Annotated in this window: 51 protein-coding genes and 1 pseudogene (2 of these 52 cut by a window edge); 29 read left to right on the forward strand and 23 right to left on the reverse strand. The window is 67.2% G+C overall.

Features of this window, described 5'->3' with window-relative positions; genetic code table 11:
• The 4 genes from N8888_RS05510 to N8888_RS05525 form a co-directional block, all read right to left on the reverse strand.
• Positions 1-19, reverse strand: partial view of an HD-GYP domain-containing protein gene (locus tag N8888_RS05510; RefSeq protein WP_263177839.1) — the start only. The gene continues 593 nt to the left of window position 1, outside the view; 19 of the gene's 612 nt are visible here — the first part of the coding sequence; its start codon is at positions 17-19; its stop codon lies beyond the left edge, outside the window.
• Positions 20-71: 52 nt separating this feature from the next.
• Positions 72-3,536, reverse strand: coding sequence for a transcription-repair coupling factor (gene mfd / locus N8888_RS05515; protein WP_065181149.1), 3,465 nt, complete (start codon positions 3,534-3,536; stop codon positions 72-74).
• A gap of 125 nt (positions 3,537-3,661) precedes the next feature.
• Positions 3,662-4,207 (reverse strand): GNAT family N-acetyltransferase, encoded by a 546-nt coding sequence (locus N8888_RS05520; protein ID WP_053517384.1) that lies wholly within the window; start codon positions 4,205-4,207, stop codon positions 3,662-3,664.
• Between the two features lie 95 nt (positions 4,208-4,302).
• Positions 4,303-5,160: a 23S rRNA (adenine(2030)-N(6))-methyltransferase RlmJ gene (locus N8888_RS05525; RefSeq protein ID WP_053517399.1), complete on the reverse strand. Its 858-nt coding sequence runs from the start codon at positions 5,158-5,160 to the stop codon at positions 4,303-4,305.
• 34 nt (positions 5,161-5,194) lie between these two features.
• Here N8888_RS05525 and creB point away from each other — a divergent pair, with 34 nt between their 5' ends.
• The 7 genes from creB to N8888_RS05560 all read left to right on the forward strand — a co-directional run bounded on the left by creB (position 5,195) and on the right by N8888_RS05560 (position 12,916).
• Positions 5,195-5,914, forward strand: a complete 720-nt coding sequence (gene creB / locus N8888_RS05530) for a two-component system response regulator CreB (protein WP_111185841.1) — start codon at positions 5,195-5,197, stop codon at positions 5,912-5,914.
• A 3-nt stretch (positions 5,915-5,917) separates the two neighbouring features.
• The gene (gene creC, locus N8888_RS05535) at positions 5,918-7,378 is read left to right on the forward strand and encodes a two-component system sensor histidine kinase CreC (RefSeq protein WP_263177840.1); all 1,461 of its coding nucleotides are present in this window, start codon (positions 5,918-5,920) and stop codon (positions 7,376-7,378) included.
• Positions 7,379-7,459: 81 nt separating this feature from the next.
• Complete coding sequence (gene creD / locus N8888_RS05540) at positions 7,460-8,779, forward strand: cell envelope integrity protein CreD (protein WP_111185837.1); 1,320 nt, start codon at positions 7,460-7,462, stop codon at positions 8,777-8,779.
• A 10-nt stretch (positions 8,780-8,789) separates the two neighbouring features.
• On the forward strand, positions 8,790-9,200 hold the full coding sequence (locus N8888_RS05545) for a hypothetical protein (protein WP_065181152.1): 411 nt from the start codon (positions 8,790-8,792) through the stop codon (positions 9,198-9,200).
• 98 nt (positions 9,201-9,298) lie between these two features.
• Positions 9,299-10,897 carry a M20/M25/M40 family metallo-hydrolase gene (locus N8888_RS05550; RefSeq protein ID WP_263177841.1) on the forward strand — a complete coding sequence of 533 codons (1,599 nt, stop codon included), beginning with the start codon at positions 9,299-9,301 and terminating at the stop codon, positions 10,895-10,897.
• Between the two features lie 90 nt (positions 10,898-10,987).
• Complete coding sequence (gene gltX, locus N8888_RS05555; RefSeq protein WP_263177842.1) at positions 10,988-12,391, forward strand: glutamate--tRNA ligase; 1,404 nt, start codon at positions 10,988-10,990, stop codon at positions 12,389-12,391.
• A gap of 33 nt (positions 12,392-12,424) precedes the next feature.
• Positions 12,425-12,916 (forward strand): Fur family transcriptional regulator, encoded by a 492-nt coding sequence (locus N8888_RS05560; protein ID WP_053517393.1) that lies wholly within the window; start codon positions 12,425-12,427, stop codon positions 12,914-12,916.
• A 127-nt stretch (positions 12,917-13,043) separates the two neighbouring features.
• Here N8888_RS05560 and N8888_RS05565 read toward each other — a convergent pair whose 3' ends face one another.
• Both N8888_RS05565 and N8888_RS05570 read right to left on the reverse strand, forming a co-directional pair.
• Positions 13,044-13,643: a DUF4276 family protein gene (locus N8888_RS05565; RefSeq protein WP_263177843.1), complete on the reverse strand. Its 600-nt coding sequence runs from the start codon at positions 13,641-13,643 to the stop codon at positions 13,044-13,046.
• Complete coding sequence (locus N8888_RS05570) at positions 13,640-14,839, reverse strand: AAA family ATPase (RefSeq protein WP_263177844.1); 1,200 nt, start codon at positions 14,837-14,839, stop codon at positions 13,640-13,642. The genes N8888_RS05565 and N8888_RS05570 overlap by 4 nt, the downstream gene beginning before the upstream one ends.
• 34 nt (positions 14,840-14,873) lie before the next feature.
• Between N8888_RS05570 and N8888_RS05575 the strand changes: the two are divergent.
• Positions 14,874-15,008: pseudogene (locus N8888_RS05575) on the forward strand (transcriptional repressor); the annotation flags it as partial.
• A gap of 74 nt (positions 15,009-15,082) precedes the next feature.
• Here N8888_RS05575 and N8888_RS05580 read toward each other — a convergent pair.
• The 4 genes from N8888_RS05580 to N8888_RS05595 form a co-directional block, all read right to left on the reverse strand.
• A complete protein-coding gene (locus tag N8888_RS05580) occupies positions 15,083-16,243 on the reverse strand; it encodes an HlyD family secretion protein (RefSeq protein ID WP_111185833.1) in 1,161 nt (386 codons plus the stop codon).
• A 10-nt stretch (positions 16,244-16,253) separates the two neighbouring features.
• Positions 16,254-17,927: an MFS transporter gene (locus N8888_RS05585; protein ID WP_065174667.1), complete on the reverse strand. Its 1,674-nt coding sequence runs from the start codon at positions 17,925-17,927 to the stop codon at positions 16,254-16,256.
• Positions 17,927-18,493: a TetR/AcrR family transcriptional regulator gene (locus tag N8888_RS05590; protein WP_053518751.1), complete on the reverse strand. Its 567-nt coding sequence runs from the start codon at positions 18,491-18,493 to the stop codon at positions 17,927-17,929. Before N8888_RS05590 ends, N8888_RS05585 begins: the two co-directional genes overlap by 1 nt.
• 274 nt (positions 18,494-18,767) lie before the next feature.
• Positions 18,768-20,984, reverse strand: coding sequence for a TonB-dependent receptor (locus N8888_RS05595; protein ID WP_263177845.1), 2,217 nt, complete (start codon positions 20,982-20,984; stop codon positions 18,768-18,770).
• A 134-nt stretch (positions 20,985-21,118) separates the two neighbouring features.
• Between N8888_RS05595 and N8888_RS05600 the strand changes: the two genes are divergently transcribed.
• Positions 21,119-21,532, forward strand: coding sequence for a MerC domain-containing protein (locus tag N8888_RS05600; RefSeq protein ID WP_053518754.1), 414 nt, complete (start codon positions 21,119-21,121; stop codon positions 21,530-21,532).
• Positions 21,533-21,642: 110 nt separating this feature from the next.
• A complete protein-coding gene (locus N8888_RS05605) occupies positions 21,643-21,822 on the forward strand; it encodes a 30S ribosomal protein THX (protein WP_004150462.1) in 180 nt (59 codons plus the stop codon).
• Positions 21,823-22,069: 247 nt separating this feature from the next.
• Here the strand turns inward: N8888_RS05605 and N8888_RS05610 are convergent, their stop codons facing one another.
• From N8888_RS05610 to N8888_RS05620, 3 genes are all read right to left on the reverse strand, one after another.
• On the reverse strand, positions 22,070-23,320 hold the full coding sequence (locus tag N8888_RS05610) for an alkaline phosphatase family protein (protein WP_263177846.1): 1,251 nt from the start codon (positions 23,318-23,320) through the stop codon (positions 22,070-22,072).
• A 108-nt stretch (positions 23,321-23,428) separates the two neighbouring features.
• On the reverse strand, positions 23,429-23,920 hold the full coding sequence (locus N8888_RS05615) for a methylated-DNA--[protein]-cysteine S-methyltransferase (RefSeq protein ID WP_253118996.1): 492 nt from the start codon (positions 23,918-23,920) through the stop codon (positions 23,429-23,431).
• Positions 23,917-25,395, reverse strand: coding sequence for a DNA-3-methyladenine glycosylase 2 family protein (locus tag N8888_RS05620; RefSeq protein WP_263177847.1), 1,479 nt, complete (start codon positions 25,393-25,395; stop codon positions 23,917-23,919). The genes N8888_RS05615 and N8888_RS05620 overlap by 4 nt, the downstream gene beginning before the upstream one ends.
• Positions 25,396-25,555: 160 nt before the next feature.
• Between N8888_RS05620 and N8888_RS05625 the strand changes: the two genes are divergently transcribed.
• From N8888_RS05625 to ubiM, 4 genes are all read left to right on the forward strand, one after another.
• A complete protein-coding gene (locus N8888_RS05625; protein WP_263177848.1) occupies positions 25,556-26,719 on the forward strand; it encodes a COG3904 family protein in 1,164 nt (387 codons plus the stop codon).
• Positions 26,720-26,777: 58 nt separating this feature from the next.
• Positions 26,778-27,341, forward strand: a complete 564-nt coding sequence (locus N8888_RS05630; protein WP_263177849.1) for a DUF4019 domain-containing protein — start codon at positions 26,778-26,780, stop codon at positions 27,339-27,341.
• Positions 27,342-27,352: 11 nt separating this feature from the next.
• Positions 27,353-27,742, forward strand: a complete 390-nt coding sequence (locus N8888_RS05635; RefSeq protein ID WP_263177850.1) for an MAPEG family protein — start codon at positions 27,353-27,355, stop codon at positions 27,740-27,742.
• A gap of 80 nt (positions 27,743-27,822) precedes the next feature.
• Entirely contained in the window at positions 27,823-29,001 is a 1,179-nt protein-coding gene (ubiM, locus tag N8888_RS05640) for a 5-demethoxyubiquinol-8 5-hydroxylase UbiM (protein WP_197572448.1), read from the forward strand.
• Between the two features lie 11 nt (positions 29,002-29,012).
• Here ubiM and N8888_RS05645 read toward each other — a convergent pair whose 3' ends face one another.
• A complete protein-coding gene (locus N8888_RS05645) occupies positions 29,013-29,234 on the reverse strand; it encodes an RNA-binding S4 domain-containing protein (protein WP_014036469.1) in 222 nt (73 codons plus the stop codon).
• Positions 29,235-29,502: 268 nt separating this feature from the next.
• Here N8888_RS05645 and N8888_RS05650 point away from each other — a divergent pair, with 268 nt between their 5' ends.
• The 6 genes from N8888_RS05650 (at position 29,503) to N8888_RS05675 (ending at position 38,951) form a co-directional block, all read left to right on the forward strand.
• On the forward strand, positions 29,503-31,437 hold the full coding sequence (locus tag N8888_RS05650; RefSeq protein WP_263177851.1) for a DEAD/DEAH box helicase: 1,935 nt from the start codon (positions 29,503-29,505) through the stop codon (positions 31,435-31,437).
• Positions 31,438-31,586: 149 nt separating this feature from the next.
• Positions 31,587-34,010, forward strand: a complete 2,424-nt coding sequence (locus N8888_RS05655) for a putative bifunctional diguanylate cyclase/phosphodiesterase (protein ID WP_262219277.1) — start codon at positions 31,587-31,589, stop codon at positions 34,008-34,010.
• Positions 34,011-34,184: 174 nt separating this feature from the next.
• Positions 34,185-35,783, forward strand: a complete 1,599-nt coding sequence (locus tag N8888_RS05660; RefSeq protein ID WP_428992955.1) for a sensor domain-containing diguanylate cyclase — start codon at positions 34,185-34,187, stop codon at positions 35,781-35,783.
• Between the two features lie 34 nt (positions 35,784-35,817).
• Positions 35,818-36,540, forward strand: coding sequence for a pseudouridine synthase (locus N8888_RS05665; protein ID WP_053518769.1), 723 nt, complete (start codon positions 35,818-35,820; stop codon positions 36,538-36,540).
• Between the two features lie 74 nt (positions 36,541-36,614).
• A complete protein-coding gene (locus N8888_RS05670; RefSeq protein ID WP_065174678.1) occupies positions 36,615-37,685 on the forward strand; it encodes a sensor domain-containing diguanylate cyclase in 1,071 nt (356 codons plus the stop codon).
• Between the two features lie 105 nt (positions 37,686-37,790).
• Complete coding sequence (locus N8888_RS05675) at positions 37,791-38,951, forward strand: AAA family ATPase (RefSeq protein WP_263177852.1); 1,161 nt, start codon at positions 37,791-37,793, stop codon at positions 38,949-38,951.
• 9 nt (positions 38,952-38,960) lie between these two features.
• Here the strand turns inward: N8888_RS05675 and N8888_RS05680 are convergent, their stop codons facing one another.
• The 3 genes from N8888_RS05680 to N8888_RS05690 all read right to left on the reverse strand — a co-directional run bounded on the left by N8888_RS05680 (position 38,961) and on the right by N8888_RS05690 (position 41,236).
• Entirely contained in the window at positions 38,961-39,908 is a 948-nt protein-coding gene (locus N8888_RS05680) for a DMT family transporter (protein ID WP_053518775.1), read from the reverse strand.
• Between the two features lie 60 nt (positions 39,909-39,968).
• The gene (locus N8888_RS05685) at positions 39,969-40,724 is read right to left on the reverse strand and encodes a DUF72 domain-containing protein (RefSeq protein WP_263177853.1); all 756 of its coding nucleotides are present in this window, start codon (positions 40,722-40,724) and stop codon (positions 39,969-39,971) included.
• A gap of 68 nt (positions 40,725-40,792) precedes the next feature.
• Positions 40,793-41,236, reverse strand: a complete 444-nt coding sequence (locus N8888_RS05690) for a VOC family protein (RefSeq protein ID WP_128990037.1) — start codon at positions 41,234-41,236, stop codon at positions 40,793-40,795.
• Between the two features lie 110 nt (positions 41,237-41,346).
• Between N8888_RS05690 and N8888_RS05695 the strand changes: the two genes are divergently transcribed.
• Positions 41,347-42,906, forward strand: a complete 1,560-nt coding sequence (locus tag N8888_RS05695) for a serine hydrolase (protein WP_263177854.1) — start codon at positions 41,347-41,349, stop codon at positions 42,904-42,906.
• Between the two features lie 130 nt (positions 42,907-43,036).
• A complete protein-coding gene (smrA, locus tag N8888_RS05700; protein WP_074900932.1) occupies positions 43,037-44,869 on the forward strand; it encodes a multidrug efflux ABC transporter SmrA in 1,833 nt (610 codons plus the stop codon).
• A gap of 100 nt (positions 44,870-44,969) precedes the next feature.
• Here the strand turns inward: smrA and N8888_RS05705 are convergent, their stop codons facing one another.
• The gene (locus N8888_RS05705) at positions 44,970-46,778 is read right to left on the reverse strand and encodes a DUF885 domain-containing protein (protein WP_193395608.1); all 1,809 of its coding nucleotides are present in this window, start codon (positions 46,776-46,778) and stop codon (positions 44,970-44,972) included.
• A gap of 112 nt (positions 46,779-46,890) precedes the next feature.
• On the opposite strand from N8888_RS05705, the gene N8888_RS05710 reads away from it, so the two are divergent.
• Complete coding sequence (locus tag N8888_RS05710) at positions 46,891-47,247, forward strand: GFA family protein (protein WP_053518787.1); 357 nt, start codon at positions 46,891-46,893, stop codon at positions 47,245-47,247.
• On the forward strand, positions 47,244-48,053 hold the full coding sequence (locus tag N8888_RS05715; protein ID WP_263177855.1) for a DUF4349 domain-containing protein: 810 nt from the start codon (positions 47,244-47,246) through the stop codon (positions 48,051-48,053). The genes N8888_RS05710 and N8888_RS05715 overlap by 4 nt, the downstream gene beginning before the upstream one ends.
• A 33-nt stretch (positions 48,054-48,086) precedes the next feature.
• Here N8888_RS05715 and N8888_RS05720 read toward each other — a convergent pair whose 3' ends face one another.
• Together N8888_RS05720 and N8888_RS05725 are read right to left on the reverse strand one after the other, a co-directional pair.
• Entirely contained in the window at positions 48,087-48,380 is a 294-nt protein-coding gene (locus N8888_RS05720; RefSeq protein WP_053518791.1) for a hypothetical protein, read from the reverse strand.
• Between the two features lie 71 nt (positions 48,381-48,451).
• On the reverse strand, positions 48,452-49,396 hold the full coding sequence (locus tag N8888_RS05725) for a LysR substrate-binding domain-containing protein (protein ID WP_053518793.1): 945 nt from the start codon (positions 49,394-49,396) through the stop codon (positions 48,452-48,454).
• A 115-nt stretch (positions 49,397-49,511) separates the two neighbouring features.
• Between N8888_RS05725 and N8888_RS05730 the strand changes: the two genes are divergently transcribed.
• Positions 49,512-50,384 (forward strand): DMT family transporter, encoded by an 873-nt coding sequence (locus tag N8888_RS05730; protein ID WP_263177856.1) that lies wholly within the window; start codon positions 49,512-49,514, stop codon positions 50,382-50,384.
• Between the two features lie 583 nt (positions 50,385-50,967).
• On the opposite strand, the gene N8888_RS05735 is transcribed toward N8888_RS05730, so the two are convergent.
• Positions 50,968-51,870, reverse strand: coding sequence for a peptidylprolyl isomerase (locus N8888_RS05735; protein WP_263177857.1), 903 nt, complete (start codon positions 51,868-51,870; stop codon positions 50,968-50,970).
• A 136-nt stretch (positions 51,871-52,006) separates the two neighbouring features.
• On the opposite strand from N8888_RS05735, the gene N8888_RS05740 reads away from it, so the two are divergent.
• Together N8888_RS05740 and N8888_RS05745 are read left to right on the forward strand one after the other, a co-directional pair.
• A complete protein-coding gene (locus N8888_RS05740; RefSeq protein ID WP_111185797.1) occupies positions 52,007-52,372 on the forward strand; it encodes a PadR family transcriptional regulator in 366 nt (121 codons plus the stop codon).
• Complete coding sequence (locus tag N8888_RS05745; RefSeq protein WP_263177858.1) at positions 52,369-53,358, forward strand: sensor domain-containing protein; 990 nt, start codon at positions 52,369-52,371, stop codon at positions 53,356-53,358. The genes N8888_RS05740 and N8888_RS05745 overlap by 4 nt, the downstream gene beginning before the upstream one ends.
• A gap of 111 nt (positions 53,359-53,469) precedes the next feature.
• Here the strand turns inward: N8888_RS05745 and N8888_RS05750 are convergent, their stop codons facing one another.
• On the reverse strand, positions 53,470-54,774 hold the full coding sequence (locus N8888_RS05750; protein WP_053519900.1) for a polyhydroxyalkanoate depolymerase: 1,305 nt from the start codon (positions 54,772-54,774) through the stop codon (positions 53,470-53,472).
• Between the two features lie 93 nt (positions 54,775-54,867).
• Positions 54,868-55,458 carry a class I SAM-dependent DNA methyltransferase gene (locus N8888_RS05755; protein ID WP_263177859.1) on the reverse strand — a complete coding sequence of 197 codons (591 nt, stop codon included), beginning with the start codon at positions 55,456-55,458 and terminating at the stop codon, positions 54,868-54,870.
• Between the two features lie 144 nt (positions 55,459-55,602).
• Here N8888_RS05755 and N8888_RS05760 point away from each other — a divergent pair, with 144 nt between their 5' ends.
• Both N8888_RS05760 and N8888_RS05765 read left to right on the forward strand, forming a co-directional pair.
• Entirely contained in the window at positions 55,603-56,058 is a 456-nt protein-coding gene (locus N8888_RS05760; protein WP_053519905.1) for a CopD family protein, read from the forward strand.
• Between the two features lie 230 nt (positions 56,059-56,288).
• Positions 56,289-56,343 carry the 5' end (the start) of an autotransporter family protein gene (locus tag N8888_RS05765; protein WP_262219284.1) on the forward strand. The gene runs 2,342 nt beyond the window's last position, so 55 of the gene's 2,397 nt are visible here — the first part of the coding sequence; it begins with the start codon at positions 56,289-56,291; its stop codon lies off the right edge, out of view.

The raw sequence follows: 56,343 nt of genomic DNA on the forward strand, positions 1-56,343 counted from the left end.
GTACGGCGTCAGGCAGCATGGTCGTCCGCCCGCACCGGGTGGGGCCGGTGCGGGGTGGTAGCGGTGGGAAATCAACCCGGGGCGAGGGTCGTCAGCAGGGCGCGGGCCGCATTGAAGCGGTCTTCCGGCAAGGGTAGCGGGTGCTTGATGCGGAGCTTGTCCGGGCCTTCCATCGCATACAGGTTCGGCTGCTTCTGGATCAGCTGGATCACGGCCATCGGGTCGATGTCCGGCTTCGATTCGAACACGATGCGGCCACCGTTCTCGCCCAGGTCCAGCTTGCGGATGCCCAGCGCGTTGGCCCGCAGCTTCAGCTCGGCAACCGCGAACAGGTGCTTGGCCGGGTCCGGCAGCAGGCCGAAGCGATCGATCATCTCGACCTGCAGCTCGCGCAGCGCATCGTTGTCGCGCGCGCTGGAAATGCGCTTGTACAGCGTCAGGCGGGTATGCACGTCCGGCAGGTAGTCTTCCGGAATCAGGGCCGGCACATGCAGCTCGACGTCGGCACCGCGCACTTCCTCGCCGGCATCCAGGTCCGGCAGCTTGCCCTGCTTGATGCTGCGTACCGCGCGCTCCAGGAGCTCGGTATACAGGCTGAAGCCGACTTCGGCCATCTGCCCGCTCTGGTCCTCGCCGAGCAGTTCACCGGCACCGCGGATTTCCAGATCGTGCGTGGCCAGGGTGAAGCCGGCGCCCAGCTCGTCCATGGAGGCGATGGCTTCCAGGCGCTTCTCGGCATCCGGGGTGATCGCACGGCGGTCAGGCGTGATCAGGTAGGCGTAGGCGCGGTGGTGCGAACGCCCCACGCGGCCGCGCAGCTGGTGCAGCTGGGCCAGGCCGAAGCGGTCAGCGCGGTTGATGATGATGGTGTTGGCGTTGGGGATGTCGATGCCCGACTCGATGATCGTGGTCGACAGCAGCACGTTGAAGCGCTGCTTCTGGAAATCCAGCATCACCTTCTCCAGTTCGCGCTCCGGCATCTGGCCATGGGCGATGCCGATGCGCGCTTCCGGCACGAGTTCGGACAGCTCGCGCTGCATGCGGCCGATGCTCTCCACGTCGTTGTGCAGGAAGTACAGCTGGCCACCACGCGCCAGTTCGCGCTGGAAGGCCTCGCGCAGCAGCGCGTTGTCCCATTGCGTGATGAAGGTCTGTACCGCCAGCCGGTTCGGCGGCGGCGTGGCGATGATCGACAGGTCGCGAAGGCCGGCCATGGCCATGTTCAGCGTGCGCGGGATCGGCGTGGCGGTCAGGGTCAGCAGGTGCACGTTGGCACGCAACGCCTTCAGCGCCTCCTTCTGGCGTACGCCGAACCGTTGTTCCTCGTCGACGATGACCATGCCCAGATCCTTGAACTTCACGTCCGGCTGCAGCAGGCGGTGGGTGCCCACGATGACATCGATGGTGCCGGCAGCGACCTTCTCCAGTTCGGCCTTGATCTCCTTGGTGCTCTTGAAGCGCGACAGCACTTCCACCTTGAGCGGGTAATCGGCGAAGCGGTCGCGGAAGTTGCGGTAGTGCTGTTCGGCCAGCAGCGTGGTCGGCACCAGCACCGCCACCTGCTTGCCGGCACTGGCAGCGGCGAACGCGGCGCGCACGGCGACCTCGGTCTTGCCGAAGCCCACATCGCCGCACACCACGCGGTCCATCGGCTGGCTGCTGGCGAGGTCGCGCAGGGTCGCGTCGATGGCGGCCAGCTGGTCGGGTGTCTCCTCGAACGGGAAGCCGGCGGCGAATGGTTCGTACATCGCGCGGTCGACCTGCAGGGCCAGTCCGGCACGTGCCTGCCGGCGCGCCTGGATTTCCAGCAGTTCGGCGGCGACGTCGCGCACCTTCTCGGCGGCCTTGCGCTTGGCCTTGGTCCACTGCTCGCCCCCGAGCGAATGCAGGGGCGCGGTCTCGGCGGATGCGCCGGAGTAGCGGCTGATGAGATGCAGCTGTGCGACCGGCACGTACAGGCGGTCGCCCTTGGCATACTCGATTTCCAGGAACTCGCCCGGCATGCCACCGACGTCCATCGCGATCAGGCCGCGATAACGGCCCACGCCATGATCCTCGTGCACGATCGGCGCGCCTTCGGTCAGCTCGCCCAGGTCACGGATGATCGCTTCCGGTTCGCGGCCGGCGCGGCGCGTGCGGCGGGTACTACCGGCGCGCTCGGGGAACAGCTGGCGTTCGGTCAGGACCGCCAGGCGCGGATCGTCCAGGGCGAAGCCATCTTCCAGCGGCGCCACGGTGATGGCAAAGCGCACATCGCTGGCGAGGAAGGCGGGCAGGTCGGCAACCACCGGCGGCTTCAGTTCGGCCGCCTGCAGCACTTCCAGCAGGGCTTCGCGGCGGCCCGGTGAATCTGCGGCGATCAGTACCCGGCCGGGGTAGTGGCCGAGGAAGGATTTCAGCGCGTCGCCAGCGGGTGCTTCGCGGGCCGCTACCGGCAGCGCCGGCAGGGGCTGGTCGCCCAGCGCATGTGCATCGGCGATGCGCGCATGGTCGGCGGCCCATACTTCGATGCGTGGCGCGTCGTTCAGCCGCTCGCGCAGCTGCTCAGGCGAAAGGTACAGCGCCGAGGGCGGTAGCAGTGGGCGCTCGACATCGTGGCGGCGCTGCTCGTAGCGTTCGCCGGTCTGTGCCCAGAACGCGTCGGCGGCTTCGCCTGCGCCGGCACACACCACCGGCAGGCTGCCGGCAGGCAGGTAGTCGAACAGGCTGGCGGTGCGGTCGAAGAACAGCGGCAGGTAGTACTCGATGCCTGCCGGGGCCAACCCGGACTTGAGGTCCTGGTACAGCGCGCTGCGGCGCGTGTCGACATCGAAGCGTTCACGCAGGGCGGCCAGCACGCGGCCGATGCTGGCCTCATCCATCGGTACTTCGCGGCCGGGCAGCATGTGCACCGACTCGACCCTGTCCAGCGAGCGCTGGCTTTCCGGGTCGAAGGCGCGGATCGAGTCGATGTCCTCGTCCAGCAGCTCCACCCGCAAGGGCTCGTCGGCGCCCATCGGGAACACATCGAGCAGGCCGCCGCGCACGGCGAAGTCACCGGGGTCCATCACCTGCGGCACGTTGCGGTAGCCCGCGCTTTCCAGGCGGCGTTTCTCGGCCTCCAGGTCCAGGCGCTGGCCGACCTTCAGGTCGAAGCTGCCGCCGATCACGTAGCTGCGCGGGGCCAGCTGCTGCAGCAGGGTCTGGACCGGCACCACCACCAGGCCGCGCTTGAGCGAAGGCAGGCGGTGCAGGGCCGCCAGGCGCTGCGAGATGATGTCCGGATGCGGGCTGAAGCGGTCGTAGGGCAGGGTTTCCCAGTCCGGGAAGGCGATCACCGGCAGCGCGGGATCGTTGCCCAGCAGGGTCTGCAGATCGGCTTCGAGCTGGTTGGCGCCGTGGTTGTCACGGGCAACCACCAGCAACGGCGCGTCATGCGCGCGCGCCGCCTGGGCCAGGTACCAGGCCAGGGCGGTCGGTGAAGCGGGGGCGCGCCACCAGGCGCGGAGCTGGCCGGCGCGCGGCAGCGGCGGGGCGGGGTATGAAGTACGCGACATGGACCGCGGATTTTAGCAGAAGCCTCCACCCGCCCCATGATTGCTGCGTGAGCGGGCAGCGCCGGGCCATGCCCGGAGGGCGCAGTGGCTGCAACGGCATCGCCGGGCCGCGCCCGGCGTCACCGTCAGTTGTCCAGTTCCAGCACCATGCGCACCAGCCCTTCGGTGCCGTTCGGGTGCGGAACGGGCTTGAAGCCCAGCGAGGCGGCCAGCTGCTTCATCGGCTCGTTCTCGGCCGCCACATCGCCGTACAGGCGATCCAGGTACTTGCCCCGACCCCACTTCACCAGCTTGCGCATCAGCTGCCGGCCCAGGCCCTGGCCGATGAGGAAGCGGCTGATCAGGATCGCGTACTCGGCTTCGCGGGTACCGGGGATGATCGAGGCCCGGGCGACCGCACCGACCACGGCCTCACCGGCGGGCAGGGACTCGGCCGCGACCAGGGTGATCTCGGTCTTGGGATTCGGATGGGTCAGGCGCTGCGTGGTTTCCGGTGACAGCTCGGTCACCGCCTGCAGGAAACGGTCGCGGATTTCTTCCGGCCCGAACAGGCTGAAGGCCGCTTGCAGCGGCGCGCTGTCTTCCGGGCGGATGGGGCGGATCAGCAGCTCGTGGCCGCTGGGAGCCTTGAAGATCTCATGCCAGGGCGGCATGCGGTTGCGAGTGGCCATACCGGGTGATTCCTTGGTGGTCCATCGATTGTGGCATCACCGGGGCTGTCTTCCGTGAACAAAAGGCTCACGGGCGTACAGCCTCGTGAAGGCCATTATTCAGGTGCCTTGAGCCAATCCAGGCGGGTGCTGGCGCCGGGCTCACCCAGGTGCTGGCGCAGCGCCGGCAGGGCCGGACCGACCGCCCGGTCGAACTGCCAGGGGGCGTTGAGCACCAGCATGCCGCTGCCGTTGAGGCGCAGCGGTGAGTCGTCGGGGCGTACCAGGAACTCGATGGTCACTGCCGACTTGACCGGCAAGGCAGTGGCCTTGCGCAGGAAATGCAGGATCGTGCGGCGCTGCTTGATCGGGAACCACACCGCGCAGGTGGCCTGCGGCCAGCGCGCCAGCGTCTCGGCCAGCGCTGCCAGGATGCGCTGGTACTCGGCGTCCTGGGCCTCGTAGGGCGGGTCGATCAGCACCAGGCCGCGGCCGATCTTGCTGCCGTTGACCTTCGGCGGCAGCAGCGAGCGCAGCAGTGCATAGCCGTCGCCCGGGTGCACGCCGACCCGGCTGTCATGGGCGAACAGGGCCTTGAGCGTGCCTGCTTCGTCTTCCTGCAGCTCGCATACCGCCATCCGGTCCTGCGCACGCATGGCCTGGGCGGTGAGCAGGGGCGAGCCGGGGTAGTTGGTCAGCGCGCCGACCGGATTGTCGGCCTGCACGGCCTTCAGGTAGCGCTCGACCACGTCCGGCAGCTTCGGCTGCGCCATCAGGCGCATGACCCCGGATTCGGCCTCCAGCGTCTTGCGGCTCTCTTCGCTGGCCAGCAGATAGCGGCCAGCGCCGCCGTGGGTGTCCAGCACGAAGAACGGGCTGTCCTTGCGCTTGAAGCTGTCGATCAGGGCCAGCTGCACGATGTGCTTGAGGACATCGGCATGGTTGCCGGCGTGGAAGGCATGGCGGTAATTCATGCGGGCAGTGTACGGGGCGGCGGCCGCAGCGGCTATGCTGCGCGCCATGACAGCTCCCGTTGCCCATGTCCTGGTGGTCGAGGACGAAGCCGCCATCGCCGAAACCGTGCTCTACGCGCTGCGCAGCGAGGGCTACCTGGCCAGTCACTGCCTGCTCGGCAGCGATGCCCTGCAGCGGCTGCGGGACGGTGGCATCGATGTGGTGGTGCTGGACGTGGGCCTGCCGGACCTGAGCGGCTTCGAGGTCTGTCGTCGGCTGCGTGCGCTGCCCGGTCCGCAGGCGCAGCTGCCGGTGATCTTCCTGACCGCCCGCAACGACGAGCTGGACCGGGTGCTGGGCCTGGAACTGGGCGCCGACGACTACATGGCCAAGCCGTTCTCGCCGCGCGAGCTGGTGGCGCGGGTGCGCGCGCGGCTGCGGCGGGCGGCGCCTGCCGCCAGTGACACCGATGCGGGCTGGCAGACGCATGGCGCCTTCGCCATCGACCGCGAGGGCCGGCGTGTCCGCTTCCACGGCCAGGCGCTGGACCTGACCCGCTACGAGTACGCACTGCTGGAAGCCCTGCTGCAACGCCCCGGGGCCATCCTCAGCCGCGCCCAGCTGATGGACCGCGGCTGGGACAGCAGTGCCGACAGCGCCGACCGCACGGTCGATACGCACGTCAAGACCCTGCGTGCCAAGCTGCGCGCGGCCGGCGCCAGCACCGACCCGATCCGGACCCACCGTGGCCTGGGCTACGCCCTGGAGGTGTGAGCGATGCGTCTGGTGATGAAGCTGTTCCTGGGCTTCTTCCTGATCGTGGGCATCGCCGCGTTCTTCGTCATGCGCGTGTTCGTCAACGAAGTGAAGCCGGGCGTGCGCCAGGCGATGGAATCGACCCTGGTCGATGCAGCCAACGTGCTGGCCGAGATGGCGGCGGCGGACGTCAAGGCAGGCACCATCAACAGCGGCAGTTTCACCCGCAACCTGGCCAAGGCGCGGCAGCGTGACCTGAAAGCGATGGTGTGGCGCTTTCCCAAGCGCGCCCTCGATTACCGGGTGACGATCACCGATGCGAAAGGCATCGTGATCTACGATTCGCAGGGCCGCGACGTCGGTCGTGACAACTCGCGCTGGAACGATGTCTACCGCACCCTGCGCGGCGAGTACGGCGCCCGCTCCAGCCCGGAGACGCCGGGCGAGGAGGGCAACACCGTGATGCATGTGGCCGCGCCGGTGTACGACCCGGGCGATGGCCGCACCCTCATCGGCGTGCTCACCCTGGCCCAGCCCAACCGCAGCATCGATCCGTTCATTGCGGCCAGCCAGCGCGCCATCATCGAACGCGGCGCATGGCTGATAGGACTCTCGGCGCTGGTCGGGGTGCTGGTGACGATGTGGTTGACCACCGGCCTGGGCCAGCTCAGCCGCTATGCGCGCGCGGTCACCGCCGGTGAGCCGGTGCCGCCGCCACGCCGCCGCCGCGATGAGATCGGTGATCTCGGCCAGGCGCTGGAGACCATGCGGCGCAAACTCGAAGGCAAGGCCTACGTCGAGCAGTATGTGCAGTCGCTGACGCACGAAATGAAGAGCCCACTGGCCGCGATACGCGGTGCCGCCGAGCTGCTGCAGGAACCGATGGCCGATGCCGACCGTGCGCACTTCGCGCGCAGCATCCTCGAGCAGCAGGAGCGGTTGACCGAAACCATCGACAAGCTGCTGGCGCTGGCCGAAGTGGAGCAGCATGGCTGGCTGCAGACGCGTGCTCCGATCGCACTGCCGGACCTGCTGCAGCAGACCGTCGCAGCCGCGCAGGTGCGCGCGCAGGCGGCCGGCGTCGAGGTACGCACTGATGCCGTGGCGGATCTGAGCATTCAGGGTGATGCCTATCTGCTGCGGCAGGCGCTGAACAACCTGGTCGACAACGCGGTTGCCTTCTCTCCATCGGGGACGGAGGTGGTGCTGCAGGAACAGGTTGAGGACGGCGGCGTGCGCCTGCAGGTGGCCGACCGGGGGGCCGGCATTCCCGACTATGCCCGTGACCGCGTGTTCGAGCGCTTCTATTCGTTGGCCCGTCCCGGCAGTGGCCGCCGCAGCTCCGGCCTCGGGCTGCCGTTCGTGCAGGAAGTGGCGCGCCTGCACGATGGCCGTGTCCAGCTGCAGGCCCGCGACGGCGGCGGGACCGTGGCCAGCCTGTGGTTGCCGCTGGGCATGCCCGGCCCGCGCACGCGGCGCTGACTTCACATCCGCTTCAAATTCGCCACAAACCCCGCTCACCGCGACGGTCCATGCTGCAGCCCTCTCCAACGAGGATGGACCATGAAATCCCTGAAGATGCTGCTGCGGTTCGCCATTGTCGGCGGGCTGATCCTGCTGCTGCTGATTCCGCTGATGATGATCCGCAGCGTGATCAACGAGCGCAGTCAATACCGGGACGAAGCCTTCGCGCGGGTCGCTGACAGCCGCGCCGGCGCGCAGCAGCTGGTGGGGCCGGTGCGGGTGGTGCCGTGGGTGGAGCGCCAGCAGGTGGAAGTCGTCGACGCCAAGGGCAACAAGAAGACCGAGGTGCAGGTCAGCGAAGGGCACTGGCTGCAGATGCCGGCCTCGCTCGACGTTGGCGGCGAGATGCTGCCCAGCCAGCGTGAGGTCGGGCTGTTCAAGGTGCCGGTGTACAGCTGGAACGGCCAGTTGAAGGCCTCTTTCGCGGCTGACGACTATCCGGTCAAGCCAGGCCGCACCTATGGCCAGCCCTATGTGGCGCTGGGGGTGTCCGATGCGCGTGGCCTGGTCGGCACGCCCAACCTGCGCGTGGATGGCCGCCAGGTACGCCTGCTGCCGGGCGTCGGCGCCGCTGCGGAACTGGGGCGCGGCCTGCATGCCCCCGTGGCCGGCTTTGCCGGGGTGCAGGGTGGACAGCTGGCAGCAAGCACGGTGGAGCTGGAGCTGCGGCTGGACGGCAGCCGGATGCTGTCGGTCGTGCCGGTAGGCGATGACAACCGCATCGCACTGCGTTCGCGCTGGCCGCATCCATCCTTCGCCGGCGCCTTCCTGCCGAACGAACGCCGCGTCGATGCGCAGGGCTTCGACGCACGCTGGGCGGTGTCCTCGCTGGCCTCCGATGCCCAGCGCCAGCTGCGCAGCGATGGCGCGGTGGCGTCGCAGGCGGTGAGCGTGTCGCTGGTCGATCCGGTCGACGCCTACACGCAGGCGGATCGCGCCTCCAAGTATGGCGTGCTGTTCGTGCTGCTCACCTTCGTCGGCTTCATTCTGTTCGAGCTGATCAAATCGCTGCGCATCCACCCGCTGCAGTACCTGATGGTGGGCCTGGCGCTGGCGATCTTCTTCCTGCTGCTGATCAGCCTGTCCGAGCACATCGCCTTCTGGAAGGCCTATCTGGTCTCGGCGGCGGCTTGCATCGGCGTGCAGGCGGTGTATCTGGCCAACGTGCTCGGTCACTGGAAGCGCGGCCTGGGCTTCGCCGCGCTGCTGACCGTGCTGTATGGCGCGCTTTACGGGCTGCTGGTCTCGGAGAACAACGCGCTGCTGATGGGCTCGCTGCTGCTGTTCGTGATTCTGGCGCTGGCGATGTGGGTGACCCGCCGCGTGGACTGGTATGCGCTGGGCGCGGAAGCAAAGTGAGGAGAACGCGATGGGATGGCGCCAGGGATTGCGGCTGAGAGCCCAGCAGGGCATTCCGGCTCTGCTCGAAGTGGATGCACTGCTGCAGGCGCATGGCGTGCTGGCGGCCCTGCCGGGGGCGCGGATCGCCCCCGGCCTGGTCCGCTTCCAGCTGGCGGCGGCCACCTGCGAAGGAGTGCTGGGGCAGGGGCTGGAGTGGCTGGACGGTGCACGGCAGGGACGTGGCGTGCTGGGTGGAAAGGTGCCGCGCTACCGGCCCTGGAAGGCCGGGCCGGGGGCATTGGCCGAGATCGGCATCGCCGGCCTGCCCGGCGACTGGCCTGCGCATGCTGCGGTTTACGGCTGCAGCAGCATTGACCGGCGGCACTGGTTGCTGCTGCTGCCCATGCGCGCCCAGCTGTGGCTGGGCTGGAGCGGATGAGGCGCCTGCACCGCCCATGACCGATGGGACGGGGGCCAAGCGCCCCCGCTGGCTAGACTCGAGGGGTTGATGATCGAGCCGAAGGGCAGGGGTGGGATGTGCTGAAGTGGGGTGTGCTGGCGGTTGCGCTGGCGATGAGCGGGAATGCGACGGCGCAGCAGCGCGAGCCGGTGGACCTGGACATGGTCAGCCGCATCCGCCAGGAGGCGTTCCATCGCTCGCAGGTGATGGACACCTTCAGCTATCTCACCGAGCGCATCGGGCCGCGTCTGACCAACTCTCCCGCGATGGGGCGCGCCAACGCGTGGACCCGCAGCAAGTTCACCGAATGGAAGCTGGACAATGTCCACGACGAAGCGTTCGACGACTTCGGCCGTGGCTGGGAGTTCACCTCGGCCAGCGTGGAGATGCTCGGCGACCGCGTGATGCCGTTGCACGCGCTGCCCAAGGCCTGGACGCCGGGCACCGGAGGACCGGTCGAGGGCGAGCTGGTACAGGTGGACATCAAGAAGCCGGAAGACATCGAGAAGTACCGCGGCAAGCTGCGCGGGAAGATCCTGCTGCTCGGCGAGGCGCGCGAGTACAAGCGGGGTACCGAGCCGGACTCGCATCGTCACGACGCGACCTCGCTGGAGGGACTGCAGGAATTCACCCTGCCCAAGGACAAGGACGCCACCGCCGAGCGCGCCAAGCGGGTGAAGGAGTACCAGGAGCGGCAGGCGCTGGCGGCCAAGGTCAACGCCTTCTTCGTCGAGGAAGGCGCATTGGCCTCGATCAGCATCAGCAGCTGGGACAACGGCATCATCCGCGTGGCCGGTGGTGGCTCGCGCAAGGCCGGGGAATCGGTCGGCATTCCGGAGCTGGCGATGATCGCCGAGCACTTCAATCCGCTGGTGCGTGCACTGGAGGCCAAGCAGCCCGTGCGCCTGCGGGTGGACGTGAGCGCGCGTTTCACCGACGACAGCGATCAGCCCGGCTACAACACGCTGGCGGAGATCCGGGGCAGCAGCAGGCCGGATGAGGTGGTGATGATCGGCGCGCACCTCGATTCCTGGCACAGTGGCACCGGCGCGGCCGACAACGCGGCCGGCGTGGCGGTGATGATGGAAGCCATGCGCATCCTCAAGGCCACCGGTGCCAAGCCCCGGCGCACCATCCGGGTGGCGCTGTGGAGCGGCGAGGAGCAGGGCCTGATCGGCTCGCAGGCCTACGTCGCCAAGCACTTCGGCCAGTTCCCGGAACCGGTGGACGCTGCGCAGAAGGCGTTGCCGGCCTCGCTGCGCGACCCCACCGGACCGCTGCGCAAGACCCGCGACTACAGCAAGTTCCAGGTCTACTTCAACATGGACAACGGCTCCGGCCGCTTCCGTGGCATCTACGCGCAGGAGAACCTGGCGGCGATGCCGATCTTCGAGGCCTGGCTCGCCCCGTTCCATGATGTCGGCGCCACCACGGTGGCGACCCGCAACACCGGCAGCACCGACCACATCAGCTTCGATCGCATCGGCCTGCCCGGCTTCCAGTTCATCCAGGACCGGCTGGATTACTTCACCAATGTCCACCACAGCCATCTGGACACCTGGGACCACGCCGAGCCCGAAGATCTCAAGCAGGCAGCGGCCATCGTGGCCTCCTTTGCCTACAACGCGGCGATGCGAGAGCAGTCGTTCCCGCGCAAGGCCGAGCCGCAGCCGTGACGTGAGCCGGAGGGGCGGACTCCGTCCGTCCCTCCGTGCCGGCGCGGGGCTGGTGGTAAAATCGGGGAATTCCCGTTCCTCGAGCCCCACATGACCTGCCGCACCCGCTTCGCCCCCAGTCCTACCGGTTATCTGCATATCGGTGGCGCCCGCACCGCGCTGTACTGCTGGCTGGAGGCCCGCCACCGCGGCGGCGAGTTCGTGCTGCGCATCGAGGATACCGACCGTGAACGCAGCACCCAGGGGGCGATCGACGCCATCCTGGAGGCGATGGAGTGGCTGGGCCTGGACTACGACGAAGGTCCGATCTACCAGACCCACCGGGTGGCCCGTTACCGGGAAGTCGCCGAGCAGCTGATTGCCGACGGCAAGGCCTACTACGCCTATGAAACCCGGGAAGAGCTGGACGCGATGCGCGAAGCCGCCATGGCCAGGCAGGAAAAGCCGCGCTACAACGGTGCCGCGCGCGAGCTGGGCCTGCCATACCGGGACGACCCGAACCGCGTCATCCGCTTCAAGAATCCGCTGCAGGGTACGGTGGTGTTCGATGACCTGATCAAGGGCCGGATCGAGATCGCCAACAGCGAACTGGATGACATGGTCATCTTCCGTCCGGACGGCTATCCCACCTACAACTTCGCGGTGGTGGTGGATGACTGGGACATGGGCATCACCGAGGTCATCCGCGGTGACGACCACATCAACAACACGCCGCGCCAGATCAACCTGTACGAAGGCATCGGTGCACCGGTGCCGAAGTTCGGCCACATGCCGATGATCTTGGACGAGCAGGGCGCCAAGCTGTCCAAGCGCACCGGCGCCGCCGACGTGATGCAGTACCGGGATGCCGGCTACCTGCCGGACGCACTGCTGAGCTACCTGGCCCGCCTGGGCTGGTCGCATGGTGACCAGGAACTGTTTACCCGCCAGGAACTGATCGACCTGTTCGATGTGAAGGACTGCAACTCCAAGGCGTCGCGCCTGGACATGGCCAAGCTGGGCTGGGTCAACCAGCACTTCCTGAAGACCGTGGAGCCGGCCGACATCGTGCCGCACCTGGTCTACCAGCTGCAGAAGCTGGGCCTGGACGTGGCGGCGGGCCCGGCACCGGTAGACGTGGTGATCGCCCTGCGTGAACGCGTGCAGACCCTGAAGGAAATGGCCGAGAAGGCCGTGGTCTGGTACCAGCCGCTGAACGACTACGACGAAGCCGCAGTGGCCAAGCACTTCAAGGCCGGGGCCGAGGTCGCCCTGGGCAAGGCCCGTGAACTGCTGGCGGCGCTGCCGGAATGGACGGCCGAAGCGGTCGGCACGGCCCTGCACGACACGGCCGCCGCGCTGGAGATCGGCATGGGCAAGGTCGCCCAGCCGCTGCGCGTGGCCATCACCGGTACCCAGGTCAGCCCTGACATTTCCCACACCGTGTACCTGGCCGGCCGTGAGCAGGCCTTGAAACGCATCGACGCGGCCATTACCAAGGTAGCAACGGTCTGAGGCATCCTTGCCAGGCCGAACCGGAGAACGCGCATGCCCGCCAAGACTGCCACTGCCTGTACCGCCCCCCACCACCACGTCCATGACGCATCGGATTTCGTGGCGGTGGTCGAGCGTGTCTCGCGCGAACGCGGGCTGCGCCTGACCCCCATCCGCGCCAACGTACTGAAGCTGATCGCCGAAGCCGGCAAGCCGGTCAAGGCCTACGAGCTGCTGGAATGGGTGCGCAACGGCAAGGGTGTGGGTGCCGATGCCCCGCCCACCGTGTACCGCGCGCTGGACTTCCTGATGGCCAATGGCTTCGTGCACAAGCTGGAATCGGTGAATGCCTTCGTGGCCTGCCACCATCCCAGCAGTGCGGCGCATTCGGTGCCGTTCCTGATCTGCAACAGCTGCCACAGCGCGGTGGAGCTGGAAGACCGCGAGATCGTCGGCCAGCTGGAGAAGCGGGCCAAGGAGCTCGGCTTCCAGCCGCAGGCGCAGACGCTGGAAGTGCACGGGCTCTGCGCCCGCTGCGCGGGTTGAGGAAGGGGCGGTGCCGGCCGTTGGTCGGCATCAGAGTAAAAGGTTCGCAGCGGGTAGAGGCTCGGCTCCGCAAATGTTCCGCACGGATACGGATTTCACAGTAGCTTTGTGAGCAAGTTCGTAGAACTCAGTCTTGCGATCTGTCAGGGAAAAATTTGTCCCATTCAGAACACAGTTTCCGAAATGACCTGCATCGTTGAAAGGTAGATTCAAGATCCATCCGCGCGGCAAACGCTGGTTGGTCAGTGCGTTCCCCATACCCGGAAGTCATCCGTTTTCCTAGCCAGCCCTTAGCGTCTCGAGGAATTTCTGCATCGATCAGCAGATCATCGGCGCTTACTTTCAGTCCTCGATGGCCATTGAGAGTTGCTGCGGATCCAATGAACCATGCTTCAAACTCCCTCTTTATCAGCACGACAGATATATAATGATTCGGGGCTATCAACTTTGCCCTCGCCAGGGTTTTCAGGCCTAGCTCCTTGGGGCAGTCATCATCTGCATCAAGTACTACCAGTATCCATCCGTCGGCGCCGCACTTCTTGCTGGCAAGCCCAACATGTCTACTGAATTCTTCTTGTTTGTTTAAAAAACGATCACGTCGCACCCTAATTGGCTGCGGGATGTCGACGTGATTGTAGTGCCGCCGCCACTGGGCGATCTTTCGAAGAATTATGGGGAGAGCGACCACCTCCCCGTCACCTTCAACAATCGCGGAAATCTTGGTCAATTTGATATTCCATCGAACAACTTGATCTGCTTGGATTGGGCGGCAAGGTCGTCTGCATCTGGTTGAAGTTGTCCCAACTTTAACAACTCTCCGGCAGAGAATAGCCCTTCTCTGATGGCCTCTCTTGCTGCGCCATCGATTCCGCCAATTCGAGTTTCCCCGGCCTCGGACACTACCGCAAGAATTTGCGTGTCATCGATCGATACATCGTCAAGCAAGTCGGGGCTATGGCTTGTGACAATTACTTGTGTCGTCCGCGACGCGCGATGAAGAGCTTCGCGTAAGGCCGCGCTTGCGCCAGGATGGAGGGCTGTTTCTGGCTCTTCAATTCCGATTAGAGTTGGGGCGAAGTCGCGGTTTGACTGAAATAGCGCGGTCAGAACGCCGAGCGCTCTTAGCGTTCCGTCGGACATGTTTTGGGCAGAGAATCTCCATGGGTCTTTTACGCCAGGAACCTCTTGTTTAAATTGAAGCGTCTCCATGGGGCCGACTTGGAGCCTATTAACGCCATGGACCGTCGGAACGACAGTCTGCAGATACTCCTCAATCGCGGATATGGCATCGGGATTGACGTTCTGGAGGTGGCCGATGACGCTGGCAATGTTCTCTCCGACAGGCTTGAGAAGCTTTCCTTCCTGAGGTTGCTGGAGATCACGCATCAATTTTGGGTTCAGGTTGTAAAACCCCATGCAAGTAAGTGCGTCAAACACCGGTCGGAAAGAGCTAATGCCTGACAGCGCTACAAGCGCAAGTCGATCGCTTGTCAGTGACGGCACGATCTGCTCACTGCAGGCAACTACCTTTCCGCTTTCAACGCGATAGAAGGGCCCCTTGCCGGGACCGCGCAGGCTCAACTCTTCAGTCTGGACCTCAAAGCCTCGGTTCTTCAGTGCCCCCACCTTGAATGCGTAGTGCCCATTGAAACCGTCAATGCTGAAATCAATTCGGATACTGAAATGGGTGGGGTGCCCCGCGGATCTACGTCGCACCTCAGATAGCCCGCCCCGCAGATTCAAAGCCTGGTCGAGCGAGGTGGTGAGCGCGTCCTTTACTAAGTGGAGGGCGTCAAGAAAGTTGCTCTTTCCAGCCCCGTTGGTGCCGACGAGATAAACCAACGGGCCTAGCCGTACATCGCACTGACCGATGCTCCGATAGTTTCGAAGTGCAACCCGCGTTATAAAAGGGGGAGGGCTCATTGTGATGCTCGGTTCCTGATTCTTCCAATCTTATCAGTGCCACAGCGCGGTGGAGCTGGAAGACCGCGAGATCGTCGGCCAGCTGGAGAAGCGGGCCAAGGAGCTCGGCTTCCAGCCGCAGGCGCAGACGCTGGAAGTGCACGGACTCTGCGCCCGCTGCGCAGGCTGAGCGGCCGGTGGGATTGGGGTCAGATCCCTTTTGCCTTGGCAAAAGGAATCTGACCCCGTTTCACGAGCTCGACCCTACCGGGCCGGCGCAGGCTCGGCCGCCGTATCCACCCGTGCGATCACCGACATGCCGGGACGCAGTCGCGCGGCCAGCTCCTGCCCCGGATCGATCGAGATCCGGATTGGTAGCCGCTGCACCACCTTGGTGAAGTTGCCGCTGGCATTGTCCGGACGCAGGACGCTGAATTCCGAGCCGGTGGCGGGGGCGATCTGCTCCACATGGCCGCGCAGCACCTGGCCCTGGAACGCGTCCACGGCGAAGGTCGCAGGTTGGCCGATGCGCATCTGCCAGGTCTGGCCCTCCTTGTAGTTGGCGACCACCCACAGCGCGTCGGGCACCAGGAACAGCAGCTGCGAGCCGGCGGCCACGTACTGGCCGGTCCGCACGCTGGCCTCGCTGATCTGCCCGTCGCGCGGCGCATGGATCACGGTATTGGCCAGGTCGATGCGTGCCAGTTCCAGCTGCGCCTGTGCGCTTTCCACCTGTGCCTCCAGGCTCTTGCGCGCCACCTGGGTGGAGACCAGCGTTTCCTCGGCGATGCGGATCTGCGCCTGTGACTGCTGCACGCTGGCCTGCGCTGACGCTTGCGTCGTGCGGAACCGGTCGCGGTCATTGATCGATACCAGGCGTTGTGCGGCGAGCTGCTCGTACCGTTTCAGCTCGTTGCGGGAGCGCTCAAGCTCGGCCTTGCCGGCGGACAGGGTGGCCTGGGCCGCAGCGATCTGCGCGCGGTTCTGCGCCTGCGACTGATCGGAGTTGGCCAACGCCGCGCGCGCGCTGTCCAGCGTGGCCTGTGCCTGCGCCACGCGCTGCGCATAGATGCGGTCATCGATGCGCAGCAGGGGTTCGCCCTTCTTCACGTGCTGGAAGTCCTTCACCAGCACCTCGGTCACATAGCCATTGACCTGGGGTGCCATCACCGTGATCTGCCCGCGCACGTAGGCGTTGTCGGTGACCATCACGCTGCTGGCAAACGGCCACAGGTGCCACGCGCGCAGGATCAGTGCGATGCCCAGCAGGGCCACCACCACCATCACGGCCACGCTGCGCGCACTGGGTCTGAGGTACTTCGGCGCGACCGCCGGCTCAGCCGGCGTGGGCGCAGGTGCCGCATCGGTTGGCGGCGGTGGGGTCACGTTGTCGGCATCGTCGGGACGGGGCGGGACGGGAGGCATGGCGAAGGACTCATCGGGGCGCTGCGGGGGAGGCCGCAGCGGAGGAGGGCGGATGGCGCTTGCGCCACTGCTTGAGCACGGCGGTACGCAGCGACAGCAGCAGCAACCAGCACAGGAAGCCGATCGCCAGCCAGCCGCTCAGGGTGAACACATCATTGAACCCACGGACATTGGCCTCGCGGCGCGTCGTCTGTGCCAGCTGCGCGGTGCCCTGCGCGCTGCGCAGCACCGGATCGGTGATCTGCGCGGCGTACAGCTGCTGCTGGATGCGCAGGCGCTGCGCCACCACCGGGTCGGCGGGATCAAGCTGGCTGGTCAGCGCGCTGGAATACAGCTGTTCGCGATGCAGCTGGAAGGTTCCCAGCAGCGCCGAGCCGGCCAGCCCGCCCAGCGTCTGGGTGATCGACAGCGTTACCAGGAAGGTGATCATGTGGTCCACACCCTGTTTCAGGGCGGCGGAGATACCCAGCATGATCAGCGGGCCCATGAACATCCCGGCACCGACCGAGGCCAGGAACTGGCTGAGGTAGAAATCGTGGGGACGGTCCATGCTGGTGCGGTTCTGGTCGAAGAACGCCGCCGAACCCAGCAGCAGGATCGCCATCAGCAGCTGCGGGATCAGCCGCTTCGGGCCGAAGGTCACGGCGGTACCGATGATGCCGGTGACAACCCCTGCCAGAATCACCACGAACAAGGGGCGCAGCTGGTCCGGGCCCATGCCCAGCGTGCGCATCAGGCTGACCACGCCGTAGGACTGCTCGGTGGTCAGGAAGCGGATGAGGAACGCACCCACGATGAAGTGCAGTACCGGCAGGCTGGCCAGCCAGCGCGTCTGCAGCAGTGGATTGCGCCGGTAGTGCTCGATGATGAAGGCGGTGGTCGACAATGCGATCGAGGCGACCAGCGCCCAGCCCAGCCACGGTGTGTCCAGCCACCAGCGCGTGTAGCCCTGGGCCAGCACCACCACCAGCAGCGCAACCGCCGGGGCAAGCAGGCTGAAGGTGAGGAAATCCATGGGCTCGAAGGCCTTGATCTGCACGCCTGGCGGCAGCTTCAGCACCACCACCGCCGCGAACGCACACAGCGCCAGCCCTGCTTCGAAGGAATACAGCTGGTGCCATTGCCCGGTATCGACCAGGCCGGGCGACACGATCCAGGCCAGCGGAACTGCCAGCTGCGACAGACCGACGCCGATCACCAGCAGGTTGCCGGTGAAGCGCCGCGGCAACGCCTGCAGCATGTACAGCGTACCCAGCGTCGAACACGCCGCACCGGCGAAACCGCTGGCCGCGCGCGTCAGCATCGTGGTTTCGAAGCTGCCCACGAACAGGTGCAGCACGGCCAGCGCGGCATACAGCCCCAGGCCGATCTCGGCGAACAGGCGGATGCCGTACTGCTGGCGGAACTTGAAGGCCAGCAGGTTGGCGGTGACGTTGACCATCGCGTAAGCGGCCACCAGCCAGCTGCCCTGGGTCGGGGTGAGCTGCAGTTGCCCCTGCAGGAACGGCAGGTTGGCGGTGACCAGCGCATTGCCGAGGCCGCCGGTGATGGCCACCAGCAGGGACACCAGGGCATAAGCTGCACGCCGGTAGGGTGGGTGCCACGGCATCGAAGCCGATCCGGGCATGGTCGGCTTCTCATGCTCCTCCCAGTCCGGCACCGGCTTCAGATACGGCTGCACCATCAGCGTGCTCCGCTGGCTGCTCCCTGGAGTCCTCCGCGCAGCAGTTGCAGGGCACGCCCGGCCAGACGGGCGCGCTCGTCACGGGTCTTGCCGCGAAGGGCCGCTCCCAGCATGCCGGAGATCAGTGAAATATCCGTTTTTTCCAGATCGGGACGGCACAGGCCTGCGGCGATGGCCCGCTGGATCGGTGCTTCGAGCAGGTCGCGTACGGTCTCGCGCGCGGCGCGCATGGAGGGCACGTCCGAATCAACGGCGCGCCAGTAATCGGCCAGCGCAGGTGAATCGATGATGCGCTGGGCCATCCCCTCGAACACCTCGAACAGGGCGTCGTCACGGTCGCCCAGCTGCTCCACCTGGCGGCGGATACGGTCGACCGCACGCTGCAGCAGGGCCTGGATCAGCGCGGTGCGGTCGGGAAAATTGCGGTACAGCGTGGCCCGGCCCACCTGGGCGCGTTCGACCACCAGGTCCAGCGGAGCGGTGACGCCGTGTTGCCCGAACACATGGTCGGCGGCGTCGAGAATGAGGGCACGGCGGGCAGCGGCATCAGCGCGTTGAGCGGTCATGGGTTCATTTTCGGACAAAAGTGTCCGATGTGCGAGACATTGAGTGACGGGATTGTCCGGTTGTTGTCCTACGCACATCTTTGTGATCGGTGTGTGAATTCGTATCCATGGCAGGTGGGAGGTGCCACCAGGCCATATCGATAGCGTCACGGCGCGGCTCATGTCCGAAGCCGTACCGGGTCCAAAAAAAGCGGGGGGCCAGCAGGCCCCCCGGGAGAGAACGACAAGGAGCGTCGTCAGGGATCAGTGGAACGGCGTCCTGCTGCTGGAGGGGTCAGAAGTACGCACGGATGCCGAATGCGACACCGCGGCCCGGCAGCGGCGAGTAGTCGCGCAGCAGCGAGGTGTGCGGGCGCACTTCACGGTTGGTCAGGTTGCTGCCATCCAGGAACACCTCATAGCTGTTGCTGTCGTTGCGATCCCAGCGGTAGGCCAGGTGCGCATCGACCAGGGTGTAGCCGTCGCTCGGCTCTTCGTTCTGCGCCACGTCCTTCTGCCGGCTGTAACGCACGGCGCCCACCGACGCGCGCCAGCCGTCCTTCGCCCAGCGCAGGTCGGCACCAACGCGGGCCGGGGCGATGCGCGGCAGGTAGCCGGTGTTGGCCAGCTCCACGGTGTAGTTGTGGTTGTGGTCACCGTGCGGCACCGCGATGTCGAGGTTGCGGCTGCCGTTGCCGTCCAGCTTGGCCTGCACGTAATCGCCGAACAGGCGCAGATCCCAGTCGCCTGCGACGCCTTCGAACAGATGCACCAGGGCTTCCGCCTCGGCACCCTTGAACACCGCATCCTGCTGCGTCCATGCACGCACCGGCAGGCCTTCGGTGACGCCGGTGTCGGCCAGGTAGATGAAGTCCTTGAACTTCGTCTGGTAGATCGAGGCGGAGAAGTCCAGGCGATCGCTGTGGGTGTGGATGCCCAGCTCGATACGCTGGCCGCGCTCGGTCTTCAGGTTGGCGTCGCCGATTTCCAGCGAGCGGGTGGCAATGTGCGCGCCAGCGGCATACAGCTCTTCATTGGTGGGGGCACGTTCGGAGCTGTCCACGCCGATGCGCAGGTCGACCGCGTCGTTGAGCTTCCAGATGCCGGCCGCGGACAGATTGGTGGCATCGAACTGCCGGCGGCGGTAATCGCCGGTCGGGTCCAGCTTGACCTGGTCGTGGCGGCCGCCGAGTTCGAGCTTGAACGGGCCGAACTGCTTCTCCTGCAGCACGAACAGGCCGATGTTTTTCGTTCCGGTGTCCGGCACGAATGCTTCTTCGCCCTTGGCGCCGAAATCGCTGTTGCCGAACTGCACGCCGAAGGCGCCGTCCCAGCCACCGACCTGCTGCTGTACGGCTTCCAGGCGGGTTTCGATGCCGCGGTTGGTGAAGCGTGTGGAGGGCGTGCCGGCCTCCAGCTCGACATGCTCGTAGTCGGTGTAGGCCACGCGGGCATTGATGTTCTTCAGGAACGAGACCGGGTTGTAGATGCCGGCCTTGGTCTCGAAGCGGTTCTGCACCATGTCGATGCGTACGTCATGCTCGTCGCCGCCTTCCTCCTCCTCGCCGTGATCATGATCATGATCGTGGTCATGATCGTCGCCGTCCGCGTGGACGTGGGCGCCATTGGGGATGCCATAGTTGGTGCGATAGGTGCTGGCCGACACGCCGAAGTAGCCGCCCTCGCCCAGCCAGGTGGCACCCACACCACCGGCCCGGGTGCGGATGGAGCTGTTGTCCAGGCGGCCACGGCGCGGCTCGTCGCCTTCCTCGCCCTCGTGGTCGTGGTCATGGTCTTCGTGGTGGTCTTCCAGGCTGTCGATCACCGCGTAGCCGGGAATGCGGTAGTCGTCGCCGTTGCGCACCAGGCCGTCGACATGCAGCACGACGTTGCCGCTGACGCCGTCGAGGCGGAACATGCCGCTGCGTTCATCATTGACGGAGTTGCCGCGCAGTTCAGCGCGGCCGCTGAGCGGACGGTCGGGCAGCTCGCGGGCGATGCGGCCATCGACGACGTTGACCGCGCCGCCGATCGCACCGCTGCCGAACAGCAGTGTCGCCGGGCCCTTCAGCACTTCGATCTGATCAGCCAGGAACGGTTCGATGCTGGTGGCATGGTCGGCGCTGACGGTGGAGGCATCCATGTTGCCCATGCCGTTGGACAGCACGGCCACCCGCGGGCCTTCCTGGCCGCGGATGATCGGACGACCGACACCGGGGCCGAAGAAGGTGCTCTGCACGCCCGGCAGCTTGGCCACCGTATCGCCGAGGGTGCCTGCCTTCTGTTCGTCCAGGCGCTCGCCGGCGAGCACTTCGACCGGCCGCGCCAGCGACTCGGCATCGCCCTGCAGCGGCGAGGCGGTGACCTGCACCGATGACAGCTCGGTCAGGTGGCGGTCACGGTGCGCATCGTCGTCGCCTGCGGCGAATGCGGCGAATGCGGCGGACGGCAGCAGCGCGGCGAGCGCCAGGGCGAGGGTGTGCGGCTTGAACCGCAGGGAAGGGGCGGGCATCGAGAAGTCCTTGTTACTGTGTATCAATTGTGAAGCGCACGTATCCCGTCGCGGGACAGGGGGAGAGGAGATCGTGCGGACCAGGAAGGGATGTTATATTATTCCATAACGATTCGCCGACCCTGCTGGAAGTCATGTCCCTCTCCTCCCACCTGCGCCATCTGCTCGACCGTTTCGGTGCCACCGGATCGATGCTGTGCGCAGTGCACTGTGCGGTGATTCCGGTGCTGCTGGCCGCAGCGCCTTCGCTGGGCCTGTCGTTCTGGCTCAGCGATGGCGTTGAACAGGCGCTGGTCGTGTTCGTGACCCTGCTGGGTCTGTTCAGCCTTGTCTGGGGCTACCGCCGGCATGGCGCCCTGCGCGCGCTGGCGTTCCTGATTCCCGGGCTGGTCGCGCTGTGGGCTGGGGTTCTGTACGACCCGCTGCATCACAATGCCGTGCCGCACGCGGTGGTGATGACCATTGGCGGTCTGCTGGTCGGCGTTGCCCATCTGGTCAATCTGCGGCTCAACCACAGCCACGTACACGACGCCAGCTGCGCGCACTAGGCGCTCCGTGATAGGCTTTCTGATCGTGCGCGGGGGCGTCCAGCAAGGCGGCCCCGCCGAACCCGTGTCAGCACGGGGTAACCAGATTTCACATTTGAGGAGTTGAAGACATGGGTAAGGGTGACCGCAAGACCGCCAAGGGCAAGCGCTACAACGCCAGCTACGGCAACGCCCGTTCGCACACCGCGAGCAAGGTCGCCGTAGGCGCCGCTGCCCCGGTCGCCAAGAAGACCGTGGCCAAGGCTCCGGCGAAGAAGGCCGTGGCGAAGAAGGCCGTCGCCAAGGCCTGATCGGCCGGCCGATGGGTCAACGAAGAACGCGGCGCCTGGCGCCGCGTTTTTTTATGCGTGTCGTTGCGGCCGCCGCGTTCGCCGGGCATGGCCCGGCGCTACCCACATTGGCACGGTAGCGCCGGGCCATGCCCGGCGGAGACATCCGACGCCCCATTGCCGTGGTAGCGCCGGGCCATGCCCGGCGGAGACATCCGACGCCCCATTGCCGTGGTAGCGCCGGGCCATGCCCGGCGGAGACGCCCGATCAACGCAGCGTCTGCTTCAGTGTCTCGGCATTGCCGTCGTTCGGCGCGGCTGGAACCTGCAGCAGGTGCGCCAGCAGCGGATAGACATCGACGTTGTCGAAGCCGTCGATCAGCAGCCCCTGTCGGAACGACGGGCCGCTCGCCACGAACACCGCACGCATCGACGGCAGCGCCGGATCGTAGCCGTGCGAGCCGCCGTCGCGACGATCGCGCCTGGCGATCCAGTCCCGGGTCAGCGCGTCCCAGCCTTCATCCATCTGGCAGACGATGGCGGGTATGCGTGGATGCGTGCCGTAATGCCAGCGCGCAGGCAGGTTCTCCTTCTTCCAGCATTCGTAGTGGGCATGGCGGCCGAGCAGGGCACGTTCGGCCTCGGCTTCACGCCCCGCGACCGGCGCGAAGCCGACCGACTGGCCCTGGCTGACGTTGCGTGCGATGGCCGGGTCCACCATCGACTCGGTGGCGATCACCTGGCCGTCGCCCACCGCGGCCATGCCGTGATCGGAAACCACGATCACATTGGTGGTGGCTGTCAGGCCACGCTGCTGCAGTCCGTCGAGCACCTGGCCGACAACCTGGTCGGCCCGCACGATGGCTGCCGTGTACTGCTGCGACTGCGGCCCATGGTGATGTCCGGCCTTGTCGACGTGTTCCATGTACAGCGTGGCCAGGCGCGGCGCCTCGGCATCGCTGCGTGCCAGCCAGCCCAGTACGGTCTGCACACGTTGCTCGAACGGTTCCTTGTCGTTATACGCCAGCCACTGGCTGGGGCGCACGCCCTTGATCTCCGCTTCGCTGCCCGGCCAGGACCAGGTCGCGGAACGCACGCCGGCTTTCTCCGCGCTGACCCAGATCGGCTCGCCGCCCCACCAGTCGCTGCGGGTGACCGCCTCGCGGTTGCTCAGCGCGAAACTGCCCAGCGATGCGTCGTCCATCGCATTGTGGATGATGCCGTGATGGTCAGGGCGCAGACCGGTCACGATGGTGTAGTGGTTGGGGAAGGTCAGCGAGGGATAGGAGGGCGTCATCCAGCGTGCGCGCACGCCGCTGTCGATCATCCGCTGCAGGTTCGGCGTCAGCCCGCGGTCCAGCGCGTCGGCACGCAGGCCATCGATGGAGATCAGCAGCAGCTTCGGCGGTGCGGCCGTTGCCGCAGGCGTGGAGACGGTGGCGGTCGGGGCGGGTGCGGTGGTGCAGGCGGCCAACGGCAGCAGCAGCGCCAGCGCGCAGGTCAGGCGTACGGAAGTCATCCGCCCATCATAGTGCGAGGTAATGACGCGCCCAAGACACGGCGCGCCAGGACCGTCCGCGGTCAGATCCCTTTCCCACGGGAAAAGGGATCTAACCCCGATCTCCCATCAGGCGAACAGCGGTACCTGGCGTTGCTCAAGCCGCAGCAGTGCTGCCTTGGTCTCCAGTCCGCCGCCGAAACCGGTCAGCGCTCCGTTGCTGCCGATCACGCGATGGCAGGGCAGGATGATCGGCAGGGGATTGCGGCCGTTGGCGGCGCCGACCGCGCGCGTCGCGCTGGGCTGGCCCAGGTGCTGCGCCAACTGCAGGTAGCTCCAGGTCTGGCCGAACGGTATCAACGCCAGGGCGTGCCACACGCGCAGCTGGAACGGGGTGCCGCGCGGTGCCAGCAGCAGATCGAATGTGCTGCGTTCGCCATGCAGGTACTGCAGCAGCTGTTCGCGGGCCTCGGGAAACGCGCCGGGCGCATTGTGCCAGTCGCTGCGTCCGCGCGCGGGGTGGCGGTTTTCAGGAAACAGCACGTGGGCCAGGCCACGTTCGTCACCGGCGATGGTGAGCTCGCCGATCGGGCTGTCAAAACGGTCGAACAACAACGTCATGTCGGTTCTCCAACGAACGTGCCGGACAGATGCCACAGATGCAGCACCGCATACGAGCGCCAGGGGCGCCAGGGCTGGGATCGCGCTTCGGTGGCGCGTTCGCTCAGGCGCTGCCCCTGGGCATGGCCGAGCACCTGCTGCAGCACCAGGTCACCTGCAGGAAACGCGTCGGGCTGGCCCAGGCCGCGCAGGGCGATGTACTGCGCCGTCCACGGGCCGATGCCGGGCAGGGCCACGCAGCGGGCGACGAATTCCTCCAGTGCCTGGCCGGGCCCGAAGTCGAGCTGGCCACTGACGCAGGCTGCGGCCAGTGCGCGCACGGTGGCGGCGCGGCTGCGTGGCAGACCGATCGATTCCAGAGGGGCGTCCGCCAATACCGAGGGAGAGGGGAACTGGCGGTCGAACTCCGTCGGCATGCCCGGCAGGTGGGCGCCATGCGCGTCGACCAGCCGGCGCGCGAAGGTGGTCGCCGCCGCAACGCTGACCTGCTGGCCGAGCACGGCACGCACCGCCACCTCGAAGCCATCCCAGCCGCCCGGCACGCGCAGGCCAGGGCGTTCGGCGATGCCGCGCGCCAGCAGCGGCTCTTCACCGAGCGCGGCATGCACCTGCTGCAGGTCGGCATCGAGATCGAATACCCGCCGCACGCGTCGCACGATGTCCGGTATCAGCCGCGGATCGACCGCACCCAACTGCAGGCGCAGTTCCGGCCGCTTCGGATCAGCCGTCACGCGCAGCAGGGTGGGTCGTTCAGGCGTGCCGAGCACGCGCTGGTAGCTGTCGTCGCCGATCAGTTCGATGCCCGGCAGGCAGCGCTTGCGCAGGAACGCCAGCATGCGCGGAAAATCCAGCGGAGGCCGGTAGCCCAGGCGCAGCACCAGGCCACCGTCATCGGCGGCCAGCGGGACGTGTTGGCGGCGCAGCGTGGTCGGCGCCATCCCGCAGCCCTGCAGGAAGGCGGTGTTGAAGCGGCGCAGGCTGTTGTAGCCCGCCGCGAGCGCAACGTCGGTGACCGGCAGGGTGGTTTCGGTCAGCAGCTGCTTGGCCAGCAGCAGGCGGTGGGTGGCGTGAATCTGGCCGGGCGTGGCGCCCAGGTGCTCCACGAACAGGCGCTGCAGCTGGCGTGCGCTGAGGCCGATCTTCGCAGCCAGTCCGGCAACCGGCTGCTCCTGCAGGAAGCCGCCGTGGATCAACGCCAGCGCCCGCTGCACGGCCTGGCCGGCCAGCGCCTGCTGTGCCTGCGGCGCCAGTTCGGGACGGCAGCGAAGGCAGGGCCGGTAACCGGCGGCAGTGGCTGCGGCCGCACTCGGGAAATAGGTGATGTTGCGCGGCTTCGGCGGCGGCGCCGGGCAGACCGGCCGACAGTAGATGCCGGTGCTGCGCACGGCGGTGAAGAACACGCCATCAAAGCGCGCGTCACGGGCGAGGCGGGCACGGTCGCAGGCAGCGGTGTCGAGGACGAGGGCGGTGTTCATGCGCCCAGTCTAGGCCGCTCATGTGGAGGATACTCGCCGGATTCGGACATGGATGCAGCGGGTCGCGATCCGGGGTCAGAACCGGTTCAGTGCCACGTGCTGAATGCGCGCGCCGGGCAGGTAGACTGTGATCCTTGTTCCTGCGAAATCCGGTTGCCCGATGTCCGCCTTGATCCGCTGGTTGCCCCTGTTGTGCCTGGCCCTTGCGGGCTGCAGCCAGTTGGAGAATCCGGGCAACGTGACCGCGGCTGACAAGGCGGCACGGGCACCGGCCAGCGATGGCGACAACATGGTGTCGATCAACGCCGCCGACGCCCCACCACCGCCGTCCCCGCCGCGCAGCCGCGCTGATCGGCCGTGGCCGCAGGCGCAGCTGGAGAACGGCCGGGCCTGGGTCAGCTGCAGCACCGATTACGCGGCCGAAGGCGGCGACGGCGTGGAGCTGGACGGGCTGCAGCGCGAGCAGATCAGCCAGGCGCTGCAGCCGTGCGCCGAGCGTGGCCTGCTGCGGGTGCGCTACAACGGCAAGATCAATCCCGGGTTCGCCGAAATGATGTGGCGCCTGGCCGTGGTGGCCGACGCGCTGGAGATCCACAAGCGCATCCTCGATCTCGACTCCAGTGGTGGCCAGGTCGAGTCGGCGATCATTGCCGGCGACAGCATCGGCGAATCGGGCTGGACCATCTGGGTGCGCGAAGGATCGATCTGCCACAGCGCCTGCGTGTTCGTGCTCGCGGCCGGCGACAACCGCCTGCTGACCGGCAAGGTCGGCATCCACCGCATGATGCGCATCAGCTCCAAGGCGACCTCGCGCGCCGAGCTCAACCGCGAGCTGCACGAGGTCTACGACAACGTGAAGGATTATCTGCAGCGCAACGGTGTGGCGGTGGGCGTTGCTGATCTGATGATGACCGTGCCCAACCGCAGCCTGCGCCTGCTGACCCCCGAGGAGCTGCGGCAGTTCGGCCTGGATGGCACCAATGCGGTGCAGGACGACCTGGAACGGATCAAACAGATGCGCGCGTGTGGCGACGATTTCGTGCAGCGCAAGGACGCGTTCCTGATCGCCTTCGACCAGCAGTGCAAGCGCGACGGTGCGGACATGGAATCGATCAACAGCTGCGGCCAGTCGCTCAAGCAGCGGTTCGGTTTCCCCGATCCGGTCTGCCCCGAGGAGAGCCCGCTGTCGGAGATCGACGTGGCCACGCTGCCAACGTCTCCTCCGCCGCAGGTTCCGGTGGCGGAACAGCCGGCAGTGGAGACGGAGACCCAGGCCTCACAGGCCGATGCCGAAGCAACCCAGGGCAGCGTGCCGCTGCGCTGACAAACGCCTCACCCGGCTGGCGTAGACTGCGGTTCCTTCCGATGAACCGGTGGTGTCCATGAAGCGCGTGCTCCTGCTGCTGTCCCTGTTGCCGCTTGCTGCATTCGCCCAGGTGCCCGCGCCCGCCACGCCGGCTCCGGCGCCGGCGCGCCCGGCGCCGAGTACGCCGGCCGCCGCGCCACCGGCGACAGCGGCGACAGCGGCACGGCCGCCCGCACCGGCCCTCAGCCCGGCACAGCAGGCGCAGGTGCAGAAGCAGGACGCGGAGATGGGGGCGGCCGCACTGAGGGCCGCGCAGATGGTCGACGCCAACCGCGCGGGCGAGTTGTGGGATGGCGCATCAGCCGTAGCGCGGCGCGCGGTGACCAAGCCGGCCTTCATCAGCCAGCTGACCGCCGATCGCACCCGTCTGGGGGCCTTGAGTGGTCGCGGCCAACCGTCCATTACCCGGGTGAAGTACGCGGCCGGCGCCGTCGTGCCCGAAGGCCTGTACATCAATGTCAGCTTCCCGACCCGCTTCGCCAACAGTGCGCAGCCCGTGCGCGAACTGGTCTCGTTCCGCTTCGATGAGGACCAGGTCTGGCGCCTGGCCGGTTACAGCCTGCGCGCACCCGGACCCTGAAGGAGAACAGCATGGCGGCCGAACTGACACTGCTGGCGTGGTCGACGCTGCTGGGGTTTGTCTACATCTTCGCCACCTCCACGGTGGTGACCCGCGAGCGGGGCATGAAGTGGAACGCGTCGGCACGCGACGAACAGGGCCGGCCACTCAGCCCGCTGGCAGGGCGGCTGCAACGGGCCCAGTCCAACTTCCTTGAGACGTTCCCGTTCTTCGCCGCCGCCGCGATCGCGGTGGTGGTGGCCGGTCGCAGCAGCGACACCACGGCACTGGCCGCGCAGGCGTACTTCTGGGCACGGGTGGTCTACCTGCCGCTGTACGCCGCGGGTGTGCCCTACGTGCGCAGCCTGGTGTGGCTGGTGTCGCTGCTGTCGATCCTGGCGCTGGTGTTCGCACTGCTGTGAGCCGGGCCTGATCCAGATCAAGGCCGGTCAGCTTTGCGGCGCTATGCTGGCTGCGACTGGATCGATGGCGGGAGCCGCGCATGCGCAGGATGGATGTGGTGGTGGTCGGCGCGGGGCCGGCAGGACTGTGCTTCGCACGCGCGCTGGCCGGCAGCGGGCTGCAGATCGGGCTGATCGAAGCGCAGCCACGCCAGGCGCTCGCCGAAGCGGCGTTCGACGGCCGCGAGATCGCGCTGACCCACGCGTCGCGGCAGAGCCTGGAGCAGCTGGGGCTGTGGGCACGGCTGCCGGAGGCCGAGATTTCCGAACTGCGCGATGCCAAGGTGATGAACGGCGGCTCGCCGTTCGCACTGACCTTCGCCAGCAGCCAGGTCGATGGTCAGCCGCTGGGTTGGCTGGTGCCCAATCATCTGATCCGCCGTGCGGCGTGGGACGCGGTGCAGCGCCAGGACGGCCTGGAGCTGTTCGACGGGCGCAAGGTGCAGGGCGTGCAGGCCGATGCGCAGGGCCATGTAGTCGCGCTGGATGACGGCAGCAGGCTGCATGCGCGGCTGCTGGTGGCCGCGGACAGCCGTTTCTCCGCAACCCGGCGCATGCTCGGCATCGGTGCGCAGATGCGCGACTTCGGCAAGTCGATGCTGGTGTGCCGCATGCGCGTCGAACGCGACCATCACCACACCGCGTGGGAGTGGTTCGGCTACGGTCGTACGATGGCGCTGCTGCCGCTCAACGAAGGCCAGGCATCTGCGGTGATCACGCTGCCCCCGCGGCGGATCGAGGATCTGCTGGCGATGGATGAGGTAGCCTTCGGTGAGGCCGTCAGCGGCTTCTTCGAGCATCGGCTGGGGGGCATGCAGCCGGTCGCCACGCCGCAGGCCTATCCGTTGGTGGGTGTCTATGCACACCATTTCGCAGGCGAGCGCTCGGCGCTGATCGGCGATGCCGCGGTGGGCATGCACCCGGTCACCGCCCATGGCTTCAACCTGGGCCTGGCCAGTGCCCAGCGCCTGGCGCGGGGCATCGCCGGCCAGCAGCGCCGCGGCGCGGACATCGCTGCGGCCGGCATGCTGGCCAGCTACCAGCGTGGCCATCGGATGGCGGCGCGACCGCTGTACGAGGCGACCAATGCGATCGCCAGCCTGTACACCGATGATCGGCGCCCGGCGCGGCTGCTGCGGGCAGCGGGCCTGCGTGTCGCCCAGGGCGTGGCACCGTTCAGGCAGCTGATCGCCTCGCACCTGACCCAGCGCGTGGCCTGAACAGGGTCAGATCAGCCGGCCGCCAGCACCCGGATCTGGCTGTCGGCGAATTCGACCACCTGGCCTGCGCGGATCTTGCAGGCCTTGCGCAGTTCAACTTCGCCGTCGACCCGTACCTGGCCCTCGCTGATGACCATCTTGGCCTCGCCGCCACTGGTGACCAGGTCGGCCAGCTTGAGCAGCTGCTTGAGTTCGACGTAGTCACCGTCGAGGTCGAATTCGAGAATCTGCATGGAGCGGGGGTTCCTGGGAAGGGGCGCAGGCCAGCGGCCGGGCCGGGAAAAGGGCGCGTATTGTGCGCCAGCACGGGGCCTGACGGCACGCGAAGGGAAAAACTGTACGCCTCGTTCAGGATCAATGCGGTATCATTCCGCTCTGAGCGAGTGAAATCTCCTCCGACCGAGCAGCGCCAGGGCACGCGATAAGAAGGGCGCCCAAAGCGCGGACCATCACCTTTTTTATCGCACTGCCAGGAAGACGGCAGTGCCTTCGGAGTTCCCCATGTCCCAAGATTCCCAAGCGCAGCTGCAGTTCGCGCAGCTCGGCCTGTCCGAGCCCGTGATGCAGGCGGTCACCGCCATCGGCTACGAAACCCCGTCGCCGATCCAGGCCGCCACCATCCCGGCGATGCTGGAAGGCCGCGACGTGCTGGGCCAGGCGCAGACCGGTACCGGCAAGACCGCCGCTTTCGCACTGCCCGTACTGTCCAACATCGACCTGCAGCAGATCAAGCCCCAGGCGCTGGTCCTTGCGCCGACCCGCGAACTGGCCATCCAGGTCGCCGAAGCGTTCCAGTCCTATTCGTCGAAGATCCCGGGCTTCCGCGTGCTGCCGGTGTACGGCGGCCAGCCGTATGGCCAGCAGCTGTCGGCCCTGCGCCGCGGCGTGCACATCGTGGTCGGTACCCCCGGCCGCGTGATCGACCATCTGGACCGCAGCACCCTGGACCTGTCCGAGCTGAAGACCCTGGTGCTGGACGAAGCCGATGAAATGCTGCGCATGGGCTTCATCGACGACGTCGAAGCCGTGCTGAAGAAGCTGCCGGAGCAGCGCCAGGTGGCCCTGTTCTCGGCCACCATGCCGCCGCAGATCCGCCGCATCGCGCAGACCTACCTGCAGGACCCGGTCGAGGTCACCATCGCGGCCAAGACCACCACCTCGGCCAACATCCGCCAGCGCTACTGGTGGGTGAGCGGCATGCACAAGCTGGACGCGCTGACCCGCATCCTGGAAGTCGAGCCGTTCGACGCGATGATCATCTTCGCGCGTACCAAGGCCGGTACCGAAGAACTGGCCAGCAAGCTGCAGGCCCGGGGCCTGGCCGCTGCCGCGATCAATGGCGACATGCAGCAGGCCCAGCGTGAGCGCACCATCGCCATGCTGAAGGAAGGCAAGCTGGACATCCTGGTGGCCACCGACGTTGCCGCCCGCGGCCTGGACGTCGAGCGCATCAGCCACGTGCTGAACTACGACATTCCGTACGACACCGAAAGCTACGTGCACCGCATCGGCCGTACCGGTCGTGCCGGCCGCAGCGGCGAGGCGATCCTGTTCGCGACCCCGCGCGAGAAGGGTATGCTGCGCCAGATCGAGCGCGCCACCCGCCAGCCGATCGAAGAGATGCAGCTGCCGAGCGTGGAAGCGGTCAACGATACCCGCATCAACAAGTTCACCTCGCGCATCAGCGAAACGCTCGGCGCCGGCGGCCTGGACTTCTACCGCCAGCTGCTGGAGCGCTTCGAGAACGAGCAGAACGTGCCGGCCATCGAAATTGCTGCCGCGCTGGCGAAGATGCTGCAGGGCGACACCCCGTTCCTGCTGCAGCCGCCGGTGCGTGCCCCGCGGGAAGAGCGTGCGCCGCGCGAGCGCTTCGACCGGAGCGACCGTCCGGAGCGTGGCGATCGCTTCGACCGCAACGAACGTGGCCCGCGCTTCGAGCGTGGTCCCCGCCGTGACGACGCCGAAGGGGGGTTCGAGCAGCGTCCGCGCCGTGAAGTTCCGCCGCGCGGTGCGCCGGAGCAGGGCATGGAGACCTACCGCATCTCGGTCGGTCACCAGCATGGCGTGAAGCCGGCGAACATCGTCGGCGCCATCGCCAACGAAGCCGGCCTGGAAAGCCGTTACATCGGCCGCATCGACATCCACGACGACTTCTCGCTGCTGGACCTGCCGGCGCAGATGCCGCAGGACGTGCTGACCCACCTGCAGAAGGTGTGGGTGTCCGGCCAGCAGCTGCAGATGCGTCCGCTGGCCGCCGGTGAAGAGATCAATCCGGCACCGCGTCCGTTCAAGCCGCGCTTCGACAAGCGGGGTCCGGGTGGCCCGGGTGGCCCGCGTCGTGGCGGCCCAGGTGGCCCGGGTGGTCCGGGCGGCGACCGTGACGGCCGTCCGCCGCGTCGTGATGGCTTCAAGCCGCGCGGCCCGCGCAGCTACTGAGCCAGACCTGCCGTGATCGACAACGCCAGCCCCCGGGCTGGCGTTGCTCGTTTGTGGACCCCGGTTTCGCACCGCCCACACATTCAGGGTCATAGGCTGGGCCGGTTCGAAGGGAGGTTGTCACCGCAGCACATTCGGGGGGATCCGGGATGGGTAGGAGTGGCACGGACATTCACAGCCGCCGGGTACCCATGTCCCGTGGGCTGGGGCTGAGGTTTGCGCTGTTGACGGGCATGGCGATCGGGCTGGTCGCATTGTCGGCGCTGATCCAGGAACTGCAGGCGGCTTCGACGGCGTGGATCGCCGGCCAGGGCTACTGGTCGCGTGGCCAGCAGGACGCCACGGCCGCTCTCAGCCGCTACCTGGCGCGGGGGGATGCCCGCGATCTGGAAGACGCCCGCCAGGCCCTGCGCGTGCCGATGGGGGACCTGCAGGGACGCCTGGCGCTGGAGCAGCCGAGACCGGATATCGAGCGTGCCCGACAGGGCTTCCTGCAGGGCGGCAACGCGCGTGCCGATGTGCCGCGGCTGATCTTTTCATTCCGTCACGCCCGTGACCTCGGCGCCTTCCGTGAAGCGACCGCCCTCTGGCGGGCGACCGACGACGACCTGATGGCCGTGCACCGGCTGGTCGATGAACTGCAGCATCGTCATGCCGACGGTCCACTGCCGGTCGCCGCGCGCGACCGGTACCTGCAGCAGCTCCGTGATCTCGACCGGCGGCTGCAGGTGCAGGCGCAGGCGTTTTCGCAGGCGCTGCTGCGGATGGCTGCCGCTGTAAGGATGGCGACCCTGGTTGTCGGCGGCCTGTCGGTGCTGGCGATCAGCCTGATGGCCGTCGCCCTGGCGCGACGGGTCGGCAAGGATCTGACGGAGCATGAAAGCCGCTTCCGCGCAGCCTTCTACCAGGCCAATGTCGGCATGCTGAAGCTTGATGCCGGCGGCCGGGTGCTGGAAGCCAACCAGGCGATGGCGGACATCCTCGACCATCGCCGTGACGCGCTGTTGCAGATGTCGCTGGGTGACCTGCTGATGGAAGGAGAGCTGGTCATCGACGGTGTTGGCCGGATCGACTGGGAGCGGCAGCTGCGGCCGAGCGAGCTGCGCTTCCGCCGTCGCGACGGCAGCCTGGTATGGGGGCGCTGGAGCGGTACCGGCGTGCGCAACACCGGTGGCGGGCTGTCGGTGTTCGCGATTGTCGAGGATGTCAGCCAGAACCATGCGCTGGCCCGCGAGATCGAACACCACGCCAGCCACGATCCGCTGACGGGCCTTATCAACCGGCGCGAGATCGAGCGCCTGCTCGAGCGTGCACTGCTGCAGGTGCGCAGCGAGGGGGGCACGCATGCGTTGTGCTACATCAATCTGGACCATTTCAAACTGGTCAATGACAGCTTCGGCCATGCCGCCGGCGACCAGATGCTGCGCGGTTTTGCCGACTATCTGGTCGCCGCCGTGCGCGAGGGCGACTGGGTTGGCCGGTTGGGTGCCGACGAATTCGCGGTGTTCCTGGCCCATGCGGGCCAGGATGAGGCCAAGCGCGTGCTGCAGCGGGTGATCCGCAATCTTGGCCAGGCCACATTCCCGATCAGCGAAGGCAGCCTGCAGCTGAGCTGCAGCATCGGCGTGGTCGAGGTCAGCCAGGAGGCCCCTGATGTCAACTGGCTGATGAGCGCAGCCGACAGTGCCTGTTACGCAGCCAAGCAGGCCGGTCGCAACCGCGTGCACTGTTTCAACGAGGACCGCATGGCGCTGGACGAACGGCGCCTGGAGGCCGAGCGCCTGCAGGGCGTGAGCCGGGCGATGGCCGAGAACCGCATGCTGCTGTACGCGCAGCGCATCGCCCGGGTGGGTGACCCGGGCTATCTGCACTACGAGGTGCTGGTGCGCATGCGCGACAGCGACGGTACGCTGCATCTGCCCGGCCAGTTCATGCCGGCGGTGGAGCGCTACGGCATGGCGGTGACACTGGACCGGCATGTGCTCGGCCTGCTGTTCCGGCACCTGCAGGTGTGCCCGGCGCATGTGCGCCAGCTCGGCCTGTGCAACGTCAACGTGTCCGCACAGTCGATCGCCGAACCCAGCTTCCTGGCTTTCGTCTGCGACCTGCTGGAGCGCAACCGCGTACTGGCGTCCAAGCTCTGCTTCGAGATCACCGAGACGGCCGCGATCAGCAATCTGAGCCAGGCGCGGGCGTTCATCGATGCGGTAAAGGCGCGTGGCTGCCGGCTGGCGCTGGACGATTTCGGATCGGGTCTGTCCTCGTTCGGGTACCTGCGCCAGCTGCCGGCCGACATGCTGAAGATCGACGGCGCATTCGTGCGCGACATGGATGTCGATCCGGTCAGTCACGCGACCGTACGCGCGATCACCGAACTGGGCCGCGAACTGCAGATGGAGGTCGTGGCCGAGTGGGTGGAGAGCAGCGAGGTGGCGGGGGCGCTGACCCGGCTGGGCGTGCAGGGGCTGCAGGGCTATGCGATCGAGCGGCCGCAGCCGCTGGAGCGGATGACCCTGACCGACCTGCGGCCGGTCAGGCTGAAGGCGGTGAAGGGCCCGCCGGCCGCAGGCTGAACGCTGGTCCGCGACGATTGTCTACACCTGCATGCCACGGACGGCTGCGATAATGCACGCCAGGGGCGACGCGCAGTGGGCGCGGGCGTAAGCAGAACAGGATGTGGCGTGGTCGTCAGGCAGTGGCAGTACGGAACTGGGGTGGTGCTGGTCGTGCTGCTGGTGTGGTTGGCAATGCCGTGGCCTGCGCAGGCCGGTGCGGCGATGCACGGTCCCGACTACCTGCTGGTGGGCGTTGCCACCGCCGAGCCTACGCCCCATCGCGCCTGTACTGCGCAGATGCTGGCCGGGCCACGCCAGCAGGTGAGGGTGCCGGCGCCGCCGGCGGGCTGGTCGGGCGAACCCCAGGCGCTGGATGTGTTCAATGTGTTCGCGGGCGAGGTCCAGGTACGGCACGGCGACCGGGAGATCTGCGGCGACATGCATGATGCGCGTACCCGCGACTCGCGTTTCCGAGCCGGCGTGGGCCTGGTTGCGGTGCCGCCGGCCGGCAGTCACGAGCCATTCCTGGTCTCGTGGCAGACGCCGCTGAAGGATCGTTGGGTACCGACGCTACGGCTCGGCGCACCCAGCCCGGTGCAGCAGAACGACACTGCGCGGCTGCTGGTCCGCGCGGCCTGCATCGCGGTGGCGCTGGCCTTGGCGCTGTCGGCGCTGATGGCCTATCTGACCACCCGTGATCGCAGCTTCCTGGTGTACATCGCGGGTACCGGCGTGCTGGTGCTGTGGCAGGCCATCCTCGGAGGCCTCAGCGGCTATCCGGAGCCGTGGCTGCCGGTCGGCACGCGTGGCGCCTGGTGGCTGCTGGCGCTGACGGCAGCGAGCCAGGCACTGGTGCTGCCTGCCCTGTGGTGGCTGAACGGTGGCGACCGGTTGTGGCCGAAGTCACGCCTGCTCCAGCAGATGGTCCTGTGCGCCCTGCTGGGCGTAGCCGCGCTGGTGCCGTGGCTGCGCTGGGATCAGCTCGCATGGGTCGCGCAGGGGCTGCAGGTGACCTACCTGGCCGGCTGCGGCGTCTCCCTGCTGATGGGGATAGGGGCGCGGTGGCGTGGCGACCGCTGGGCCCTGGCTGGATTGGCGGCGCTGGCGCCGATGCTGGTGCTGATCGGCGCCGACGCCTGCGCTGCGGAGTGGCTGCTGGAGTACCGGGTGGAGGCGCTGCAGCTGGCGATCACCTGGCTGCTGATGATGGCGGCCTACGCCCTGAACCTGCGGCTGGGACGCCTGCGCCAGCAGCGTGACGAGATGCGCCAGCTGGCCGAGACCGACGGCCTGACCGGGCTGCCCAACCGCCGCGCCGGTCTGCGGGAGCTCGGCCATCATCTGGAACGGGTGGATCGTGAGCGTGGCCCGATGGTGATCGGCTTCCTCGACATTGATCTGTTCAAGGACATCAACGACCGCCACGGGCATGAGGTGGGTGACCAGGTACTGGTCGCCGTGGCCCGTGCGCTGCGGGCCGCCGTGCGCAGCCAGGACCAGGTGGTGCGGATGGGCGGCGAGGAGTTCCTGCTGCTGATGCCGGGCATGCCGCGCGAGGCGGCGGCGGCGCGGCTGGATCGCCTGCGCCAGCGCATCACCGAGGCCTGCCAGGCCCTGCAGGTGCCGGGGCTGGAGGTGACCGCCAGCATCGGCCTGGCCCAGTGGCGGCCGGGCGAGGACGACCTGGCCGCGCTGCTGCGCCGGGCCGACCATGCCATGTACGTGGCCAAGCGCGCGGGCCGTAACCGGGTGTTCGACGGCGAAGAACTGGATCCACCCGCACCAGCATGAACCTGACAGGGCGGCGATGCCGGATAATAGGGCGATGACCACCCGACTCAACAAACATATCGCCGATACCGGCTTCTGCTCCCGTCGCGAGGCCGACCGCCTGATCGCCGCCCGCCGGGTCACCGTCAACGGCCATCCGGCCGGCACCGGTGCCGTGGTCGGCGAGGGCGACCAGGTGCTGGTCGACGGCCAGCCGCTGCGTGCCCGTACCGCACGCAAGCCGGGGGCGCGCCGCCACGTCTACATCGCGCTGAACAAGCCGGTCGGCGTCACCTGCACCACCGAAAGCTCGGTGAAAGGCAACATCGTCGACTTCGTCGGCCACGAGCAGCGCATCTTCCCGATCGGCCGCCTGGACAAGGAGTCGGAAGGACTGATCCTGATGACCAGCAATGGCGACATCGTCAACCAGATCCTGCGTGCCGAGAATGGCCACCAGAAGGAGTATCTGGTGGCGGTGAACAAGCCGGTCACCGACGAGTTCCTGCGCGGCATGGCCCGTGGTGTGCGCATCCACAACCAGATGACCCTGCCTTGCCGCACCTCGCGCATCGCCAAATTCGGGTTCCGCATCACCCTGGAGCAGGGCCTGAACCGGCAGATCCGCCTGATGGCGGCGGAGTTCGGATACCGCGTCACCCAGCTGCGCCGCGTCCGCATCGACAACATCAAGATCGGTGCGCTGAAGCCGGGCCAGTGGCGCAACCTGACCGAGCAGGAGCTGCACGGCCTGCTGCCGCAGCAGCAGGACTGGTAAACGACAGCGGTCGGACGTCGGCCCGGCCGCGCATCGGATAGACTCCGCCGAGACCTGCCGGAACATGACGCTGCATGATCAAGCCCGACAAGCCCGCCAATGAAGCGCTTCGCCTGGAAGCGCTGTACCGCTACCGCATCCTTGATTCGGAACGCGAGAGATCGTTCGACGATCTGGTGGTGATCGCCAAGGCGGTCTGCGGCACGTCGATGGCGGCCGTCACGCTGATCGACGTTGAACGGCAATGGTTCAAGTCGATCCAGGGCATCGATGCCACCGAGACCCTGCGCAGCGAATCGATGTGCGGCCATGCGATCCTGCAGCCGCAGGAGGTGATGGTGGTCGAGGACGCACTGCAGGACGTGCGCTTCCATGACAATCCGGTGGTGGTGGGCGATCCGCACATCCGCTTCTACGCCGGCGCACCGCTGATCAGTTCCGACGGACTGCCGCTCGGGACGCTGTGCGTGTTCGATGCGCGCCCGCAGCATCTGGAACGGGCCAAGGCCGAGGCACTCAGTGCGCTGTCACGGCAGGTGATGCTGGTGATGGAGCTGCGCCGCTTTGCACTGGACATCCAGAAGCACATGCTGGAACGCGATGACTACGAACGCCTGTTGTCCGAGTATCACGATGTGCTGCTGGCACAGAACGCGGATCTGGCCGAACAGAGCCGTACCGATGCACTGACCGGGCTACCGAACCGGCGGGCGATGGCGGTCGCGCTGGAAGAGTCCCTCGCCGATGCCGATGGCCAGCCACGACAGGTTTGCGTGGCATTGCTGGACATCGACCACTTCAAGAGCATCAATGATTTCCACGGGCATGCGACCGGTGACCGTGTGCTGGCCGAACTGGGGGCATTGCTGCGCGCGCATTTCGCCGGCGGCGGAACGGCGGCGCGGTATGGCGGCGAGGAATTCGTGGCGGTGATGCCGGACACGGATCTCCACGCGGCAGGCGTGCAGTGTGAGTTCCTGCGTATGGCCGTGGGCAACCTGCCGCTCGGCTTTCCGGTCACGGTCAGCATCGGCGTGGCCATGCATCGCGCCGGCGACAGTGTCGACCAGACCCTGGCTCGTGCCGACGCGGCGCTGTACCGGGCCAAGGGCAACGGACGCAACCGCGTGGAGTTCGCGGACTGAGCCGGCCGTCCGCAACCGGCGGCCCCATCGCTGCATGGCGCCGGGTCGCAGCGGGTGCGAACGCCCGGGGTCACCATGGTTGCCTTGTTTCCAAGGATGACCACCATGCTGCAGACCCTGGCCGTCGCCAATTATCGCTCGCTGCATACGCTGGTGCTGCCGTTGCAGCAGCTGAACGTGATCACCGGCGACAACGGCAGCGGCAAGTCCAGCCTGTATCGGGCGCTGCGCCTGCTGGCTGAAACCGCCCAGGGCGGGGTGGCCTCAGCGCTGGCGCGCGAGGGTGGGCTGGGCTCGGCGCTGTGGGCAGGGCCCGGCAGGATCGACCGCCGGGTAGCTGCAGGCGAGATTCCGCTGCAGGGAGGGCCGCGACAGGAGCCGGTAGGCCTCAGACTGGGTTTCGCCACCGATGACTACGGCTACGCCATCGACCTCGGTTACCCGCCGCCCAGCCTGTCGGCATTCGCCCTGGACCCGCAGATCAAGGCCGAAGCAATCTGGGCCGGTCCCTTCCTGCGCACAGCCAGTCAGCTGGTGGATCGCCGGGGCGGGATGGTGCGGCAGCGCCATGCACGTGGCTGGGATGTGCTGGACGACCGGTTGTCGCTGTTCGACAGCCTGTTCACCCAGGTAGCTGATCCGCAGCGCATGCCGGAGACCTTCGCCCTGCGCGAGTACATCCGGCGCTGGCGCTTCTACGATCACTTCCGCAGCGATGCCGATGCCCTGGCACGGCAGCCGGCGATGGCCACGCGTACCCCGGTGCTGCACCACGATGGCCGCGATCTGGCCGCAGCGTGGGTGACCATCCTGGAAAACGGTGACCCGGTCGCGCTGGCTCGCACGGTGGACGATGCCTTTCCCGGGGCTTCGGTGGGATTCGAGGTGCTGGATGGACGGATGGTGCTGCGGTTCCACCAGCCCGGCCTGCTGCGGCCGCTGTCGATGGCCGAACTGTCCGACGGCACGCTGCGTTTCCTGCTGCTGGCTGCTGCCCTGCATACGCCGCGGCCGCCGCCGCTGATGGTGCTCAACGAACCGGAAACCAGCCTGCATCCTGACCTGCTGCCTGCGTTGGCGCGGCTGATCGTGGCGGCCAGTTCACGCAGCCAGGTGTGGGTGGTGTCGCACGCCAGCCGCCTGATCGCCGCCCTGGAGCAGGCGCCCGCCCGCCATTCCGTGCATCTGCACAAGGAACACGGCCGCACGCTGCTGAGCGGGCAGGGCCTGCTGGACGCGCCGGCATGGCACTGGCCGCGGCGGTGACGTGCCCGCTCAGTCGGCGACGTTGCGGGCCTCCGCGGTGCCGAGGATTTCCGGATGCTGCAATGGCTTGCGGCGGTTCAGCAGCGGATGCAGGAAGACCGCACCGACGATGATCGCCACGCCCAGGTAGAACCAGGGAGTGACTTCGTGCTGCTCGCGCAGCAGCAGTACCGCCAGCAGCACCGCATACACCGGTTCCAGGTTGGTCACCAGCTGCACGGTGTAGGCGCTGAGGTGGCGCAGCGCGACCAGGGCGAGGGCGAACGGCAGCAGGGTGCAGATACCCGCCAGTACCAGCAGCAGGATGCCGTCGTGCAGGTCCGGCACCACCCACAGCGGGCTGGCCAGGGCCGGCAGCAGGTAGGGCATCAGCGGCGCAAGCAGGGTCAGGGTCAGGGTGCCGGCCCCCAGTTCAAGCGCAGTCACCGTCAACGGATCGGCGTGGCTGACCATGCGCTTGTTGAGCGAGCCGAACACCGCCACCAGCAGTGCAGACAGCGCGCCAACCAGAACCCCCAGCCGCATGCCATCCGGCACGCCCCCCACCACCAGCGCCACGCCCGGCAGAACTGCCAATCCGAAGGCCAGTTCGCGCAGCTGGAACGGACGCTTGGCCACCCACGGCTCGATGATCGAGGTGAACACCGGTGCCAGCGCGATGCAGGTCGCCGCCACCGAGGCATTGGCCAGTTTCACCGCACCATAGAACGTCAGCCAGTGCAGGGCGACCAGCGCACCGATGCCGGCGTATCCGGCCACCACCCGCAACGGCAGCGTGCGCAGGCCGCGCCACACCCGTGGCAGCAGTGCCAGCATCGCCGTCACCAGCAGCATGCGCCACCACACCAGCGGCAGCGCCGGCAAGGTGATCAGCTTGCCCAGGATGGCCGTGACGCCCCACAACAGGACACAGAAGTGGATCTGCCAAAGTGCTTTGCGGGTGTCGGGCGTGCTCATCCGCCTATTGTGCGGCAAGGCGGTGACCGCTGGGCGTCGGCAGCTCGATCCTGGCCGCGTTTACCGCCCCTGAGACCCGAGCAGGTCGTCCAGCCGCCGCTGCAGGGCCATCGCCGCGGCCGGATTGCGTGCCTTGCCGGCACCGATGCAGAGCAGGTACACCTCTCGTGGCGTCGATGGGGCGGATCCGGCAAGGCATGGCAGGTCGTCGACCGGCTCGCCGACGGCCCAGCGCCGGGCGCGTTCGGCCCAGCGCTGCTGCGTGGCTGCAGGCAGCCCCTGCGGCAGACGGGCCTGGCTGCGCTTGATGCGCGCGTAGACGAAGCTGGCGGTGACGTCGCCGTGCAGCGGGGCTTCGTCGCTGTCTTCGATGACCAACGCCACCCCGTGCCTGCGCGCGGCAGTGACCAGGGATGCGCTGTACACCTGCGGATTGCGGATTTCAACAGCGTGCTGCAGCGCCACGCCATCGAGCTGCTTCGGCAGCTGGGCCATCAGCGCGTCCAGTGCCCCAGCATCGGCAGGATGGCGGGGATCGAACTGCCACAGCAGCGGCCCGAGGCGGTCGCCCAGGGCGATCGCTGCCTGCAGGAACGGCGCGGCGGCCTCGACGGTGCCGGACAGGTCGCGACGCTGCACCAGATAGCGGGGTGCCTTCAGGGAGAAGCGGAAGCCGGCAGGAGTCTGCGACGCCCACTGCGCGCACTGGGCCGGGGTCGGGGTGCGATAGAAGGTGCCGTTGATCTCGATGCAGCGCAGGGCACGGCTGGCGTGCGCCAGTTCCTCCCGCTGCGGCAGGCCGGGCGGATAGAACATGCCGCCGCGCCATTCCGGGAACACCCAGCCGCCGATGCCGCAGCGGATGGGGGCGGGTGCCGGCGCGGTCACTGGCGGTGGTCCGCGCGCCAGGGATCGTAGCTGCCGAACCACCACACGTAGCCTTCCGGATCGGCACAGGCGTAGCCACGGCCGCCATACGCCTGGTCGGCAATGTCGATCACGATGCGCGCGCCGGCCGCCTTGGCCCGCGCATAGTGCGCGTCGGCGTCGCTGACGATCACGCAGGCGCTCTGGGTCTGGCGGCCCCCTGTTTCGTCAGGCATCACCGCCAGCTTCGACCACGCGCTGTCGTTGCTGGTCGAACCCAGCATGATCATGCCGTGCCCGAACACCAGCTGCGCGTGGAACACCACGTCGCCATCGGCGTACACCGCCTGCGCCTGGAAGCCGAACGCGCGCTGCAGCCAGTCGATCGCCGCCAGCGCGTCGCGGTAGCGCAGGCATGGAATGATGGTGGATCCACTGCTTGATCGGCCGTTCTCGTCCATGGCACCCCTCCTATGGCACAGGGCACGATGCGCCGGCGACCGTTACCATCCCGCGAAACCCCGGTGATGGCCTGCACATGGCCGCGACCCCTGCTCGGAGATGGTTCTGGATGAATACCTGGATTGGAGGAGCCGTGCTGCTGGCCTGCACGACCATGGCGAATGCTGCAACGCCCCCGCAGCTGCAGGATCTGGATGCGACCGTCGAGCGCGTGCGTGCGCAGTTCGACGTGCCGGGCATCGCCGTTGCCGTGGTCAAGGACGGCAAGGTGGTGCTGGAACGCGGCTGGGGCGTGCGTGAGCAGGGCAGGCCGGATCCTGTGCAGGCCGATACCCTGTTCGCGATCGCCTCCAATACCAAAGCGTTCACCGCCACCTCGCTGAACCTGCTGGCCGAGGACGGCAAGCTGAAGATGGACGACAGGGTGATTGACCACCTGCCGTCGTTCCGCATGTCCGATCCGTTCGTGACCGGGCAGATGACGATCCGTGACCTGCTCTCGCATCGCAGCGGCCTCAGCCTGGGCGCGGGCGACCTGCTGTTCTGGCCGGCCACCGCCTACAGCAATGCCGAAGTGGTGGAGCGGCTGGGCAAGGTGCCGTTGAAAGGGGGATTCCGCGAGAGCTATGCCTACGACAACATCCTGTACGCCGTCGCCCAGCAGGTGATCGAGCACGTTTCCGGCATGAGCTACCAGCAGTTCCTGCAGACCCGCATCTTCGACAAGGTGGGCATGGCGGGCACGCGCTACAACGCCGACCACCTGCGGCCCGGCGACAAGGCGGCCGTCGGACACGCCAAGTACGATTTCAAGGATCTGCGCACCGTCGCACCGTTGACCTGGTCGAACAATGCCGGGGCCGGCGGCATCTATTCCAGCGCGCACGACATGGCGCGCTGGATGCAGGTGCAGCTGGCCGAGGGCGCGCTGGCCGATGGCAGCCCGCTGTTCACCGCGAAGAGCCAGCAGCAGATGTGGCGCATGATCACGCCGCAGTCGATTCCGGCGCCGAGCGTGCCGGAGCTGGCACCGGCGCGGCCGAACTTCGCCGGTTACGGCGAAGGCTGGAGCCTGAGCGATTACCGCGGGCAGAAGCTGGTCTGGCACACCGGTGGCTGGCCGGGCATGGTCTCGCGGCTGACGCTGGTGCCGGGCGAGAAGCTGGGGGTCGTGGTGCTGACCAACCAGGAAGTGGGCGCCGCGTTCAACGCGATCACGCTGAGCGTGCTCGATGCCTATCTGGGTGCGGAGAAGCACGACTGGGTGGACGCCTATGCCAAGGCCGTGGCCAAGGGCCAGGACAAGGCCGATGAGGCCTGGGCCAAGCACCAGGCAGCGCGTGTCAGGGGCAGCACTCCCTCGCTGCCGCTGGCCGGTTACACCGGCACCTTCCGCGACCGCTGGTATGGCGACATGCAGATCAGCACGGAAGGCAAGGGGCTGCGCCTGCGCTTCATGAAGACCGCGCAGCTGAGCGGCCGGCTGGAGCACTGGCAGCACGACACCTTCATCGTGCGCTGGGACGACCGTTCGCTCAATGCCGATGCCTTCGTGAACATCAGTCTCGACCCGGATGGCAAGGTGCGCGAGGTGCGCATGCAGCCGATCTCCGACCTGACCGATTTCAGCTTCGACTTCCAGGACCTGCTGTTCACCCCGGTCAACTGACGCCGCATGATCGGTAGCGCCGGGCCATGCCCGGCGAACACGGGCCGGCGCTACCGGCACCGCGCATCGTCGGTTGGCGTACACATCCGGCATGGGATACTCCGTCGGTTGCAAGAGGCGAGGGAATGCGATGTTCCGTTGGTTTGAATCCCTGATTCCGGTGTTCCCGCCCGTGGACGGGCGCATGCCGCCGCGCAGGGTGCTGCCGTTCTACCTGCACTACCTCCGGCCGGTGTGGCCGGTGCTGTTGGCCACGCTGATCGCTGGCCTGCTGCTGGCGCTGGTGGAAGTGGCGATGTTCGATTACCTGGGCCGCATCGTCGACATGGTCGCCGAGCAGCCCGGCGCCGGCTTTTTCACGCGTCACGCCAATGAGCTGGGCTGGATGCTGTTCATCACCGTGATCGCGCGCCCGGTGCTGGTCGGCCTGCACAACCTGCTGGTCAACCAGGCCATCGTGCCGGGCCTGAGCAATCGTTCGCGCTGGTTGATGCACAACTACGTGGTACGGCAGAGCCTGAGCTTCTTCCAGAACGACTTCGCAGGCAGCGTCGCCAACCGGGTGATGCAGACCGGCACGTCGCTGCGCGAATCGGCCGTGCAGATGGTCGACTCGCTCTGGTACATCGTGGTCTATACCGGCACCGCGCTGTATCTGTTCGCACAGGCCGACTGGCGATTGATGATGCCGTTGCTGCTGTGGCTGATCGCCTATGCGGTGATCATGGTCTACTTCGTGCCGCGCGCGAAGGAGCGGGCATGGATCGCCTCGGAAGCACGCTCCAAGGCGATGGGTCGCATCGTCGATGGCTACACCAACATTCCTACGCTGAAGCTGTTCGCCCATGGCGGCCGCGAGCAGGCCTACGTGGCCGAGTCGATCCAGGAGCTGGCGGTCAAGCACCGCGCGCAGACCCGGGTGACGACCGGCATGGACCTGGCCATCGCCATCGTCAACGGCTTCCTGATCGCCGGGACCTGTGGCCTGGCACTGTGGCTGTGGAACGGTGGCCACATCACCGTCGGCGCGATCACCTTGGCGACGGGCCTGGTCATCCGCATCCACAACATGTCGGGCTGGATCATGTGGACCATCAACGGCATCTTCGAGGACATCGGTACGGTGCAGGACGGCATCACCACCATCGCCCAGCCGCTGACCGTGCAGGACCGTGAGGACGCCGTGCCGCTGCAGGTCACCCAGGGCGGCGTGCACTTCCAGGATGTCCATTTCCACTACGGCAAGAAGGGCGGCGTGATCGCCGGCCTTGACCTGGTGGTGAAGCCGGGCGAGAAGATCGGCCTGGTCGGGCCCTCCGGTGCCGGCAAGTCGACCCTGGTCAATGTGCTGCTGCGGCTGTATGACCTGGAAAGCGGCCGCATCCTGATCGACGGCCAGGACATCGCGCATGTCACACAGGAGAGCCTGCGCCAACAGATCGGCGTGGTGACCCAGGACACCTCGCTGCTGCACCGCTCGATCCGCGACAACCTGCTGTACGGGCGCCCGGATGCCACCGATGATCAGTTGCGTGCTGCGGTCGCCAAGGCGCGTGCGGAAGCGTTCATCGACACGCTGGTGGACGGGCAGGGGCGCCGTGGCTACGACGCACATGTCGGCGAGCGTGGGGTGAAGCTGTCCGGCGGCCAGCGCCAGCGAATCGCCATTGCCCGCGTGCTGCTGAAGGACGCGCCGATCCTGGTGCTGGACGAGGCGACGTCGGCGCTGGATTCCGAAGTGGAAGCCGCGATCCAGGACAGCCTGGACGAATTGATGGGAGGCAAGACGGTGATCGCGATCGCGCATCGGCTGTCGACCATCGCGCGCATGGACCGTCTGGTGGTCATGGACCAGGGCCGGATCGTGGAAACCGGCAGCCATGCCGAGCTGATCGCGGCCGGTGGCTTGTATGCGCGGCTGTGGGCACGGCAGACCGGCGGGTTCGTGGCGGCCGACCAGTAGCCGTTTCGGCTGCGGCCGTTCCGCGCAGGGCGTGGATGCGGCGCAAAGAAGAACGGCCCGGTTGCCCGGGCCGTTCATCATCCACATCCAGCGCAGCCGCTTACTCGATCGGCTGATCCAGCATAAGCTGGCGGGCGAAGCGCACCGGCGGTGCGCCGTAGGACAGCATCTGGTCGTGGTAGGCCTTCAGGTTGAACTTGTCGCCCAGCTTGTCCTGCATCGCCTTGCGGGTGTCGAAGTGCTCCTGCGCGCCCACGAAGTAGGTCGGCAGCTGCGCCGAGGTCAGCTGCGCGCGCACCCACTTGCCGGCCGCTTCGCTCTCCTGCTGGAACGCGTCGTGGGTCATCAGGTGCATCGCCTTCTCGCGATCCCAGTTGTCCACGTGCACGCCCTGGTCGAGGATGGCGTTGGAGATCGTGCGCAGGTAGAACTTCAGCTGCACCAGGTGGAACAGCGGATCGTTGTCGAGGTAACCCTGCTCCTGCATCATGCGCTCGGTGTAGACCGCCCAGCCTTCGGCGAACAGGCCCGACCGCAGTACTGCGCGCAGGGTGGAGGGGAACTTGGCCGAATGCCAGCCTTCCAGGTAATGGCCCGGCGTGCCCTCATGGATGCTCAGCAGGTGGATCATGCGCGAGTTGTACTCACGCAGGAAGGAATCGACCTGCTTGTCGTTCCAGTCGTCGGGAATCGGCGACACCGCGTAGAAGGTCTTCAGGTTCTTGTCCAGCGGGCCCGGCGAATCGCAGTAGGCCACGGCCACGCCACGCTGGAATTCCGGCATCAGGATGATGTCCACCGGCGCATCCGGCAGCGTCATCAGGTCGTGCTCGCGCACGAACGCGGTGGACTGGTCCAGCGCGGCCTTGGCGTCGTCGACCACCTTGTCACGTGCCGGCTTGTCGGCGTAGGCCAGTTCCAGCGCGGCCTCGATGGCCTTCTGCTGCTGCTCGTCGGTCGGCTGCGCCGGCATCTCCGGCGCGCCCGGCTTGTCCTTCAGCACCGTCTGCGCGATGCCGTACATGTCTTCGCGCACGCGCTTGAGCTCGGCACGCGCGCGCTCACCGATCTCCTGCCGCGACAGCGAAGAACTGAGGGCGAACTTGAGCTTCTGGTCGTACTTCTCCGCACCGATGCGGAAATCACCCTTCGCGTTCGGCACGAGGGTCTTGTCCAGCCAGGTCTGCTGCTCGTCCACGGCCTTCTTCAGGCCATCGATGGCGGCCTGCAGGCGCTGCTGGTCGGCCTGCGGCAGTTCGCCGATATGCGGGGTGATGAAGGTATCGACGATGCTGAGAATGCCCTTGTTCTGCTTGGCCACCGTCTCGGCATGGATCTTCGGCACACGCGCCGGATCGAGGTTCTCGCGGGCCTGGGCGAAGATCGCCGGCAGCTTTTCCATGCGCGCGGTGGCCGACTTCAGCCGTTCCGGCAGCGGCGCGAACTCGCGTGCCATCAGGCCGTAGATCGCGCTGCCGGCGATGCCGTTGTACAGCTGCGGATCCCACTTGCCGGACTGCAGCACTTCGGCGTTCCAGATTTCCGACTGCAGCTGGTTGCGCAGGATGGCGGCATCGACCTGGTTCTCCCGGCCCAGCTTGGCCACGTCGATCCTGTCCAGCTCGCCCAGCAATGCCTTGTAGGCGGCGACAGTCTTCTGCTGGCCGGCCGCACTCAGGTCGTCGATCTCGCTGTCGTAGCGGTGGTCGCCGATCTGGGTGGCGCTGACCGGGGACAACTGCATCCAGGTGTCCAGGGCGCGCTTGGACAGTTCGGCAAAGGCCGCATCGGCTGCCGCGTCACCGGCCTGCTGGCTGGCGGCGGAGGTGGAACCGGCGGTCGGGGCGTCGGCCTGCTGGCAGCCGGCGAGGGCGGCGACCAGGGCGAGGGCAAGAAGATGCGGGCGCATCGGCATTCCTGTACGGGGTCAAACCCCGAGCATAGGCCGCCAGGGCTGCTTTGTCCCCGTGCCATAGGATTACCATTGGCACCTACACGGACCCGCCAGCGGAGAAAAGGACATGGAATACCAGGGAAGCTGCCATTGCGGCAGGATCGCATTCACGGTGCAGGCCGAGGCCCCGATCAGCGACGTCATCGACTGCAACTGCTCGATGTGCCGCCGCCGCGGCAGCCTGCTGTGGTTTGCGCCGCGCGAGGCATTCCAGCTGCAGACCGATCCAGCCGATGTGGCCACCTACCAGTTCAACAGGCACCACATCGATCACCACCATTGCCGCGAGTGCGGCACTGCACCGTACAGCGAGGCCGTGGATCCGCGCAGCGGTGCGGCCATGGTGGCGGTCAACGTACGCTGCCTGCCGCAGGTCGACCTGGCCGGCCTGTCGGTGACCTCCTACGACGGAGCCGCAGCGTGACGGTCCGGTATGGATGGGTGGGCGCATTGACCGTGCCCGCACTCGTGCTGGCCCTGGCGGCCTGCGCGAAGGTGGAGCACGCGGCCGGTGGCGGTGGTGCCGCAGCCGAAGCCGAAGCCGAAGCCGTAGCGTCGCCCGAAGGCGCCTTCCTGGCCTATGAACACGACGTGCAGGTGCAGCTGGACGCGGAAACGATCGCGCCGCGCATCCAGCAGGTCGCGCAGGCCTGCCAGAGTGCGAAGTTCGGTGACTGTGCGGTGCTGCAGGTGGACCAGCGCAGTGGCGATTCACCCAGCGGCGAGGTCCGGGTGCGCATCGCGCCGAAGGGCGTGGAGCCCCTGATCGGCCTGGCGGGCGAGGGCGGCTCACTGCAGTCGCGCACCACCCGCGCCGAGGATCTTGCACAGCAGGTGGCCGATACCGCGTTGACCAAGGCACGGTTGGAGAAGGAACACGCACGCCTGCTCGCCTACCAGGACCGTGGCGGTCTGAAGATCGAGGATCTGCTGGCGATCAGCACGCGCCTGTCGGAGATCGAGGCGGGGGTGGAGCAGGCCAGCAAGGACGCCGCGCAGCAGCGTCGCCGCATCGATACGCAGCTGCTGACGCTGCACTTCGGTACCACCTCCGGCGAGCGCGGCCGCAGCGAGATCGGCGATGCGCTGAGCGAGTCTGGCAGCATCCTCAGTACCAGTATCGCCTTCCTGATCCGTGCGGCGGCTGCATTGCTGCCGGTCGCGGTACTGGCATTGATCGCAGGATGGGGCGTGAGGGCGGGGTTGCGTCGCCGCCGTCGGACGCCGTAACGCGCGGGTTCGCCGGGCCACGCCCGGCGATGCTCAGCCTTCGTCGGTCTCGTATTCGACGAACACGTCCAGCTCCAGCGCAAGCTCCTGCACCGCGTCACGAACCTTCTGCGCGGTGCTTTCGTTGCCCACCTCCACCTCCAGTTCGTGGATGCCCGGACCGATGTCATCGGACAGTCCTGCCGAACTGGAGTCATCGTCGTCCATGTGTGGCATCAGATCGTCGGTTTCCTCGACATGTTCGATGCCTTCCAGGCCCAGCAGCAGGTCGCTGATCGCACGGGCGTCGTCTTCGGTTCCAGTAATGCGCATTCGCAGCAGGGCCATGGCAGATGCAGGTCGTTGTGGAGGTATCCGCAGCGTAGCCAGCGATGGGCAAAGACCGGGTGAGGGCCTGGTCAGCCGGGCGTGGGCGCGCGGCCGAGCAGACTGTCGGGCAGTGCCGGGATCGGTGTGCGGTCGTCCTGTGCCTGGGCCAGCAGCCAATCGATGAACAGGCGTGCGGCAGGGCTGGGCGGCTGGCCTTCGGCATGCACCACGTAATACGCATAGCGGGCCTTCAGGGCGGGCCCAGGCAGCCGCACCACCTCGTAGCGCTGCAGGTAGGGTTGGGCGATGTGGGTGCGCGCCAGCACCGCGCCCATGCCATACACCGCGGCCCGCATCGCATCGGTGCTGTCGGCGAAGGTGTGCATCGGCGGCAGCGGCGAGGGCGGACGTACGCCCGCATGGCGGAACCAGTCGCGCCAGCCCTGCGGCGAGAGATCGGTCAGCAGCGGCAGCTCGGCGATGCGCGCCGGATCGTGCAGGGCTTCCACGCCCGGCAGCGCCGGCGAGGCGACCGGGAACAGGCTGTCGTCCATCAGGTGTTGCGCGTGCAGCCCCGGCCACTGGCCCAGGCCATAGCGGATGCCCACCTCCGGTCCGTTGTCGTCGTAGCGGTCAAGGCCGCTGCCGGTGTGCAATTCCACCCGGATGTGCGGATGCGCCTGGGTGAAGCGCGGCAGGCGTGGCAGCAGCCAGCAGTACGACAGCGAGCGCAGGGTGGTGATGCGCAGCGGCACGCTGTCCGCATCCGGATGCAGATTGTGGGCGACGGCGGCGACATCGGTGAACGCCGCACTGGCGGCGTCGGCCAGCTGCCGGCCTTCGGCGGTCAGCCGCACGCCGCGGGCATGGCGCAGGAACAGGCGGGTTTCCAGCACCTCTTCCAGGCGGCGGACATGGTGGCTGACCGCGCTGGCGGTCAGGTGCAGTTCCTGCGCGGCCTGGGCGAAGTTCTGGTGGCGCGCGGCGACCGCGAACACGGCCAGGGCAGGGAGCAGGGAAGGGCGTAGCTGCATGTCCAGCCTCAAACCATATTTGGGGCTGGCAGCGATACTACGCGCTTGTGCGGCGGGCGTCTGCGTCTGATCCTGTTGCACCAACCGAGGAGTGGATGATGGACGGAGGCAGGGCATGAATGCGGTCCCACAGGCGGCCGAGCGCGACTGGCGCACACCGCTGGAGTTGACCCTGCTGGGCGCCATCTGGGGGTGCTCGTTCCTGTTCATGCGGGTGGCGGTGCCATCGTTCGGCCCGTTCGCCCTGGTCGAGGTGCGTCTGCTGCTGGGGGCACTGGTACTGCTGCCGTTCCTGTGGCGCGCGCGGGCGCAGTTCCCGCCGCGGCGCTGGCTGTGGCTGGCGCCGATCGGCCTGGTCAACTCGGCGTTGCCGTTCGTGCTGTTCGCCTACGCCGCCGAGCACGCACCGGCGGCGATCGGTGCGATCTGCAATGCGGTGACGGTCCTGTTCGCCGCGCTCATCGCCTTCCTGTTCTTCGGCGAGAAGATCGGTGTGCGTCGCGCGGGTGCGTTGCTGGTCGGCTTTGCCGGCGTGGTGGTGCTGGCGACGGCCAAGGTCTCGGGCCTGGGCATCGGCACGGCCGTGCTGGCCGGCGCCGCGGCATCGCTGCTGTACGGACTGGGGGTGAACCTGGTGAAGCGGCACATGGCGGGCCTGCCGTCTGCTGCCGCGGCGGCGGCGACGCTGTCCTGCGCCTCGCTGTGGATGCTGCCGATGGCGGTGAGCCATTGGCCGCAGGCCGCGATTCCGCTCAAGGCGTGGGGCGCGGCGATTGCCTTGGGCGTGGCCTGCACCGGGCTGGCGTTCCTGATGTTCTACCGTCTGATCGGCCGCATCGGCCCGTCCCGTGCATCCACGGTGACCTACCTGATTCCACTGTTCGGTGCGGCGTTCGCGTGGCTGTTCCTGGGTGAGCCGGTGACGCTGCAGATGCTGATTGCGGGTGCGTTGATTCTGGGTAGCGTGGCGGTGAGTCAGAAGGGCTGAGGCGTTGGCGTTTTGCGCGTGGCGCGTGCTGAAGGTGCTTCACTGTTCATGGGCGTTACTTTTCTTTTCGCGCGAAAAGAAAAGTAACCAAAAGAAACGCGCCGCCAAGCCGCGAGCCGCCGTGCTTCGCACGTCGGTCCCCTGCGCTTCTCGGTGAATCAGGGGACGGTGCCGAACTCGCTGCGCTCAGACATCGGCACCTCTCCGCCCCTGATTCCCCTGCGATGCTCGGCTCGCTCAAGGCGGACTGAAGATCAAGTTCAACGGCAACAGCAACAGCAACAGCAACAGCATCCACGCTTGACGTGGATCTGCTGGGTGCAGCTGTGGACTTTGATCTGGGTCCGCCTTGAGCGAGCCGAGCACCGCAGGTCCGGCGAGGGCGAAGAGGCGCGGGTGTCTGAGCGCAGCGAGTTCCCGCGCCGTCCCTCGACGGGCCGAGGAGCGCAGGGTACCGATGCGCAACGCGCATCGGCTCGCGGTCGGCGGAACGTTTCTTTTGGTTACTTTTCTTTGCGTACAAAGAAAAGTGACGCCCATGAACAGTGAAGCACCTTCAGCACGCGTCACGTGCAGGAACCCATCACCGCACCGGCACCGGAACATTGCACAGATCGATATGCCCGGCCGGACGCTTGTAGAAATCATCCACGCGATTGCGCCGCGCCTCCACCGTATCGGCGAAAGTCTTTGAATCAGTACGCAACACCTGGATCGGCGTGCGTTCGGCGGCCGTCACGTCGCTGGCACGGCGGATCGAAATGATCGGCGTGCGCAGTTTCGGGTCTTCATAGAAGCCCATCGGCGCCGGGCCGCGCGGGATCGCGCTGAGCAGTTCCATGCCCTTCAGGACGCGACCGACCAGGGTGATGTTGCGGTCCAGCTGACGTGGCGACTGCCCGGTCACCACGTACAGTTCGGCACCGATGCTGCTGTCCTCGTCGTTGTTGCGACCGGCCCCCAGCATGCCGTAGCAGTGCGCCAGCCAGGCCTTGCCGGCCTGCGGATCCTGTCCGACCGGGAAGCCATCGACGAAACCGGTCTGCGCCGCCCAGCCATCGCGGTCCGGCAGCACGCTCACCTTCAGGCCGGCGCTGGCACGCTCGAACTCGGCCGGCAGCTTGCGCGCGGCACTGCCGAACGGCCTGGCCCTGGCCGGGTCATCGGCGTCGGCATCGCCGAACTGCACCACGAAGTTGTCCTGGGAACGGTAGATGCTGGTGCCGTCCCAGAAGTGCTCGTGGGCGAACGTCTGGATGTTGGCGACATGGCGTGGTGCGAACTGGGGCGCCAGTTCGATGATCACCCGGCCGGCAGGCAGATCCATGTACAGCAGGTTGGCCGGGTCGGGGGTGCGCCAATCGCTGGCGGCCGAGGCGTCAAGGATCTGCTGCGGGCTGCGGTAGGGCGTCGCTGCGCTGGCCAGCGAGGGCAACAGGCAGGCCAGGGCGAGGGCGGTCAGGGCAAGGCGACGACGGTGCGGCATGGAAACCCCGGAACATGAACGAGCCCTCGATTCTGCGCGAGCCGCAGGGCCACGCCAACCGGCAGGATGACTAACGACACATTCGCTATACCGAACTTCGCACTACTGTGGACTTCAACGTAGTGGAGGGCCGGGCATGTCGGAAGACGACATCCACCTGAAGAAGTTCCAGAAGGAGCTCAGCGCCGGAACCGTGTCGCTGGCCCTGCTGGCGGTGCTGGCCCGTACCGGCGAGCCGCTGTACGGGTACCTCATCGCCAAGGAGCTGGAGCGCGTGGGCGAGGGCGTGCTGAGTGGCAAGCAGAGCGCGCTGTACCCGGTGCTGCGCAACCTGGAGAGCGGCGGCCTGCTGGAGAGCCATGTCGAGCCCTCCAGCAGCGGGCCGCCCCGGCGCTACTACCGCATCAATGACCGTGGCCGCGAAGTGCTGGCGCAGTGGCGCCAGGCCTGGCAGGCCACCCGTGATTCCGTCGATTCCGTGTTGGAGGGGGTACCGCAATGAACGACCCGAGGCTGGCAGGCCGCGCCCTGCCGACCACCATCCCGCAGTACCTGGCGCAACTGCGCGAGGCGCTGCAGGGCGCCGATCCGGCGATGGTGCAGGACGCGCTGTATGACGCCGAGGAATACCTGCGTTCCGAGCTGGCCGCCCAGCCCGGTCGCAGCGAGGCGGAGGTGATTGCCGATGTGGCCGGCAGCTACGGTGCGCCGGATGAAGTGGCGGAGATCTACCGCGAAACGGAAGTCACCGTGAACCGCGCATTGCGCACGCCGCGCGCCGACACCGCGCCGGTGCTGCGTGTGGCAGCCGAGGCCAGTGGTGTGGAACCGGCCGCGGCACCGCCGGTGCCGGTGCCGCGCTCGCTGCTGTCGCGCTTCTTTGGCGTGGTGGCCGATCCGCACACCTATGGCGCGCTGTTCTACATGCTGCTGTCGCTGGCCACCGGCATCTTCTTCTTCACCTGGGTGGTGACCGGCCTGTCGCTGTCGCTCGGCCTGCTGATCCTGATCATCGGCGTGCCGTTGACCGTGCTGTTCTTCGGTTCGGTGCGCGGGCTGGCACTGCTGGAGGGGCGCCTGGTCGAGGCGCTGCTGGGCGAGCGCATGCCGCGGCGGCCGCGCTACACCGACCGCAGCCGCAGCTGGCTGCAGCGTATCGGCGACATGTTCACGGACGGCCGCACCTGGCTGACGCTGTTGTACTTCGTGCTGATGCTGCCCTTGGGCATTGTCTACTTCACCATCGCGGTGACGCTGCTGTCGCTGTCGCTGGGACTGATCTGGGCGCCGGTGGCAGCGATCTTCAGCGGGGAAATCCCGGGCGTGTACGTTGATGGCGTGAACGTGCTGCCGATGGCTGCCTCGCCGCTGGTCGGGATCGTGGTCGCCGCGACGGGTGCCCTGCTGCTGCTGCTGACGCTGCACCTGGCACGCGGCATCGGCAAGCTGCATGGCCTGATCGCCAAGAACCTGCTGGTGCGCCTGTAAGCGACGAGGGGTCGGATCCCTGTTCGCAGAACAGGGCTCTGACTCCGTTCGAGCGGGGTGCCGGGGTCAGAGCCCTTTCTGTTGGAAAGGGATCCGACCCCCGGCGCAGGGTCAGCCCGCCTTGCGGCGCAGCGGGGTGACGTTGCTCTTCTTCTTCGCTTTTGCCGCTGGCGCTTCTGCGTGCGCTGCGAAGAAGTCGCGTACCTTCGGGTACACCACCTCGCGCCAGCGGCGGCCGCTGAAGATGCCGTAATGGCCGGCACCTTCGACGATGAAATGCTCGCGGCGCTCGGCCGGGATGCCCGTACACAGCGCCTGCGCAGCTTCGGTCTGGCCGAGGCCCGCGATATCGTCCAGTTCGCCTTCGATGCTCAGCAGCGCGGTATCGCGGATCGCCGAAGGGTCGACCTTTTCGCCGTTGACCACCCACTCTCCGCGCGGCAGCAGGAAGTCCTGGAAGACCACGCGGATGGTGTCCAGGTAGTACCTGGCAGGCATGTCCAGCACCGCGTTGTACTCATCATAGAAGCGGCGGTGCGCATCGGCGTCTTCCAGATCGCCCTTGACCAGGTCGGCGTAGAAGTCCCAGTGCGAGCTGAAATGGCGGCTGGGATTCATCGACAGGAAACCGGCGTGCTGCAGGAAACCCGGGTACACGCGACGGCCTGCACCGGGGTAGCCGGCCGGCACGCTGTGGATGACGTTGTTCTCGAACCAGGACAGCGGGTTCTGGGTCGCCAGATTGTTCACCGCGGTGGGGCTGCAGCGTGCGTCGATCGGACCGCCCATCATCACCAGCGTGCGCGGGGTGGGCTCGCCACGGCTGGCCATCAGTGACACCGCAGCCAGCACCGGTACAGTCGGCTGGCACACGCTGACCACGTGCAGGCGCTCGACGCCAAGGTGGCGGATGAACTCCTGGATGTAGGCGATGTAGTCGTCCAGGCCGAAATCACCTTCGCTGGCCGCAACCATGCGCGCATCGACCCAGTCGGTGACATAGACACGATGGTCGCGCAGCAGCGTGCGCACGGTATCGCGCAGCAGCGTGGCGTGATGGCCGGACAGCGGCGCCACCACCAGCACGAAGGGCTGGTTGAGCATGGTGTGCAGCTGGTCGGCTTCGTTGCTGTGACGCTTGAAGCGCAGCAGCTTGCAGAACGGCTTGCTCACTTCCTCGTGCACGACGATCGGCACGCGCTCGCCTTCGACCTCGATTTCGTTGATGCCCCACTCGGGCTTCTCGTAATCCTTGCCGATGCGATGGAACAGTTCGTTGACCGCCGCCAGGCGTTCGGCACCCGGCATCTGCGACCACCAGTGGCCGGGATTGGCGAAGAACTTGGCGTTGGCCTGGGCCTGGTGCACCCAGGGGGCGAGCAGGTTGCGGGTCAGTTCGTGCAGTTGATAGAGCATGACGACCGAATATGTATGGTCATATGTTGCCGCGCAGCATATCCCATCCGGGTGTCCCGCAGGTTAAGTTGGCTGAAAATAATGAATCCGGATTCACATCCGTTCCAGCGCGGCCGCATCGCCTGCCAGGGCGGGGCCGAGCCAGCAGTGCGACCCTGCCGGCTGCAGGCCGTGCCGGGCCAGCGTCCGGCGATACCAGGCTGCCGGGCGGGACTGGAAGCCCTCATGGTCGCCCTCGAACGCGTCCTCGGCGGCGAAGGTCTCCAGGAACGCGATGCCGCCGGTCAGCTCGGCCACACCTGCCAGGCCGGCGCGCAGCTCGCGGTCGGGCACGTAGTGCATCACGTCCGAGCAGACCAGCAGGTCCACCGGCGCGCACGGCCGCAGCCAGGCGAAGTCGCCGAAGCGGGCCAGATGCAGGTTGCGGGTCCGGCCATAGCGACGCACAGCGTACTCGCTGCTGTCGAAGCCCAGATACTCGACCTTCGGACGCAGTTTCCGCAACGGCGCGCGCCAGGCCCCCTCGCCGCAGCCGATGTCCAGCACGCTGCGGATCGGCCGCTCCAGGTAGTACTCGGCAGTGGCCACCGCCACTGCCACCTTGCGGGCGAGGCGGGCGCTGCCGCCGATGTCGGCCTGGCGGTACCAGCGCTGGAAGTAGGCGGCGTCGTAGGTCTTGTCCACGCAGAAGGAGGTTTCGTTGAAAACGGCGCCTATCGTACGGCGTTGCCGCTCGCCATGCGTCGATCGGTCGCGCCGACCGCAGCCGGTACACCCGCACGCCATGCGAGAATGGCCGCCACCTACGCCAGCCGCTGGAGCGAGCGCATGCAGAGCTACTACTGGGTCAAGACCTTCCACATCGTGTTCGTGGTGGCGTGGATGGCGACGGTGTTCTATCTGCCGCGCATCCTGGTGAACCTGGCCGAGGCGGCGGGACAACCCGCAGTGGTCGAGCGCCTGCAGCTGATGGGCCTGCGTCTGTACCGTTTCGGCCACTCGATGTTCGGCCTGGCCTTCGTCCTGGGACTGGTGTTGTGGCTGGGCTACCGGGTCATTCCGGACTTCCCGACGATGGTCGCGCCGGGCGGTGCCGGCTGGCTGCATGCCAAGCTCGGCCTGGTGGTGCTGCTGCTGGTCTACTTCGGCTGGACCGGCCGCCTGCTCAAGGGCGTCGCCAAGGGCCGGCCTCTGCCGTCCTCGCGCGCGCTGCGCTGGATCAACGAAATCCCGCTGCTGGCCTTCATTCCGATCGTCTGGCTGGTGCTGGCCAAACCCTTCTGAGCCGGCGCACATCGCGCACCTCCAGATGAATCGCCGCGTAACCTGACAAGCGGCGCGGCGCGCCTTGCAACAAATTGCATGGGCCCCGCCCGTGCGTCTCCAGATACTGCGCGCCTTCGACACAGCGGCTGCCTGCAGCAGTCCCGTCATCGCTCCGCGTGGGCATGGATGGGAATGCCAGGTACTGCACGCACGCTGTGCCGCTGACGTGCCCCCTCTGGAGATCCATCATGAAACATGCCCATCGTTCCGCCGCAGGCGGGCGTTCCCTTGCCCTGCGTCCGC

The organism is Stenotrophomonas maltophilia (assembly GCF_025642255.1).
In the GTDB taxonomy this organism is placed as follows: domain Bacteria; phylum Pseudomonadota; class Gammaproteobacteria; order Xanthomonadales; family Xanthomonadaceae; genus Stenotrophomonas; species Stenotrophomonas maltophilia_P.

Bases quoted from the DNA above. Each gene is read 5' to 3' on its own strand.
- N8888_RS05705 (WP_193395608.1), bottom strand. From the start codon at position 46,778: ATGCGCCCGCATCTTCTTGCCCTCGCCCTGGTCGCCGCCCTCGCCGGC.
- N8888_RS05725 (WP_053518793.1), bottom strand. From the start codon at position 49,396: ATGCAGCTACGCCCTTCCCTGCTCCCTGCCCTGGCCGTGTTCGCGGTC.
- N8888_RS05605 (WP_004150462.1), top strand. From the start codon at position 21,643: ATGGGTAAGGGTGACCGCAAGACCGCCAAGGGCAAGCGCTACAACGCC.
- creB (WP_111185841.1), top strand. From the start codon at position 5,195: ATGCTGCGCGCCATGACAGCTCCCGTTGCCCATGTCCTGGTGGTCGAG.
- creD (WP_111185837.1), top strand. From the start codon at position 7,460: ATGAAATCCCTGAAGATGCTGCTGCGGTTCGCCATTGTCGGCGGGCTG.
- N8888_RS05620 (WP_263177847.1), bottom strand. From the start codon at position 25,395: ATGAACACCGCCCTCGTCCTCGACACCGCTGCCTGCGACCGTGCCCGC.
- N8888_RS05695 (WP_263177854.1), top strand. From the start codon at position 41,347: ATGAATACCTGGATTGGAGGAGCCGTGCTGCTGGCCTGCACGACCATG.
- smrA (WP_074900932.1), top strand. From the start codon at position 43,037: ATGTTCCGTTGGTTTGAATCCCTGATTCCGGTGTTCCCGCCCGTGGAC.
- N8888_RS05660 (WP_428992955.1), top strand. From the start codon at position 34,185: ATGCCGTGGCCTGCGCAGGCCGGTGCGGCGATGCACGGTCCCGACTAC.
- N8888_RS05625 (WP_263177848.1), top strand. From the start codon at position 25,556: ATGTCCGCCTTGATCCGCTGGTTGCCCCTGTTGTGCCTGGCCCTTGCG.
- N8888_RS05615 (WP_253118996.1), bottom strand. From the start codon at position 23,920: ATGACGTTGTTGTTCGACCGTTTTGACAGCCCGATCGGCGAGCTCACC.
- N8888_RS05525 (WP_053517399.1), bottom strand. From the start codon at position 5,160: ATGAATTACCGCCATGCCTTCCACGCCGGCAACCATGCCGATGTCCTC.
- N8888_RS05560 (WP_053517393.1), top strand. From the start codon at position 12,425: ATGCCCGCCAAGACTGCCACTGCCTGTACCGCCCCCCACCACCACGTC.
- N8888_RS05655 (WP_262219277.1), top strand. From the start codon at position 31,587: ATGGGTAGGAGTGGCACGGACATTCACAGCCGCCGGGTACCCATGTCC.
- N8888_RS05610 (WP_263177846.1), bottom strand. From the start codon at position 23,320: ATGACTTCCGTACGCCTGACCTGCGCGCTGGCGCTGCTGCTGCCGTTG.
- N8888_RS05650 (WP_263177851.1), top strand. From the start codon at position 29,503: ATGTCCCAAGATTCCCAAGCGCAGCTGCAGTTCGCGCAGCTCGGCCTG.
- N8888_RS05635 (WP_263177850.1), top strand. From the start codon at position 27,353: ATGGCGGCCGAACTGACACTGCTGGCGTGGTCGACGCTGCTGGGGTTT.
- mfd (WP_065181149.1), bottom strand. From the start codon at position 3,536: ATGTCGCGTACTTCATACCCCGCCCCGCCGCTGCCGCGCGCCGGCCAG.
- N8888_RS05740 (WP_111185797.1), top strand. From the start codon at position 52,007: ATGTCGGAAGACGACATCCACCTGAAGAAGTTCCAGAAGGAGCTCAGC.
- N8888_RS05670 (WP_065174678.1), top strand. From the start codon at position 36,615: ATGATCAAGCCCGACAAGCCCGCCAATGAAGCGCTTCGCCTGGAAGCG.
- N8888_RS05685 (WP_263177853.1), bottom strand. From the start codon at position 40,724: ATGTTCTATCCGCCCGGCCTGCCGCAGCGGGAGGAACTGGCGCACGCC.
- N8888_RS05570 (WP_263177844.1), bottom strand. From the start codon at position 14,839: ATGAGCCCTCCCCCTTTTATAACGCGGGTTGCACTTCGAAACTATCGG.
- N8888_RS05680 (WP_053518775.1), bottom strand. From the start codon at position 39,908: ATGAGCACGCCCGACACCCGCAAAGCACTTTGGCAGATCCACTTCTGT.
- ubiM (WP_197572448.1), top strand. From the start codon at position 27,823: ATGCGCAGGATGGATGTGGTGGTGGTCGGCGCGGGGCCGGCAGGACTG.
- gltX (WP_263177842.1), top strand. From the start codon at position 10,988: ATGACCTGCCGCACCCGCTTCGCCCCCAGTCCTACCGGTTATCTGCAT.
- N8888_RS05750 (WP_053519900.1), bottom strand. From the start codon at position 54,774: ATGCTCTATCAACTGCACGAACTGACCCGCAACCTGCTCGCCCCCTGG.
- N8888_RS05735 (WP_263177857.1), bottom strand. From the start codon at position 51,870: ATGCCGCACCGTCGTCGCCTTGCCCTGACCGCCCTCGCCCTGGCCTGC.
- creC (WP_263177840.1), top strand. From the start codon at position 5,918: ATGCGTCTGGTGATGAAGCTGTTCCTGGGCTTCTTCCTGATCGTGGGC.
- N8888_RS05630 (WP_263177849.1), top strand. From the start codon at position 26,778: ATGAAGCGCGTGCTCCTGCTGCTGTCCCTGTTGCCGCTTGCTGCATTC.
- N8888_RS05580 (WP_111185833.1), bottom strand. From the start codon at position 16,243: ATGCCTCCCGTCCCGCCCCGTCCCGACGATGCCGACAACGTGACCCCA.
- N8888_RS05585 (WP_065174667.1), bottom strand. From the start codon at position 17,927: ATGGTGCAGCCGTATCTGAAGCCGGTGCCGGACTGGGAGGAGCATGAG.
- N8888_RS05675 (WP_263177852.1), top strand. From the start codon at position 37,791: ATGCTGCAGACCCTGGCCGTCGCCAATTATCGCTCGCTGCATACGCTG.
- N8888_RS05600 (WP_053518754.1), top strand. From the start codon at position 21,119: ATGTCCCTCTCCTCCCACCTGCGCCATCTGCTCGACCGTTTCGGTGCC.
- N8888_RS05690 (WP_128990037.1), bottom strand. From the start codon at position 41,236: ATGGACGAGAACGGCCGATCAAGCAGTGGATCCACCATCATTCCATGC.
- N8888_RS05760 (WP_053519905.1), top strand. From the start codon at position 55,603: ATGCAGAGCTACTACTGGGTCAAGACCTTCCACATCGTGTTCGTGGTG.
- N8888_RS05745 (WP_263177858.1), top strand. From the start codon at position 52,369: ATGAACGACCCGAGGCTGGCAGGCCGCGCCCTGCCGACCACCATCCCG.
- N8888_RS05645 (WP_014036469.1), bottom strand. From the start codon at position 29,234: ATGCAGATTCTCGAATTCGACCTCGACGGTGACTACGTCGAACTCAAG.
- N8888_RS05520 (WP_053517384.1), bottom strand. From the start codon at position 4,207: ATGGCCACTCGCAACCGCATGCCGCCCTGGCATGAGATCTTCAAGGCT.
- N8888_RS05665 (WP_053518769.1), top strand. From the start codon at position 35,818: ATGACCACCCGACTCAACAAACATATCGCCGATACCGGCTTCTGCTCC.
- N8888_RS05710 (WP_053518787.1), top strand. From the start codon at position 46,891: ATGGAATACCAGGGAAGCTGCCATTGCGGCAGGATCGCATTCACGGTG.
- N8888_RS05545 (WP_065181152.1), top strand. From the start codon at position 8,790: ATGGGATGGCGCCAGGGATTGCGGCTGAGAGCCCAGCAGGGCATTCCG.
- N8888_RS05720 (WP_053518791.1), bottom strand. From the start codon at position 48,380: ATGGCCCTGCTGCGAATGCGCATTACTGGAACCGAAGACGACGCCCGT.
- N8888_RS05730 (WP_263177856.1), top strand. From the start codon at position 49,512: ATGAATGCGGTCCCACAGGCGGCCGAGCGCGACTGGCGCACACCGCTG.
- N8888_RS05590 (WP_053518751.1), bottom strand. From the start codon at position 18,493: ATGACCGCTCAACGCGCTGATGCCGCTGCCCGCCGTGCCCTCATTCTC.
- N8888_RS05595 (WP_263177845.1), bottom strand. From the start codon at position 20,984: ATGCCCGCCCCTTCCCTGCGGTTCAAGCCGCACACCCTCGCCCTGGCG.